Source organism: Zoogloea sp. LCSB751, from assembly GCF_002028455.1.
Classification (GTDB): Bacteria; Pseudomonadota; Gammaproteobacteria; order Burkholderiales; family Rhodocyclaceae; genus Zoogloea.
Map to the genome: position 1 here is coordinate 1 of NZ_MWUM01000012.1, position 55,980 is coordinate 55,980.

57 protein-coding genes and 2 tRNA genes are annotated in these 55,980 nt (G+C 66.2%); 34 read left to right on the forward strand and 25 right to left on the reverse strand.

The features are described from left to right. A partial coding sequence (locus tag B4920_RS14330) for an IS3 family transposase (protein WP_079435516.1) occupies positions 1-1,132 on the forward strand: 1,132 nt, incomplete at its 5' end. Positions 1,133-1,831: 699 nt separating this feature from the next. On the opposite strand, the gene B4920_RS14335 is transcribed toward B4920_RS14330, so the two are convergent. The 3 genes from B4920_RS14335 to B4920_RS14345 all read right to left on the reverse strand — a co-directional run bounded on the left by B4920_RS14335 (position 1,832) and on the right by B4920_RS14345 (position 4,330). Beyond that, the gene (locus B4920_RS14335; protein WP_079435386.1) at positions 1,832-2,245 is read right to left on the reverse strand and encodes a VOC family protein; all 414 of its coding nucleotides are present in this window, start codon (positions 2,243-2,245) and stop codon (positions 1,832-1,834) included. A gap of 243 nt (positions 2,246-2,488) precedes the next feature. Continuing rightward, on the reverse strand, positions 2,489-3,124 hold the full coding sequence (gene ssb, locus B4920_RS14340) for a single-stranded DNA-binding protein (RefSeq protein WP_079435387.1): 636 nt from the start codon (positions 3,122-3,124) through the stop codon (positions 2,489-2,491). 33 nt (positions 3,125-3,157) lie between these two features. Further along, positions 3,158-4,330: an MFS transporter gene (locus B4920_RS14345; protein WP_079435517.1), complete on the reverse strand. Its 1,173-nt coding sequence runs from the start codon at positions 4,328-4,330 to the stop codon at positions 3,158-3,160. 90 nt (positions 4,331-4,420) lie between these two features. Here B4920_RS14345 and uvrA point away from each other — a divergent pair, with 90 nt between their 5' ends. From uvrA to lgt, 4 genes are all read left to right on the forward strand, one after another. Further along, positions 4,421-7,246: an excinuclease ABC subunit UvrA gene (gene uvrA / locus B4920_RS14350; RefSeq protein ID WP_079435388.1), complete on the forward strand. Its 2,826-nt coding sequence runs from the start codon at positions 4,421-4,423 to the stop codon at positions 7,244-7,246. Between the two features lie 84 nt (positions 7,247-7,330). Next, the gene (locus tag B4920_RS30465) at positions 7,331-8,239 is read left to right on the forward strand and encodes a DUF1186 domain-containing protein (RefSeq protein ID WP_088179471.1); all 909 of its coding nucleotides are present in this window, start codon (positions 7,331-7,333) and stop codon (positions 8,237-8,239) included. 90 nt (positions 8,240-8,329) lie between these two features. After that, complete coding sequence (locus B4920_RS14360; protein ID WP_079435389.1) at positions 8,330-9,028, forward strand: YceH family protein; 699 nt, start codon at positions 8,330-8,332, stop codon at positions 9,026-9,028. A gap of 91 nt (positions 9,029-9,119) precedes the next feature. Beyond that, entirely contained in the window at positions 9,120-9,905 is a 786-nt protein-coding gene (lgt, locus tag B4920_RS14365; protein WP_079435390.1) for a prolipoprotein diacylglyceryl transferase, read from the forward strand. Positions 9,906-9,918: 13 nt separating this feature from the next. On the opposite strand, the gene B4920_RS14370 is transcribed toward lgt, so the two are convergent. Next, the gene (locus B4920_RS14370) at positions 9,919-10,338 is read right to left on the reverse strand and encodes an MAPEG family protein (protein WP_079435391.1); all 420 of its coding nucleotides are present in this window, start codon (positions 10,336-10,338) and stop codon (positions 9,919-9,921) included. Positions 10,339-10,436: 98 nt separating this feature from the next. Here B4920_RS14370 and B4920_RS14375 point away from each other — a divergent pair, with 98 nt between their 5' ends. Then, positions 10,437-10,652 (forward strand): VF530 family DNA-binding protein, encoded by a 216-nt coding sequence (locus B4920_RS14375; RefSeq protein ID WP_079435392.1) that lies wholly within the window; start codon positions 10,437-10,439, stop codon positions 10,650-10,652. A 102-nt stretch (positions 10,653-10,754) separates the two neighbouring features. After that, positions 10,755-12,254, forward strand: a complete 1,500-nt coding sequence (locus B4920_RS14380; protein WP_079435393.1) for a diguanylate cyclase — start codon at positions 10,755-10,757, stop codon at positions 12,252-12,254. Positions 12,255-12,263: 9 nt separating this feature from the next. Here B4920_RS14380 and cowN read toward each other — a convergent pair whose 3' ends face one another. Together cowN and B4920_RS14390 are read right to left on the reverse strand one after the other, a co-directional pair. Continuing rightward, positions 12,264-12,572 (reverse strand): N(2)-fixation sustaining protein CowN, encoded by a 309-nt coding sequence (cowN, locus tag B4920_RS14385; RefSeq protein WP_079435394.1) that lies wholly within the window; start codon positions 12,570-12,572, stop codon positions 12,264-12,266. Positions 12,573-12,657: 85 nt separating this feature from the next. Continuing rightward, positions 12,658-13,302 (reverse strand): Crp/Fnr family transcriptional regulator, encoded by a 645-nt coding sequence (locus tag B4920_RS14390; protein ID WP_254050945.1) that lies wholly within the window; start codon positions 13,300-13,302, stop codon positions 12,658-12,660. Positions 13,303-13,598: 296 nt separating this feature from the next. Between B4920_RS14390 and ppnN the strand changes: the two genes are divergently transcribed. Further along, positions 13,599-14,981 (forward strand): nucleotide 5'-monophosphate nucleosidase PpnN, encoded by a 1,383-nt coding sequence (gene ppnN / locus B4920_RS14395; protein ID WP_079435396.1) that lies wholly within the window; start codon positions 13,599-13,601, stop codon positions 14,979-14,981. 39 nt (positions 14,982-15,020) lie between these two features. On the opposite strand, the gene B4920_RS14400 is transcribed toward ppnN, so the two are convergent. Continuing rightward, the gene (locus tag B4920_RS14400) at positions 15,021-15,914 is read right to left on the reverse strand and encodes a DMT family transporter (protein ID WP_088179472.1); all 894 of its coding nucleotides are present in this window, start codon (positions 15,912-15,914) and stop codon (positions 15,021-15,023) included. Between the two features lie 97 nt (positions 15,915-16,011). Here B4920_RS14400 and B4920_RS14405 point away from each other — a divergent pair, with 97 nt between their 5' ends. The 4 genes from B4920_RS14405 to B4920_RS14420 all read left to right on the forward strand — a co-directional run bounded on the left by B4920_RS14405 (position 16,012) and on the right by B4920_RS14420 (position 19,674). Continuing rightward, positions 16,012-16,908 (forward strand): LysR family transcriptional regulator, encoded by an 897-nt coding sequence (locus tag B4920_RS14405; protein WP_079435398.1) that lies wholly within the window; start codon positions 16,012-16,014, stop codon positions 16,906-16,908. A 139-nt stretch (positions 16,909-17,047) separates the two neighbouring features. Further along, positions 17,048-18,742 carry an ATP-binding protein gene (locus tag B4920_RS14410; protein WP_079435399.1) on the forward strand — a complete coding sequence of 565 codons (1,695 nt, stop codon included), beginning with the start codon at positions 17,048-17,050 and terminating at the stop codon, positions 18,740-18,742. After that, a complete protein-coding gene (locus B4920_RS14415) occupies positions 18,735-19,109 on the forward strand; it encodes a hypothetical protein (protein ID WP_079435400.1) in 375 nt (124 codons plus the stop codon). The genes B4920_RS14410 and B4920_RS14415 overlap by 8 nt, the downstream gene beginning before the upstream one ends. A gap of 82 nt (positions 19,110-19,191) precedes the next feature. After that, positions 19,192-19,674, forward strand: a complete 483-nt coding sequence (locus B4920_RS14420) for a CZB domain-containing protein (protein ID WP_079435401.1) — start codon at positions 19,192-19,194, stop codon at positions 19,672-19,674. Between the two features lie 24 nt (positions 19,675-19,698). On the opposite strand, the gene B4920_RS14425 is transcribed toward B4920_RS14420, so the two are convergent. The 5 genes from B4920_RS14425 to B4920_RS14445 form a co-directional block, all read right to left on the reverse strand. Beyond that, entirely contained in the window at positions 19,699-19,941 is a 243-nt protein-coding gene (locus tag B4920_RS14425) for a thioredoxin family protein (RefSeq protein ID WP_079435402.1), read from the reverse strand. A 2-nt stretch (positions 19,942-19,943) separates the two neighbouring features. After that, on the reverse strand, positions 19,944-21,407 hold the full coding sequence (locus B4920_RS14430) for a permease (RefSeq protein WP_079435403.1): 1,464 nt from the start codon (positions 21,405-21,407) through the stop codon (positions 19,944-19,946). Between the two features lie 101 nt (positions 21,408-21,508). Next, positions 21,509-21,979 (reverse strand): copper chaperone PCu(A)C, encoded by a 471-nt coding sequence (locus B4920_RS14435; protein ID WP_254050950.1) that lies wholly within the window; start codon positions 21,977-21,979, stop codon positions 21,509-21,511. 113 nt (positions 21,980-22,092) lie between these two features. Next, entirely contained in the window at positions 22,093-22,812 is a 720-nt protein-coding gene (locus tag B4920_RS14440) for a response regulator transcription factor (RefSeq protein WP_173862669.1), read from the reverse strand. 16 nt (positions 22,813-22,828) lie between these two features. After that, entirely contained in the window at positions 22,829-24,919 is a 2,091-nt protein-coding gene (locus B4920_RS14445) for a PAS-domain containing protein (protein ID WP_079435405.1), read from the reverse strand. Positions 24,920-25,143: 224 nt separating this feature from the next. Between B4920_RS14445 and B4920_RS14450 the strand changes: the two genes are divergently transcribed. The 7 genes from B4920_RS14450 to B4920_RS14480 all read left to right on the forward strand — a co-directional run bounded on the left by B4920_RS14450 (position 25,144) and on the right by B4920_RS14480 (position 34,322). Then, on the forward strand, positions 25,144-26,784 hold the full coding sequence (locus B4920_RS14450; RefSeq protein WP_079435406.1) for an acyl-CoA synthetase: 1,641 nt from the start codon (positions 25,144-25,146) through the stop codon (positions 26,782-26,784). 22 nt (positions 26,785-26,806) lie between these two features. Continuing rightward, complete coding sequence (locus tag B4920_RS14455) at positions 26,807-27,556, forward strand: electron transfer flavoprotein subunit beta/FixA family protein (protein WP_079435407.1); 750 nt, start codon at positions 26,807-26,809, stop codon at positions 27,554-27,556. Between the two features lie 103 nt (positions 27,557-27,659). Beyond that, positions 27,660-28,595 (forward strand): electron transfer flavoprotein subunit alpha/FixB family protein, encoded by a 936-nt coding sequence (locus B4920_RS14460; RefSeq protein ID WP_079435408.1) that lies wholly within the window; start codon positions 27,660-27,662, stop codon positions 28,593-28,595. Between the two features lie 79 nt (positions 28,596-28,674). Further along, the gene (locus B4920_RS14465) at positions 28,675-30,465 is read left to right on the forward strand and encodes an acyl-CoA dehydrogenase C-terminal domain-containing protein (RefSeq protein ID WP_079435409.1); all 1,791 of its coding nucleotides are present in this window, start codon (positions 28,675-28,677) and stop codon (positions 30,463-30,465) included. Between the two features lie 141 nt (positions 30,466-30,606). Next, complete coding sequence (locus B4920_RS14470) at positions 30,607-32,238, forward strand: electron transfer flavoprotein-ubiquinone oxidoreductase (RefSeq protein ID WP_079435410.1); 1,632 nt, start codon at positions 30,607-30,609, stop codon at positions 32,236-32,238. Positions 32,239-32,343: 105 nt separating this feature from the next. After that, the gene (locus B4920_RS14475) at positions 32,344-32,655 is read left to right on the forward strand and encodes a DUF485 domain-containing protein (protein ID WP_079435411.1); all 312 of its coding nucleotides are present in this window, start codon (positions 32,344-32,346) and stop codon (positions 32,653-32,655) included. A 29-nt stretch (positions 32,656-32,684) separates the two neighbouring features. Further along, positions 32,685-34,322, forward strand: coding sequence for a cation acetate symporter (locus B4920_RS14480; RefSeq protein WP_256376091.1), 1,638 nt, complete (start codon positions 32,685-32,687; stop codon positions 34,320-34,322). A gap of 201 nt (positions 34,323-34,523) precedes the next feature. Here B4920_RS14480 and B4920_RS14485 read toward each other — a convergent pair whose 3' ends face one another. Together B4920_RS14485 and B4920_RS14490 are read right to left on the reverse strand one after the other, a co-directional pair. Beyond that, positions 34,524-34,730, reverse strand: coding sequence for a cold-shock protein (locus tag B4920_RS14485; protein ID WP_079435412.1), 207 nt, complete (start codon positions 34,728-34,730; stop codon positions 34,524-34,526). A gap of 258 nt (positions 34,731-34,988) precedes the next feature. Beyond that, positions 34,989-35,207, reverse strand: a complete 219-nt coding sequence (locus B4920_RS14490) for a Nif11-like leader peptide family natural product precursor (RefSeq protein ID WP_079435413.1) — start codon at positions 35,205-35,207, stop codon at positions 34,989-34,991. 290 nt (positions 35,208-35,497) lie between these two features. Here B4920_RS14490 and B4920_RS14495 point away from each other — a divergent pair, with 290 nt between their 5' ends. From B4920_RS14495 to B4920_RS14505, 3 genes are read left to right on the forward strand one after another with little or no spacing between them, the layout of a single operon-like run. Continuing rightward, complete coding sequence (locus tag B4920_RS14495) at positions 35,498-36,763, forward strand: ATP-binding protein (protein WP_079435414.1); 1,266 nt, start codon at positions 35,498-35,500, stop codon at positions 36,761-36,763. Beyond that, positions 36,760-37,302 (forward strand): response regulator transcription factor, encoded by a 543-nt coding sequence (locus tag B4920_RS14500; RefSeq protein WP_079435415.1) that lies wholly within the window; start codon positions 36,760-36,762, stop codon positions 37,300-37,302. Before B4920_RS14495 ends, B4920_RS14500 begins: the two co-directional genes overlap by 4 nt. Next, the gene (locus tag B4920_RS14505) at positions 37,299-37,700 is read left to right on the forward strand and encodes an RNA-binding S4 domain-containing protein (RefSeq protein WP_079435416.1); all 402 of its coding nucleotides are present in this window, start codon (positions 37,299-37,301) and stop codon (positions 37,698-37,700) included. Before B4920_RS14500 ends, B4920_RS14505 begins: the two co-directional genes overlap by 4 nt. A gap of 16 nt (positions 37,701-37,716) precedes the next feature. Here B4920_RS14505 and B4920_RS14510 read toward each other — a convergent pair whose 3' ends face one another. From B4920_RS14510 to dksA, 11 genes are all read right to left on the reverse strand, one after another. Further along, on the reverse strand, positions 37,717-38,589 hold the full coding sequence (locus B4920_RS14510) for an AEC family transporter (protein ID WP_079435417.1): 873 nt from the start codon (positions 38,587-38,589) through the stop codon (positions 37,717-37,719). 149 nt (positions 38,590-38,738) lie between these two features. Beyond that, positions 38,739-40,076: an ATP-dependent protease ATPase subunit HslU gene (gene hslU, locus B4920_RS14515; protein ID WP_079435418.1), complete on the reverse strand. Its 1,338-nt coding sequence runs from the start codon at positions 40,074-40,076 to the stop codon at positions 38,739-38,741. Next, entirely contained in the window at positions 40,073-40,612 is a 540-nt protein-coding gene (gene hslV / locus B4920_RS14520) for an ATP-dependent protease subunit HslV (protein WP_079435419.1), read from the reverse strand. Before hslV ends, hslU begins: the two co-directional genes overlap by 4 nt. 76 nt (positions 40,613-40,688) lie before the next feature. Then, positions 40,689-41,915, reverse strand: coding sequence for an STAS domain-containing protein (locus B4920_RS14525; protein ID WP_139379515.1), 1,227 nt, complete (start codon positions 41,913-41,915; stop codon positions 40,689-40,691). 73 nt (positions 41,916-41,988) lie between these two features. Beyond that, on the reverse strand, positions 41,989-42,780 hold the full coding sequence (locus B4920_RS14530; protein ID WP_079435421.1) for a metal ABC transporter permease: 792 nt from the start codon (positions 42,778-42,780) through the stop codon (positions 41,989-41,991). Further along, positions 42,777-43,346 (reverse strand): ATP-binding cassette domain-containing protein, encoded by a 570-nt coding sequence (locus tag B4920_RS14535; RefSeq protein WP_079435422.1) that lies wholly within the window; start codon positions 43,344-43,346, stop codon positions 42,777-42,779. The genes B4920_RS14530 and B4920_RS14535 overlap by 4 nt, the downstream gene beginning before the upstream one ends. A gap of 10 nt (positions 43,347-43,356) precedes the next feature. After that, on the reverse strand, positions 43,357-44,265 hold the full coding sequence (locus tag B4920_RS14540; RefSeq protein WP_079435423.1) for a metal ABC transporter solute-binding protein, Zn/Mn family: 909 nt from the start codon (positions 44,263-44,265) through the stop codon (positions 43,357-43,359). Positions 44,266-44,276: 11 nt separating this feature from the next. Continuing rightward, positions 44,277-45,713, reverse strand: a complete 1,437-nt coding sequence (locus B4920_RS14545; protein ID WP_079435424.1) for a hypothetical protein — start codon at positions 45,711-45,713, stop codon at positions 44,277-44,279. A gap of 84 nt (positions 45,714-45,797) precedes the next feature. After that, complete coding sequence (locus B4920_RS14550; protein WP_079435425.1) at positions 45,798-46,160, reverse strand: hypothetical protein; 363 nt, start codon at positions 46,158-46,160, stop codon at positions 45,798-45,800. After that, positions 46,160-47,206 (reverse strand): GTP-binding protein, encoded by a 1,047-nt coding sequence (locus B4920_RS14555; protein ID WP_079435426.1) that lies wholly within the window; start codon positions 47,204-47,206, stop codon positions 46,160-46,162. The genes B4920_RS14550 and B4920_RS14555 overlap by 1 nt, the downstream gene beginning before the upstream one ends. A gap of 45 nt (positions 47,207-47,251) precedes the next feature. Further along, positions 47,252-47,686, reverse strand: coding sequence for an RNA polymerase-binding protein DksA (gene dksA, locus B4920_RS14560; RefSeq protein WP_079435427.1), 435 nt, complete (start codon positions 47,684-47,686; stop codon positions 47,252-47,254). Positions 47,687-47,995: 309 nt separating this feature from the next. On the opposite strand from dksA, the gene ybgC reads away from it, so the two are divergent. The 12 genes from ybgC (at position 47,996) to B4920_RS14620 (ending at position 55,187) form a co-directional block, all read left to right on the forward strand. Further along, a complete protein-coding gene (gene ybgC, locus B4920_RS14565) occupies positions 47,996-48,454 on the forward strand; it encodes a tol-pal system-associated acyl-CoA thioesterase (protein WP_079435428.1) in 459 nt (152 codons plus the stop codon). Beyond that, positions 48,441-49,115 carry a protein TolQ gene (gene tolQ, locus B4920_RS14570; RefSeq protein WP_079435429.1) on the forward strand — a complete coding sequence of 225 codons (675 nt, stop codon included), beginning with the start codon at positions 48,441-48,443 and terminating at the stop codon, positions 49,113-49,115. The genes ybgC and tolQ overlap by 14 nt, the downstream gene beginning before the upstream one ends. Positions 49,116-49,131: 16 nt before the next feature. After that, positions 49,132-49,545, forward strand: a complete 414-nt coding sequence (gene tolR / locus B4920_RS14575; protein ID WP_079435430.1) for a protein TolR — start codon at positions 49,132-49,134, stop codon at positions 49,543-49,545. After that, the gene (gene tolA, locus B4920_RS14580; RefSeq protein WP_079435431.1) at positions 49,542-50,576 is read left to right on the forward strand and encodes a cell envelope integrity protein TolA; all 1,035 of its coding nucleotides are present in this window, start codon (positions 49,542-49,544) and stop codon (positions 50,574-50,576) included. The genes tolR and tolA overlap by 4 nt, the downstream gene beginning before the upstream one ends. A gap of 85 nt (positions 50,577-50,661) precedes the next feature. After that, on the forward strand, positions 50,662-51,879 hold the full coding sequence (gene tolB, locus B4920_RS14585) for a Tol-Pal system beta propeller repeat protein TolB (RefSeq protein WP_254050951.1): 1,218 nt from the start codon (positions 50,662-50,664) through the stop codon (positions 51,877-51,879). 50 nt (positions 51,880-51,929) lie between these two features. After that, the gene (gene pal, locus B4920_RS14590) at positions 51,930-52,487 is read left to right on the forward strand and encodes a peptidoglycan-associated lipoprotein Pal (protein ID WP_079435433.1); all 558 of its coding nucleotides are present in this window, start codon (positions 51,930-51,932) and stop codon (positions 52,485-52,487) included. Next, positions 52,487-53,236 (forward strand): tol-pal system protein YbgF, encoded by a 750-nt coding sequence (gene ybgF / locus B4920_RS14595; RefSeq protein WP_079435434.1) that lies wholly within the window; start codon positions 52,487-52,489, stop codon positions 53,234-53,236. The genes pal and ybgF overlap by 1 nt, the downstream gene beginning before the upstream one ends. Before the next feature lie 47 nt (positions 53,237-53,283). Continuing rightward, positions 53,284-53,943 (forward strand): 7-carboxy-7-deazaguanine synthase QueE, encoded by a 660-nt coding sequence (gene queE, locus B4920_RS14600; RefSeq protein WP_079435435.1) that lies wholly within the window; start codon positions 53,284-53,286, stop codon positions 53,941-53,943. 72 nt (positions 53,944-54,015) lie between these two features. After that, complete coding sequence (gene queC / locus B4920_RS14605) at positions 54,016-54,699, forward strand: 7-cyano-7-deazaguanine synthase QueC (RefSeq protein ID WP_079435436.1); 684 nt, start codon at positions 54,016-54,018, stop codon at positions 54,697-54,699. A gap of 30 nt (positions 54,700-54,729) precedes the next feature. Further along, positions 54,730-54,951 carry a hypothetical protein gene (locus B4920_RS14610; protein ID WP_079435437.1) on the forward strand — a complete coding sequence of 74 codons (222 nt, stop codon included), beginning with the start codon at positions 54,730-54,732 and terminating at the stop codon, positions 54,949-54,951. 48 nt (positions 54,952-54,999) lie between these two features. After that, positions 55,000-55,075 (forward strand) — tRNA-Lys (locus B4920_RS14615). Positions 55,076-55,111: 36 nt separating this feature from the next. Next, a tRNA-Lys gene (locus tag B4920_RS14620) sits at positions 55,112-55,187 on the forward strand. Positions 55,188-55,980: the final 793 nt, after the last annotated feature.

A 55,980-nucleotide genomic window follows, 5' to 3' on the forward strand; every position in this document is an offset into this window, starting at 1 on the left:
AGCTCGAGGCGATCTTTCCGAAGGACAGGGACGAGGACGCATGATCGGCCTGGAAGATCGCCGGATGAAGGTCCGGAACATCGAGGCGGCGCAGCGTGCCGGGGCGCGTCTTGACGCAGCCTGCACGGTGGCGGGCATCACGCTGCGTACGCTGCAGCGCTGGAAACGGGAGGCGGGCCTCGTGCGCGGCGACCTCAGACCGGCAACCCTGCGCCCGCGTCCTGCCCATGCTCTCACCGAGGTGGAGCGTCGTGCGGTGCTGCAGGTGGCCAACGAGGCGCGCTTTGCCGATCTGCCGCCGGCGCGCATCGTCCCGATGCTGGCCGATGAAGGCGTCTATCTGGCCAGCGAATCGACCTTCCACCGCGTCCTGCGCGAGGCGGGCCAGACGACTCACCGGGGCCGCGCCAAAGCGCCGACGGCTTCCCGCCCGCCGAGCACCCACATCGCCACGGCACCACGCCAGGTGTGGTGCTGGGACATGACCTATCTGCCGGCTACGGTGGCCGGGCGCTGGTTCCATCTGTATCTGATTCTGGATCTCTACAGCCGCAAGATCGTTGGCTGGGAGGTGCATGAAACCGATGCCGCGGAGCACGCCGCCCATCTGGTACGTCGAACGGCGCTGGCGGAAGGGATTGCCGCTTTGGCCGACAAGCCTGTCCTGCACGGCGACAACGGCGCGACGCTCAAGGCCACCACGGTGCTGGCGATGCTCCACTGGCTGGGCATCAAGCCCTCCTACTCGCGGCCCCGGGTCAGCGACGACAACGCCTACGCCGAAGCGCTGTTCCGCACGGCCAAGTACCGACCGGAGTTTCCGGTGCGGGGCTTCGCGGATCTGGAGGCCGCCCGATCCTGGGCCAGCGGTTTCGTGCACTGGTACAACGTCGAGCATCGCCACAGCGGCATCCGCTACGTGAGCCCAGCACAGCGCCATGATGGAGAAGATCACGCGATCCTCGCTGCCCGCGACGCGGTGTATGCCGCAGCTCGAGAGCGCCATCCGGCCCGGTGGTCCGGCCCGATACGCGACTGGTCGCCCATCGGCGCCGTGACCCTCAATCCGGAACGGGATGCGGTCATTGCGACAGCAACAGGTGAAGCGAATAGACAGCCATTGGCTGCATGAATCAGGCGACAACTATCTTGACGCGCGCCGGGTATTTCCAGGTATTCGTCGGGCAGCTCCACTTCATGCACCGGGTGCCCTGGTAGCTGGCCGAGAGGTCGCATAAACGGATTGCTTGTCCGCGCCCCGAGAACGCGTTCTCTTCTTCTTCCAAGCATCAAGAATTACGCAACGTTCCAGCGGCATAAGCCAAGACCAACCGCTCGCTGCGGCACTGAAGCACAATGGAGGCTGTTCCGCCCCTATGAAATGTGGGCATACTGGCCTCATATTGGTTAGGTATAGCACAGGCCGATTGAGGCGCAAGGCACCTGCAACGGCGATGGTTCGGCGTGACCGACATTCAGGCCGGAGATGGAAGAACGGGCCCCACGCTGCATTGGTGAAGACTGACGCCAGGCAGGCCTCGGGTCGCTCGCACCGCGAGTTCCACCTCATCCGAGGATGTTTCCACCAGCGTGCATGCGCCATGCTGGGCGAAATGCAATTGCCATGATCGCCGACTGGCGGCAGAAGGCTTCGGACTTGTCGCCCATCTTGATGGCCTTGCGGCGCTCGTCGGCGGAAAGAAAGTAAAACCGGCCTGACGGCCGGTCATTGGCTAATGATGCTTGACGGGGAAACCGTCAGGCGGAGCACGAAGGCTCGATATTGCGTACTGGAGAGCCCCAACTCCGGGTGGTAGGCCATATTGGCGAATTATTCTGGCAAATGGCAAACCGCTTCGATGTTGTTGCCTTCCGGGTCAATTACAAACGCGCCGTAGTAGTTTGCGTGATAGTCCGGTCGAAGCCCTGGTTCACCATTGCATTTCCCGCCAGCGGCGATGGCTGCCTTGTAAAAAGCATCGACTTGCGCACGATTTTCTGCTCGCCAGGCGAGGTGGCAACCGGACGTAGCTGCCGGGCCGCCGTAGGGTGAAGGCCCGTCGATGAACCATACATCGGCTTTTTTGCCATCAGGCTCGGATACGTCTGGATAGGCAAATCCCAGGATGTTCGAGCCGTATTGGCCTTCGAAACATACGCTGTAACCCAGCGGCTCCAGGGCAGCGCTATAAAACGCCTTGGCGCGGGCGATATCGATAACGCGGAATGTCATGTGGTCAAGCATGCAGGATCTCCTGAAATTGAATCGACGTGCCATAGCGTACCATTAAACTGTATTTATATACAGTTTAATACCAGAGACTTAAATCATTTCAGGGCGACTACACCGCAGCGGGATAACTACCGGAGCCTGCAGCACCTTGAACCCGGAATTTCTGGCCTTCCCTCACGACAGACAGGCGATAAAAAACCCGGGCGGCGCACTGGCCAACCCGGGTTTCTGCAATCCCTTGGAGGGAGGGGCTTGCTAAAACGGGATGTCGTCGTCGAAGCCGCCGAAATCGTTGCCGCCGGCCGGACGCTGGGGCGCCGACGGGGCGCTGGGGGCCGGGGCGGAACCACCACCGCCGAAGCCGCCACCGCTGTTGCTGCCGCCGCCGTAGGAGCCGCCGCCACCGCCGTAGTTGCCGCCGCTGTCACGGCCACCACCGTAATTGCCACCACCGCCGCCACCGCTGTCACGGTTACCGCCACCGTAGTTGCCAGCCGGGCGGCCGCCACCGAAGCCACCTTCGTTGCGGGCCGACTCGTCGCCGCCGCCCATGCCCTGACGGCTGCCGAGCATCTTCATCTCGTCGGCGCGGATTTCGGTGGTGTAGCGGTCCTGACCATCCTTGTCCTGCCACTTGCGGGTGCGCAGGGAGCCCTCCACATACACCTGGCTGCCCTTGCGCAGGTATTGCCCGGCGATCTCGGCAAGCTTGCCGAAGAACACCACGCGGTGCCATTCGGTGGCCTCGCGCTTCTCACCGCTGGCCTTGTCGCGCCAGGTGTCGGTGGTGGCGAGGGTGATGTTGCAGATCGCGTCGCCGCTCGGGGCGTAACGGGTTTCCGGGTCTTTGCCGAGGTTTCCGACAAGAATCACTTTGTTGACCGAAGCCATATGTCTCTCCTGAAAATTCTGTAGGGCTGCCGCTTAGGCCGTTGCCACCTGGCGGCGAGCTGGCGCCGGCATGCTGGAGGCGAGGATCAGCCAGGCCACCGCGAGGCCGCCGCCAAGCAGCGACACCGCACCGGGGCCGACGTGCTGGGCCAGCCAGCCACCCAGCGCACCGCCGAGGAACAGGCCGATGGACTGCAGCGTGTTGTAGATGCCCAGCGCCGTGCCCTTGGCATGCGGCGGGGCGATCTTGGAAATCCACGAGGGTTGGGTCGCCTCCAGCACATTGAAGGCGACGAAGAACAAGGTCAGCAGGATGGCCAGCGGCCACATGCCGGCGTTGCCCTCGAAATACAGGCCGACCTGCACCGCCAGCAGCAGCGCGATGGCGGAGTTGAAGACGGTCTTCATGGCGCCCTTCTTCTCGGCGACAATCACCGCCGGCACCATCACCGTGAAGGACACCAGCACCGCCGGCAGATAGACCTTCCAGTGCTCGGCTACCGGCAGGCCGGCGTGCACGAGGCCGGCCGGTACCAGCACCCACATGGCGGTCTGCATCAGGTGCAGCGCGAAGACGCCGAAGTTGAGGCGCATCAGCTGGCCGTTGCCGAGCACTTCGGAGAAGCGCGCGGTGGCCCGCGGCACCGGCGGTGCGGCAGGCACCACGAAGATCACGGCCAGGATGGCCAGCGCGGCCAGCCCGGCGGTGAGCCAGAACAGCCCGCTCATGCCGATCACCGAGTACAGCAGCGGCGCGGCGACCATCGAAATCGCGAAGACCAGGCCGATCGACGAACCGATCATCGCCATCACCTTGGTGCGGTGCTGGTCGCGGGTCAAGTCAGCGGCCAGCGCGGTAACCGCGGCAGAGATGGCGCCGGCGCCCTGCAGCACGCGGCCGACGACCACCGATTGCACATCCTGGGCCAGCGCCGCGACGATGCTGCCGATCACAAACAGCACCAGGCCGAAAACGATCACCGGCTTGCGCCCGAAGCGGTCGGAGGCGGCGCCGAAGGGAATCTGCAGGAAGGCCTGGGTCAGGCCGTAGGCGCCAATGGCCATGCCGACCAAGGCCACGTTGTCGCCGCCGGGCATGCCGTGGGCGTGCACCGCGAAGACCGGCAGAATCAGGAACAGGCCCAGCATGCGCAGCGCAAAGATCGCGGCCAGCGAAACGCCGGCGCGGCGCTCGGCCGGGCTCATCTTGTCGTCAGTGGAGGAAGCCATGAAACGTGCTGCGTGGGGAGGGTCAAGAGGCGTATATTAACAGGTTGCCCCTGCCCACAATGCCCCATGGACGCCATCCGAATCCGCGGTGCCCGCACCCACAATCTAAAGAACATCGCGCTCGACATTCCGCGCAACAAGCTCACCGTGATCACCGGCCTGTCCGGCTCGGGCAAGAGCTCGCTGGCCTTCGACACGCTGTACGCGGAAGGCCAGCGCCGCTACGTGGAATCCCTGTCGGCCTACGCCCGCCAGTTCCTGCAACTGATGGAGAAGCCCGACGTGGACCTCATCGAGGGCCTGTCGCCGGCGATTTCCATCGAGCAGAAGGCCACCAGCCACAACCCGCGCTCGACGGTGGGTACGGTCACCGAGATCCACGATTACCTGCGCCTGCTCTACGCCCGCGCCGGCACGCCGCACTGCCCGGACCACCCGGAGCACGCGCTGGAAGCACAGAGCGTGTCGCAGATGGTGGACGCGGTGCTGGCGCTGCCGGAAGAAACCAAGCTGATGATCGTCGCCCCGGTGATCAGCGGCCGAAAGGGCGAGCAGGCCGACCTGTTCGTCGAGCTGCGCGCCCAGGGCTTCGTGCGGGTGCGCGTGGATGGCATCGTGCATGAACTCGACAACCTGCCGCCGCTGGACAAGAACCGCCGGCATAACGTCGAGGTGGTGGTCGACCGCCTGAAGGTGCGCCAGGACCTGCGCGGGCGCATCGCCGAATCCTTCGAGACGGCACTGACCCACGCCGAGGGCCGCGCCATCGCGGTGGAGATGGACTCCGGCAAGGAGCACCTGTTCTCGGCCAAGTTCGCCTGCCCGGTGTGCAGCTTCGCCCTGGCCGAGCTGGAGCCACGGCTGTTCTCCTTCAACAATCCGATGGGCGCCTGCCCCAAGTGCGACGGCCTCGGCAACGTGGATTTCTTCGATCCGCAGCGGGTCGTCGCCCACCCCGAGCTGTCGCTGGCCTCCGGCGCCATCCGCGGCTGGGACCGGCGCAACCAGTTCTACTTCCAGCTGCTGGCGAGCCTGGCCGACCACTACGGCTTCAGCATCGACACGCCCTTCGAGGAACTACCGGCGGACACCCGCGAGGTGGTGCTGAACGGCTCCGGCAAGGAGAAGATCGCCTTCCGCTACCTGTCCGACGGCGGCAAGCCGGTGCTCAAGGAACACGCCTTCGAGGGGATCATTCCCAACCTGGAACGGCGCTTCAAGGAGACCGACTCCATCGCGGTCCGCGAGGAGCTGTCCAAATACCGCGCCAACTGCCCCTGTCCGGCCTGCGGCGGCAGCCGCCTGCGCACCGAGGCGCGCTACGTGCTGATCGGCGAACGCAACCTGTCCGAGGTCAGTCGCCTGCCGCTGGCCCAGTGCAAGCGCTTCTTCGACGGCCTGCGCCTCGCCGGCCAGCGTGCACAGGTGGCCGAGAAGATCGTCTCCGAGATCTCGTCTCGCCTGCAGTTCCTGATCAATGTCGGCCTCGATTACCTGTCCCTCGACCGCTCCGCCGACACGCTGTCCGGCGGCGAAGCGCAGCGCATCCGCCTGGCCAGCCAGATCGGCTCCGGCCTCACCGGCGTGATGTACGTGCTCGACGAACCCTCCATCGGCCTGCACCAGCGCGACAACGACCGCCTGCTGGAAACCCTGCGCCGCCTGCGCGACATGGGCAACACGGTGATCGTCGTCGAGCATGACGAGGACGCCATCCGCATGGCCGACTACGTGGTGGACATGGGCCCCGGCGCCGGCGAACACGGTGGACAGGTCATCGCCGAGGGCACGCCGGCCGCCATCGCCGCCCACCCGGACTCGCTGACCGGCGCCTATCTGTCGGGCACCCGCTCCATTGCCGTGCCGCCGAAGCGCACGCCGGCCGATCCAGACAAGTTCCTGCGCATCGAGGGCGCCAGCGGCAACAACCTGAAGGACGTCACCATCGACATCCCGGTCGGGCTGTTCACCTGCGTCACCGGCGTGTCCGGCTCGGGCAAGAGCACGCTGATCAACGACACCCTCTACGCCCACGTGGCCCGCCACGTGAACGGCAGCAGCATCGAGGCGGCGCCGTGCGTCGACATCCACGGCCTGGACCACTTCGACAAGGTCATCAACGTCGATCAAAGCCCGATCGGCCGCACGCCGCGCTCCAACCCGGCCACCTACACCGGCCTGCTGACGCCGATCCGCGACCTGTTTTCCGGGGTGCCGGAAGCCAAGGCCCGCGGCTACGGCCCCGGCCGCTTCAGCTTCAACGTCAAGGGCGGCCGCTGCGAGGCCTGCCAGGGCGACGGCCTGATCAAGGTGGAGATGCACTTCCTGCCCGACATGTACGTGCCCTGCGACATCTGCCATGGCAAGCGCTACAACCGGGAAACCCTGGAGATCCGCTACAAGGGCAAGACCATCTACGAAGTGCTGGAGATGACCGTCGAGCAGGCGCTGGAATTCTTCAACGCCGTCCCCATCGTCGCCCGCAAACTGGACACCCTGATGCAGGTCGGCCTCGGCTACATCCGCCTCGGCCAGAGCGCCACCACGCTGTCCGGCGGCGAAGCCCAGCGGGTCAAGCTGGCGCTGGAACTGTCCAAGCGCGACACCGGCCGCACCTTGTACATCCTCGACGAGCCGACCACCGGCCTGCACTTCGCCGACATCGAGCTGCTGCTGTCGGTGCTGCACCGCCTGCGCGACCACGGCAACACCATCGTCGTCATCGAGCACAACCTGGACGTCATCAAGACCGCCGACTGGCTGCTCGACATGGGCCCGGAAGGCGGCAACGGCGGCGGCACCCTGGTCGGCAGCGGCACGCCGGAAACCCTGGCCGCCAATCCCGCCAGCCACACCGGCCGCTACCTGGCCAAGCTGCTGCCGGGCGCCTGAAAGCCCCTCCTGCAGCCGCCCCCGTGCCACCGCCGGGGGCGGCATCCAGTACACTGATCACCCGTCGTAGCTTCCCATCGCGCCATGTCCGAACTCTGGTCCTCCCTCCGCCCGCAACTCGAATACCTGGCCACGCCGCTGCCGCTGGCCGCCCTCGGGCTCGCCGACGCCCACCGGGACGAGATCGCCCCGCTGCTGGTGGCCGAGCTGGAGGCGCTGGCCGCCGACCCGAGCCCGGCCCAAGCCGACGGCTACGTACTGCATCTGTACGCGATGCTGCTCCTCGCCCGCTGGCGCGACAGCCGCGCCTACCGGCCGCTGGCCGAGCTGGGCCATCTGGACGAGAGCCAGGTGGACACCCTGTTCGGCCAACTCGTCCATGACAGCTACGGCCGCGCGCTGGCCTCCACCTGCGACGGCGACCTGGCCCCGCTCACCGCGCTGGCCGACGACGACGGCGCCAGCCGCTGGGCCCGCGCCGCCGCGCTGGAAGCGATGAGCCTCGCCGCCCTGGAAGGCCTCACCCCCCGCGCGCCGGTGGTGGACTTCCTCGCCGACTTCGGTGCCCGCGAAGCCCAAGCCCTGCAGGACACGCCGGAACGCGGCGAGGACTTCCCGCTACTCGACGCGCTGGTCACTCACCTGGCCGACCTGGGCGCCGTCGAGCAGCTGCCGACGATCCACGAATGGTTCGCCGCCGGCCTCATCGACGACAGCTACGTGGACGCCGAACAGCTGGAGGATGACATCCGCCGCAAGCCGGCCGACGCGCTGGCCGCGTTGCGTGCCGCCGGCCACGGCCTGATCGACGACCTGCGCCCGGAGATCGCCGCCTGGCCGGACATCCACCACATGCCGCCGGTGGCGCTGGCCCCGATTCCCCTCGGCGCGATCCGCGAGCCCATCGTCCGCGACGGCGCCAAGGTCGGCCGCAACGATCCGTGCCCGTGCGGCAGCGGCCGCAAGTACAAGAAGTGCCATGGTGCCAACTGAGCGCCCGCTGAGCGCCGACATCCCGCTGCCATCGGGCCGACACCCGCGCTCGGCTATCATGGCAGCCTCGCGACGAACAGGAAGCCCATCATGACCGACACCACGCCCGACCTCTCCGCCGATGCCCCCGAAACCCGCGCCGGCTTCGATCTGGACGATTTCGAGGTCCGCGTGCTGGCCGTACTGATCGAGAAGTCCTTCGTCACGCCCGACACCTACCCGCTGTCGGTCAATGCGCTGGTCACCGGCTGCAACCAGCTCACCGGCCGCGAGCCGGTGATGAGCCTGTCGGAAGCCAGCGTGCTGGCCACCCTCGACCGTCTGGCCGAGCGGGGCCTGGTCAGCCAGCGTCACCAGGCCGGCGCCCGCGTCGCCAAGTGGGAGCACCAGATCCGCCTGCGCCATTCCCTGACGCCGCCGATGCAGGCGGTGCTGGCCATCCTGATGCTGCGCGGCGCCCAGACCGTTGGCGAAATCCGCGCCCGTTGCGAACGCATGCACGCCTTCGGCAGCCCTGCAGAAGTCGAAGAAGTGCTGGAAAAACTCGGTGACAAGTACCCGCCGATGGTCATCCAGCTACCGAAGGCGCCCGGTACCAAGGAAGCCCGCTACACCCACCTGATGAGCGGCGAAGCCGCCGCCCAGCAGGGCCACAGCTTCGAGGCCGCCGAGCAGGCTGCCCCCCGCGGCAGCCGCGTCGGGGAACTCGAAGAGGAGGTTCGCCGTCTGCGTCAGCAGCTGGAATGGCTGACCAACGAGTTCGAGGAATTCCGCAAGCAGTTCCAGTGAGGGGTCCGGGTGAGGCGCGTCGGAGCCGGCTCCCGCCGCAGGCCCCGACCGCGCAGCCTTCCCCTAACATTCATCGCCACCCGTAGAACCCATGCTCGTCCATCCCCAGTTCGATCCCGTCGCCATCGCCATCGGCCCCCTCGCGGTGCGCTGGTACGGCCTGATGTACCTCGTCGCCTTCATCCTCTTCGTGGCCCTCGGCCGGGTTCATGCCCGGCGGCGGCCAGAGCTGGGCTGGGACGCGCAGCAGATCGACGACCTGCTGTTCTACGGCGTGCTCGGGGTCATCCTCGGCGGCCGGCTCGGTTACGTGCTGTTCTACAAACCGGCCTACTACCTGAGCCATCCGGCCGAGATCCTCGCCGTCTGGCAGGGCGGCATGGCCTTCCACGGCGGCTTCCTCGGCGTGCTGGTGGCCATGTGGCTGTTCGGTCGCAAGACCCACCGGCCGTGGCTGGCCGTCACCGACTTCATCGCTCCGCTGGTGCCACTCGGACTGGCCGCCGGGCGACTCGGCAACTTCATCAACGGCGAACTGGTCGGACGCGTCACCGATGTGCCGTGGGCAATGATCTTCCCGCAGGTGGACGCGCTGCCGCGCCATCCGTCCCAGCTCTACCAGTTTGCGCTGGAAGGCGTCAGCCTGTTCCTGATCCTGTGGTGGTTCTCGGCCAGGCCGCGCCCCCGCGGCCTGATCTCGGCGGCGTTCCTGATCGGCTACGGCATCTTCCGCTCCATCGCCGAGTTCGGCCGCGAACCGGACGATTTCCTCGGCCTGCTGACCTTCGGCATGTCGATGGGCCAGTGGCTGTCCCTGCCGATGATCCTGGCCGGCATCGGCATGGCCACGTGGGCGGTCAGGCGCGACAAGGCCTGAAGCCCGCCGCCCTTCAATCCATCGGCAAGCCGGCGGCCGCCAGTCCCCAGGCGGCCAGCAACACCCCGTTGCTGAGAGCGAAGGCCGCCAGGCGGTGATAGACGTTGTTGTAGCTCAGGTGGATCAGGCTATGCACCACCCGCAGCCCCACGTAAGCCCAGGCGAGGCCCAGCTGCAGCAGTGAATGCTGGCTGGTTGCATAGCACAGCAGCCCGAGCACATAGAACAGCACCGGCAGCTCCAGCAGGTTCATGTAATTCCGGTTGGGCAGGCACACATCGGGCGGCACCCGCGTCGATTCTCCGAACCGGAAATCCGCTGCCCGGACCCGCCCGGCGAAACCGGCCCCAAGGCGCCTGACGGCGATGAGCACCAGTATCACGAAGGTCCAGGCCGCCAGGGCAAACAGGGGATAGAGTATGACAACGCGCATGGGCCGGGCGGAGCAGCACGGCCAGGCGCCGTACAAATCATCCACAATGCATTAAACATGCAGCCAGCTTAAGGAACGGCAAGCGGAATGTCCAAGACATGAACACTCAGCCCAACAACCCCCTGCATGGGATCACCCTCGAACGCATGCTGACCGAACTGGTCGACCGCTACGGCTGGGAAAGCCTCGGCGCGGCCATCCCGATCCGCTGCTTCAATGTCGCCCCCAGCATCTCGTCCAGCCTGAAATTCCTGCGTCGCACGCCCTGGGCGCGAGCCGAAGTGGAGGCGCTCTACCTACGCGGACAAGTTTGAATTTTTGCAAAGAGTGCCAAAGTTGATGGCGAGGTATGCAGAAACCACAAATACTGCAAATCCATCACCTCGCCCGCCCTTCTCGCCGGGGATGCACCAATCTTGAAAATTCCCCTCCGCCACCTTGAGCGCCTGCTGCCCGTTTCGGTGGGGCTGGTCTCCCTGTGCCTGACCAGCTGGCTATGGCTGCACGAGCGGCAGGGCCTCGATGCCAGACTGCAGACCCAGTTCGATTTCAGCGTACGTCAGACCACCACCCGCATCGAACAGCGCCTGGCCGCCTGCAAACAGATGCTGCGCGGCGTCCGCGGCCTGTTCGAGGCATCGAGCCATGTCAACGACGACGACTTTCGGCGCTATGTGAACGTGCTGACCGAGGGTGCCGACTTTGCCGGCCTGCAGATCATGGCCTACACCCCTCTCCCGGCGGGAGGTGTCAACGACAACGGCCCGCTGCCGATCGCCTATGTCGCCCCCGACACACCGGCCAACCGGTCGGCCATCGGGCGCGACATGTATGCCGACCCCCTGCGCCGCGAAGCGATGCAGCAGACGCGGGATGCCGGCATCGCCGCGATGACCCGCAAGATCGTCCTGCTGGTCAACAACGTCCCCCACCAGGCCGGCTTCGCGATGTACCAGGCCCTCTATGCTAAGGATCAGCCCATCGACAGCCCGACGGCCCGCCGCCAGGCCCTGCGCGGCTGGGTTCATGTGGCCTTCCGGCTCGAGGCGCTGATGGCCAGCCTGTACGGGGAAGGCATCCCCGGCCTCGCGCTGCGCATCTACGACGGCGATACCGCCGCGCCGGATGCCCTGATCTTCGACTCCCATCCCCAGTCGGAAGAGCAGACCGCGCCGCGCTTCACCACACTTCAGTACATCAGCTTTCCTCAGCACAACTGGACGCTGGCCATCCGCAGCACGCCGGAGTTCGAACAGCAACGCGGCTTCGGCTCGACGCGGATCATCGCCGTGGCCGGCACCAGCCTGAGCCTGCTCCTCGCCCTCCTGACCTGGCAGCTGGTCACCGGCCGCAGCCGGGCCTTCGCCCACGCCCAGGCGATGACCAGCGAGCTGCGGGAAAGCGAGGAGCGCATGCGCCACATGGCCCAGCACGACCCGCTGACCCATCTGCCCAACCGGGCCCTGTTCGCCGACCGCCTGCAGTCGGCGCTGGCCCGGGCGCGCCGCGAACGCACGCAGGCCGGCCTGATGTTCGTGGACCTGGACCGCTTCAAGCCGGTCAATGACGCCTACGGCCACGCCATCGGCGACAAGCTGCTGATCGCCGCCACCGCGCGCATGCGCGAGTGCCTGCGCGAAGCGGACACCCTGGCGCGCATGGGCGGCGACGAGTTCGTGGTGCTGCTGCCCCATATCGACGTGCCGCTCGACGCCCGACGCGTCGCCGAACGCATCCTCAGCGCCCTGTCCCACCCCTTCGAGGTGGACGGACTGCAGCTGCAGATCTCGGCCTCCATCGGCATCGGCCTGTTCCCCGATCACGGCGACGACGACGTCAGCCTGATGAAGAGCGCCGACAACGCCATGTACCGGGCCAAGGACGAGGGACGCGCGTGCCTGGTCTTCGCCGACTGATCGCAGCGTTCAGCAGCACTCCACCTCGATCTGCTCGAGCAGCGCCAGCCCGGCCTCGTCATCGCACGTTTCCAGGAACTCGCGGATCTGGTTGATGTTGCTGTGGATCAGGAACAGGTCGTCGGCCTGCGGCCCGCCCTCGCTGCGGCGCTTCTTCTGGAAATAGTCCCAGAAGACATTGCTGCGCCCCGGCTCCTGCAGGCGGGCATCGAGGATTTCCATCAGGCGCCGGGCATTCAGATCGCAGTCGATCCCGCAAAAGCTGATGTAACGATCCGGCTGGCCGGACGACTGGAGGTGTTCGCTTTCCCGCTTCATCGCAGTTCTCCTGAAAATGGACGAAGCGGACTGTACGGAAAGAACACCGACGCTTCCGTCGGCCAGCCGACACTCCTGCCGGCCGCTAGCCCGGTGCCAGGCTGCGGGCGGCCAGCGCCGGCAGATCGTGGATCAACAGCGCACGGCGGCCGCGGCGGCTCAGCAGGTCTTCGCGCTGCCACTGGTTGATCAGCGACGACACCGACTGGCGCGTGGTGCCGAGCAGGCAGGCGATGTCCTCGGTGCCCAGGTCGAGGGGCAGCAGGCAGCCCTCCGGGCCCTGTTCGCCACGGCGCGCAGCCTGGCGCACCAGGAAACGCGCGAGGCGGGCCGGCACGTCGCGGAAGGCGAGGTCCTCGACCAGTGACACCGCATTGTCGAGAATACGCCCCAGCACCTTCATCATCAGCGGCGCCACCCCGGGCGCCCCGGCCAGCTTGGCGGCGAACTCGCGGATGCCGATCACCCACAGGCTCGCCGGCTCCAGGCCGCGCACGAAGGTCGGCGTGTGGGTGGTAAAGATATCGCCCGGCTCCAGGATGGCCAGGCTGAGCTCCCGCGCATCGCTGGCCAGATAGACCCGCAAGCGGCCGCTGCGCACGATGAAGACCTGGTTCAAGGCCTGGCCGGGGGTGGCCAGCAACTGCCCCTTGGCCACCTCGCGGGAGGTGAAGCCATCGAGAAAACCGGCCGGAAAGCCGGCCAGCGGATCGGGATGCGACGCAACCATGGCCATGACCATAGCACAGGGCGGCGCTCCAGCCGGTCGCGCCGCCCCGGCCTGAAGCGAGGCCCGGCGCCTCTTCCGTGAGATCCGTCGCTTTCCCGGACGAATATCCCTACGTTAAGATGCCCCGCAGAGCGTCGCCTTGTTCTGGATTCGGACGGGTGTCGCATTACCCCCGTACCGGCCAGCGCGGCCGGTCGTCCGACCTCTCCCGAGCGGCGCCGCACCGGCAGCCAGGGGGAAGGCTCACGTCCCGCAGGCTGCCGTTCCGGTCCCCCAACGACAATGAGAGCGCAGCCATGGAATACGAAACCGTAGACACGCAAGTCTCCCCCACCGGGCGCCTGGAAGTGCTGTCCAGCTCGGAAGCCGCCAAATTGTCGACCCAGGGCGACAGCGCCCTGAACACCCTGTACCGCAACTGTTCGCTGGCGGTGCTCAACTGCGGCAACGAGATGGACGACGGCAAGGAGCTGCTGGAGCGTTACCGCAATTTCGACATCCGCGTGCAGCAGCGGGCCCGCGGCATCAAGCTGGACATCCACGGCGCGCCGGCCAGCGCCTTCGTGGACGGGCGCATGATCCGCGGCATCCAGGAGCACCTCATCGCCGTGCTGCGCGACGTGGTGTATGTGGGCAACGAGATCAACGGCAACCCGAAGTTCGACCTCAGCACCTCGGCTGGCGTCACCGACGCGGTGTTCCACATCCTGCGCAACGCCAACGTGCTGCAGCCGATCACCCAGCCCAACGTGGTGGTGTGCTGGGGCGGCCACTCGATCAACCGCGAGGAATACGACTACACCAAGCTGGTCGGCTACCAGCTCGGCCTGCGCGGCATGGACATCTGCACCGGCTGCGGCCCCGGCGCCATGAAGGGGCCGATGAAGGGCGCCGCCATCGCCCACGCCACGCAGCGCCTCAAGGGCGGCCGCTACCTGGGCTTCACCGAGCCGGGCATCATCGCCGCCGAGGCGCCCAACCCGGTGGTGAACGAGCTGGTCATCCTGCCCGACGTGGAAAAGCGCCTGGAAGCCTTCGTGCGCACCAGCCACGGCATCGTGGTCTTCCCCGGCGGCGTCGGTACCTGCGAGGAAATCCTCTACATCCTCGGCATCCTGCTCCACCCGGACAACGCGGCGATCCCCTTCCCGCTGGTGTTCACCGGCCCCAAAAGCGCCGAGGAATACTTCGTGCGCATCGACCGCTTCATCGCCGAAACCCTCGGCGACGCGGCGCGCCAGCGCTACAAGATCATCATCGACGACCCAGCACGGGTGGCACGGGAGATCAAGGCCGGCGTCGAGCAGGTACGCAGCTTCCGCAAGGAAAAGCGCGACGCCTACTACTTCAACTGGCTGCTGCGCATCGAGCACGAGTTCCAGCAACCCTTCCGCCCGACCCATGAGCGCATGCGCGGCCTCAAGCTGCACAAGGCGCAGCCGGCCCACCTGTTGGCCGCCAACCTGCGGCGTGCGTTCTCGGGCGTAGTGGCCGGCAACGTGAAGGACGAAGGCATCCGCGAGATCGAGAAGCACGGCAGCTTCGAGATCCACGGCGACCCGGCCATCATGGAGCCGATGGACGCGCTGATGGCCTCCTTCGTGGCCCAGGGCCGCATGAAGCTGCCGGGCAAGAAGTACAACCCCTGCTACCGCATCGTCGCCGAAAAGCACGACTGAGCAGCCTGCCGGCGGGTCCGCCCCGCCGGCCCGGCGCACTCAGGCTTTCTTCCCCACCAGTACCACCCCCGCCACCACCAGCGAACCGCCGAGCAGCTGGAACAGCCCGATCGGCTCGGTGAGGATCAGCCAGCCGAGGAACAGGGTGATCACCGGCCCAAGCGTGCCGATCAGCGACACCGGGCCGGCCCCCAGGCGGCGCATCGCCTCCGACACCATCCACACCGGCAGCACCGTCGAGAACAGCGCCATCGCTGCCGCCAGCAGCAGCACCGGCGCCGGCTGCACCAACAGGCCGAGGGGCCGGGTCAGCGCGAAATGGGCCAGGCACAGCACACAGGCGGCGGTGCTCGCCCACGCCGTGGTGCGTGCCGCGCCGAGGCGCACGACCGCCTGCCCATTGCCCATCAGGTACAGCGCGTAGGACACCGCGCTGGCGAACACCAGGCTGCCGCCGATCCACACGTCGCGGGCGGTGCCGGTGATCGTCAGATCGTGGGCCAGCGCCAGCGCAATGCCCGCGTAGCACAGCGCGATGCAAGCCAGCGCCCGGCGGGTGATCGGCTTGCCGAGGAAGAGCGCCGACAGCACCACCACCAGGGTCGGGTAGGCGAACAGGATCAGCCGCTCGAGGGCCGCCGAGATGTAGTGCAGGCCGAGGAAATCCAGGTAGCTCGCCAGGTAGTAGCCCGAGGTGCCGAGGCCCAGCAGCAACAGGACATCCCGCCCGGTCAGCGGCGCCGGCTGGCGGCGGCGCTGGTCCTGCCAGCCGAGGGCGATGAAGAAGGGCAACGACATGCCCATGCGTAGGGCCAGCAGGGTGATCGCATCGACACCATAGGGATAGGCCAGCTTGATCAGGATGGCCTTGAAGGAAAAGCCCACCGCGCCGAGAACGGCGAAGATGAGCCCGACACGGTGACCGGGATTCATGAGCATTCGACAAATTGGAACGGCCCCCATTAGGCCACCGGATCGCTACGGGGGGAATTGGTAAGATCCGGGGGCTGTGTTCGCCGGAGACGAAAGCTTGCACTACGACCTCACCGACCTGCGCCTCTTCGCGGCAATTGCCGAAGAGGCCAGCCTGACCCGTGGCGCGGCCCGCGCCCACCTGGCCCCGTCGTCGGCCAGCCATCGCCTGGCCCGTCTGGAAGAGAGCCTCGGCGTGGCCCTCTTCGAACGCCACGCCCGTGGCCTGCGCCCGACCCGCGCCGGCGAAGCCCTGCTCGGCCACGCCCGCCAGGTGTTCGCCCAGCTCGAACAGATGCACGCCGACCTGTCGCCCTTCGCCCGTGGCGTGCGCGCCCAGGTCAGCCTGTACGCCAACACCAACGCCATCAACTGCTTCCTGCCCGACGACCTGGGCGACTTCCTGCGCGCCGAGCCGCACATCCGGGTGACGCTCAAGGAAATGACCAGCCCGGAGATCCTGCGCTGCGTGGCCGGCGGCGAGACGGAGATCGGCGTGGTGGCCGGCGAAGTGCCGCCCGACGTGCTGCTCGCCCGCCCCTACCGGCAGGACCGCATCGTGCTGGTCACCCCGCCCGGCCATCCGGTGTCGGCGCGGGCCCGGGTGCGCATTGCCGAAGTCCTCGACCAGCCCTTCGTGATGCTGCACACCGGCAGTGCCTTCCATACGGGGCTGATGAACTACGTGGCGGAAACCGGCGGCCGGCTGGACGTGCGCATCGAGGTGCGCAGCTTCGAAGCCGTGCTGCGCATGGCCGGTGCCGGCGTCGGCCTGGGCCTGGTGCCGCGCTCGGCGGCGGAGCGCGCCGGCCGCCAGCGCCCCTTCGCGGTGGTGGACCTGGACGAACCCTGGGCCAGCCGCGACCTGTCCATCGTCGTACGCCGCGACCTCGCCCTGTCGCCCCACGCCCAGGCCCTGGTGGACGCCCTGGCCGGCGGACGGAACGCACATTGACGCACGCCCTTGTCGGCTTCCCCACACGCCTGACATCGCCCGCCGCCCCTGGCAGCCTAAAATAGCAGGGCCGGCCGGGCGCTGGCGCGGCGGCGCGAAACTTGCGTGAGTGCCTCCGACCCATGCGGAGGAATCAGCGATGAAGTTGCAGCTCGAACGCCCGTTCGTCGAAGCCCTGGTGCAGGCCCACCCACGCCTGTCCTGGCTGCTGGAGCAGATGCGCTTCGGCAACCGCGCCGAAGTGAGCTTTCTGCAGATGGAACACAACGAACTGCATTTCCTCGAAGTGCTGTTCGAAGGCGCCGGCCCCGAGATGCGCGCCCGCGCCGCGCAGATCTCCACGCTGCGCAAGGCACTGGCCGGTGACGGCATGCGCTTCGAATCGGAAGACCTGGAACTGCTGGTGCCGGCCATCGCCCGCTACCTGGCCGACGACGCCATCCGCGGCTGGCTGTTCAGCGCCGCCAGCGCCGGCAAGCCGACCGCCTGGGTGGTCACCCGCCTCGACTACACGCCGGCCTCCAACGAGGAAACCGGCAAGGTACTGATCGAACTGAAGGCCAACACCCGCGGCAAGATCGTCACCAGCAGCATCCGCATCGTCGCCAGCGACATCGCCAACCGCACGGTCGGCGGCATCTTCGCCGCCAAGGGTTACCTGAAGGAAACGCCGGAGCTGATCGCCGCCTACGACGACATGGCCGAGCGCTACTTCGACTGGCGCGCCCGCTACGGCGAGCAGTTCTCCGGCCGCGGCACCGCCCTCTACGCCGAGAACCCAACCGCCAGCCACCGGGACACCGACTGGTCGCGCAAGGACGTGGTGATCCTGTCCTCCAGCGGCGGCGAAGCGCGCCTGGTGAACGACGAAGGCATCCTGTCCGACCGCGTGCTGACCCTCGACGCCCCGGGCGACATCCTCGGCCCCTACCTGCGCCGCGCCGCCAAGAGCCTGCGCTACAAGGCCGACGACGCGGTCGAGGCGTCCCGCGACGCAATGCCCAAGGGCTTGTTCACCAGCCTGCCGGTGCACTTCTTCATCCTGATGTTCCACCTCGACCTGCACCACTACCTGTGGGTGCACGTCGGCGACATCCACCCCTACGAGTACAAGCCGGCCCTCAAGCAGAAGCTGATCCTGCCCGCCGAGCAGACCGACCTGATCGACATCCTCACCGCCGAGATGGACCTGCTGATGGACGACATCGTGGCCGGCAAGTCCGGCGGCACCACGGTGCTGTGCGCCGGCCCACCGGGGGTCGGCAAGACCCTCACTGCCGAGGTGTATTCCGAGATCATCCGGCGGCCGCTGTACCGGGTGCACTCCGGCCAGCTCGGCCTCAACGTGGCGGCGATGGAAACCACGCTGAAGGAAGTGCTCACCCGCGCCCAGCGCTGGGGCGCGGTGATGCTCATCGACGAGGCCGACGTGTACATCAAGCGGCGCGACGACAACATCACGATGAACGCGGTGGTCGGCGTGTTCCTGCGCGTGCTCGAATACTTCAACGGCCTGCTGTTCCTCACCACCAACCGCATCGACGACATCGACGAAGCCATCGTGTCGCGCTGCATCGCCCTCATCAAGTACGCCTCGCCCGACGCCGCGGCGCGCCAGCGCATCTGGCAGGTGATGGCCGAGCAGTTCGGGCTGGTCCTCGACGCGGCGCTGATCGAGCGTCTGGCGGCGCTGTTCCCCGATGCCAGCGGGCGCGACATCAAGGGCCTCGCCAAGCTGACCGCCAAGTATTGCAAGCAGAAAGCCTGTCCGCCGGACCTGGCCGCCTTCACCCGCTGCGCCACCTTCCGCGGCCTGGAGGTGGCCCATGCCTGAGCATCCCGCGGCGGCCTGGGCGCGGCAGGCGGCGCTGACGCCCACCGACATCGACTGCACGACGACGGTGATGCTCAAGATCCTCGACGGCAAGTGCAAGATGAACCCGCAGGAGAAGGAGATCATCGCCGTCATCTACGACGTGGTGAAGGACCGCCCCGGCCACATCCTCGACGACACCGACCACCGCCTCATCGCCCTTGCCCGCCAGGGCATGGACGACGCGCTGGTGGAGCGCATCTACGAACAGCGCCTGCTCGCCGAGACGATGATCTCCCGCCCGGTCATGAAGGCCTACAAGGCCATGCTGCGGACCAGCGGCGTGCTCGCCACCGCCCAATCGGAGCAATCTGCCGAAGATATCTGAATCGAATATCGACTAAGCTCTCGGCGACCCGGCACGTCCCTTCCGGACGGCCCGCGGTACGAGACACAGGCGAGGTCGATGGATGGATTGGAAGAAATGGTTCCGCCGCGAGCGCACCGATACCGCGGCCGACGACAATGAACGGGAAGAAGAGCCGCTGACGGTCCTGCCCGGAGCGACCAGCCGCCCCATCGACCTGGACGCCATCGATGCCATCGAGGCCCATATGCGCTGGAAGGCTCGCCTCGAAGCCCGTCTGTTCGGCGCCAAGAAGGACCTCATCGCCGCCGACCAGGTCTTTCTCGACAAGCGCAGCACCCTCGGCCGCTGGCTCTACGGCCGCGGCCAGGAACGTTTCGGCACCCTCGACACCTTCAGCGAACTGCGCCGCCACCACGCCGAATTCCACCGTTACGCCGGCCAGGCCGTGCTGGCCTTCAACGCCGGCCAACGCGACGAGGCGATCCGCATGGTCACCGGCGGCGACTACGCGCGCGCGTCCCAGCGCCTGCGCCAGACCATCACACGCCTGTTCGAAGAGGCGGAAGGCCCGCGCAAGGCGTGACCTCGAAACCTCCGCACGTCGGCGTCAAAGGGCCTCACGGATCCACTCCACCACGCTTCCCGGCACCGGGATGCGCCCCGAGCTGACCAACTTGCCATTGATCACCAGGCCCGGCGTCTTCAGCACGTCGAAGGCCAGGATCGCCGCCATGTCGGTGACCTTCTCGATGTCCGCCTCCACCCCGGCCTCGGCCACCGCGGCACGGGCAACCTCTTCCAGCTTGCGGCAATTGGCACAGCCTGGACCGAGCACCTTGATGTTCAACATGATCAGACTCCTTTCAGGGATGCCGGACGACGGCTCGCCCGGGCGATCAGCGCGGCCAACGCAAGGATGAAGAGCGCCAGCCACAGGGCGATTTCCAGCATGGGCATGCCATCCACCCAGGCCCCGTAGGTCAGGCCGGCGACCGCGCTGAACAGGGCTACCAACCCCACGTAGGCCGCCGTCTTGACCCGCCCGATGATGGCGGAAATGATCAGGATGCTCTGCAGGGACAATTCCGGGTCGGACATCAGATAGGCCAGCAGCGGCCCCCGGTGCATGCCAAGGTCGAGAAACATGCGGGCAATCGGCACCTCGACGAGCGTCGGAAAATACATCACCACCCCAAAAGCCACCCCGGCCACATTGCCGGTCACCGAATTGGTACCGGCCAGCGCCTCGATCCATTCCGGACGGATCACCACGCGCATCATTCCGACGATGAAGACACCGAGCACCAGCAGGGGAAAGATCTGCTTCACGAAACGCCAGGATTCCCACAGCCAGTCCTGCAGGGCTTCGCGCTGCAGGCGCCGCCAGGCGATCAGGTGGATCACCGCCAGGCTTGCCGCAACACCCAGGAATTTGCCGGTCAGCCCGATACGCAGCCCATCACCGACCGGCTGGATCGACACGGCGGCGAACAGCAACGTCGCCCAGGTCAGCCCGAGCGTCAGCCGCGTCCAGCGGCTCACCCCATCCTGGATGTTCTCCAGCCCACGCCACGCACACACTCCGATGGCGACGAGGAGCACGATCAACGCCACGCCCTGCAAGGAGATGCCTTCCTCGCCCCGCGCCGCGTCGTAGGGCACCAGGGCATCGAGACGGGCCTGCCAGTCGCGGGCCGCCGCCAGCGGCAGGTCGAGGTGCCAATGGGCGCCGGTCAGCAGGCCCAGCTTGAGCGTCCCGGCCAGCAGCAGGATCACCCACACGCCGAGGAACAACAGCGGCATGCGCCCCATCGCCTGGCCGGACGCACCGAACAGCGTATCCGTCGCCCGGTCATGGGCCTCGTCGTCGGCATGGAACACCAGGGCCATGATCAGCCCGATGCCGATCCCGAAAACCAGCGACAAAATGAAGCGCGCGGCAGCCAGATCGACGCCGATCACGCCCCCGGTGTACACCAGGGCCAGAATGTTGGCCGCCGGCGCAAAGAACAGGAAGGTGATCGCCGGCCCCAGCCCGGCCCCCTTTTTATGGATGCCGGCAAACAGCGGCACGATGGTGCACGAACACACCGCCAGCAGCGAGCCCGCAGCGGCGGCGGCCGGATAGGACACCCGCTTGCTGGAACTGCGCCCGAGAAAGCGGGTGATGGTTTCCTTTGGAATCAGGGCCGACATGGCCCCGGCAATGAAGAAGGCCGGCAACAGGCACAACAGCACGTGTGCAGCCAGATAGGCCACCAGATTCCTTACCCCGCCGAAGACCACCGGCAACAGCCACTCCAGGAAGACATCCACATCGCACCGCCCTTCGCACGGACAGGAGATGCCTTCAGTCTAGGCCGGTGACGGAAAATGACCTTGATGCGGCTCAGTGTCCACGCGGATGGCCGTCCGTCTCAGTGGGCGTGCATGTGCTCGTGGTTCATCGCCGGCGTCGCCGTCAGCGCACGGACCTCCGCCTTCACCTCGACCGATTCGACCTTCTTGTCCTTGCTCTCGACCTTCAACATCAGCGGCACCACGTCGCCCTTGGCCAAGGGCTTCTTCAGGTCGATCAGCATCACGTGGTAGCTCCCCGGCTTCAGCTCCACCGGTTTGCCGGGCTTTACGTCGAGGCGCGGCACGGCACGCATCTTCATCACACCGCCGTCCATCGCCATCTCGTGGATCTCGACGACGCCGGCCGCCGGGCTGGCCGCGCCGACGATGGTGACACCGCCCTGGCTGCTGAGCTGCATGAAGGCCCCGGTGACCTTCTGGGCCGGCACCGTGCCGCGCACCCAGGGATCCTTGACTTCGAGATCCGCGGCCGCCGCGTTGCCGATGAACAGGCCGGCCAGCGCCAGCCCTGCGATCTTGTGGATGATGTGCACGGAAAGCACTCCTTCGTTGGAATCGGGCCGGAGCTTAACGCGCCCGGAGGCTGCGCGGGATTCGGCGGAGGCGGGCGCGACCATTTGTCGCAGCCGCAACGGCGGGTTCAGGACCAGGTCACCGTCGCCGCCAGCAGGTAGCCGGCGCCGTAGACGGTCTTGATCAGCTTGGCGTGCTGCGGGTTTTCCTCGAAACGACGGCGCAGGCGGGAAACGCGCAGGTCGATGCTGCGGTCCAGCGCCGACACGTCGCGCCCGCCAAGCAGCTGTTCGCGGGTCAGGATATGGTTGGGATGGGCCAGCAGCACCGACAGCAACTGGGCCTCGGCGGTGCTGAGGGTGTCCTGCTGGCCGCCGGGGCTGGTGAGGGTATTGCTGCCCGTCTCGAAGCGCCACCCGGCGAACTCGGCAACCCGCTGGCTGGGGTCGGCCGGCAGCACCACCTGGCCGGGATAACGGCGCAGGATGCTGCGCACCCGGGCGATCAGCTCGCGCGGCTCGAAGGGCTTGACCACGTAGTCGTCGGCGCCCAGTTCCAGGCCCATCACCCGGTCGTAGGTATCGCTGCGTCCGGTCACCACCAGCAGGCCGCAGGCGTGTTTGCCGCGCAGCTGCTGCAGCACCGCCATGCCGTCCATATCGGGCAGACCCAGGTCGAGGATCACCAGCTCGGGCACCCTGTGGCGCAGGCCATGGAAGAAGGCCTCGGCGGTGCGGAACAACTCGGCCCGGTAGCCGAATTTTTCCAGCGTGTCGGCAATGAGGCGGGCAATCGCCGCCTCGTCCTCGACCACGTAGATCAGTTCTGGGGGACGGGTATGAGCCATAGCCCGAAAGCTTGGCTCATGCGGCGAGCGGACGCAAGGCCGCCAGCAGCTTGTCGCGGGAGAAGGGCTTGGCCAGCAGCGGCAGATCCGGGTCGGCCTCGGCGCTGGCCTGGGCCTCGGCGAAGCCGCTCATCAGCACGATCGGCAGCTCCGGACGGAAGCGCCGCACGAAGCGCGCCAGAGCCCGGCCGTCCATCGTGCCGGGCATCACCACGTCGGAGATCACCAGCGCGATGGCCGGAATGTTCTCCACCATGTCGGCCGCCTCGGCGCCGTTCTCGGCCTCGACCACCGCGCAGCCCAGTTCGGCGAGCTGCATGCGCACCACGGTACGCACGTCCGCATCGTCCTCGGCCAGCAGCACCAGCTTGCCGGCCAGGTCGGCGGCATTCACGTCGGAGCCGGCCGGCAACACATCCGGCTGGTCGGCTTCGGCGATGCTGGGCAGCAGCAGGGCCACCGTGGTGCCGCGGGCCTGGCGGCTGCGGATGCGCACGCCGCCGCCCGACTGCTTGACGAAGCCATACACCATCGACATGCCGAGGCCACTGCCCATGCCGAACTGCTTGGTCGTGAAAAAGGGCTCGAAGACCCGCGCCAGGGTGCTGCCGTCCATGCCCATGCCGTTGTCGCTGACGGCGATCTGCACGTAGTCGCCGGGCGGCACTTCCAGGTCGGCGGCGGCATGCACGCTGAGCGACTCCAGCGAGGACTCGATGCGCAGCTCGCCGCCGTTGGGCATCGCGTCGCGGGCATTGAGGGCCAGGTTGAGCAGCGCGTTCTCGAGCTGGTGGGCATCCACCAGCGCCACCAGGCAGGGCTCGCGGCTGGCCGTGCTGACGCCGATGGTGGACGGCAGGCTGCGGCGGATCAGCTTGGACATGCCGAGGATCAGCTCGTTGACTTCCACCGGCCGCGGCTCCAGCGGCTGGCGGCGGGCGAAACCGAGCAGCCGGCGGATCAGCTCGGCGCCGCGGTTGGCGGCCTGCATGGCCGGCTCGACGAAGTTCTCGGTGAGCGGGTCGTTGGGGTGGTTTTCCTTCAGCGCCACCAGGTTGCCGATGACCACCGTCAGCATGTTGTTGAAGTCGTGGGCGAGGCCGCCGGTGAGCTGGCCGATGGCTTCCATCTTCTGGGCCTGGCCCAGCGCCGCCTCGGTGCGGCGCTGCTCGGTGACATCCACCGAGTGCACGTAACAGCCCTGCACCTCGCCGTCCGGCCCGATGTCCGGCACCAGCGTGCTGCTGGCGCGGGCCGGCATGCCGTCGCGGCCAGTGAGGGTGTATTCGTAGGAAACCTGCTCGCCGGCCAGCGCGCGGGCCAGGTAGCCGGCGACGAGCGCGTACACCTCCTGCCCGGTGACCTCGCGGATCTGCTTGCCCTCCACCTCCCGCGCCGACCAGCCGAACCACTCCGCGTAGCCCTTGTTGGCGTAGCGGTAGGTGCCGCTGCGGTCGAAATAGGCGATCGCGGCCGGGATTGCGTCGGTGATCTCGCGCAGGCGCTGCTCGCTGCGCTGCAGGGCCTGGGTGATCGCCTTGTTGGACTGGATCGCGTTGGTCAGCTCGGCGTTGGCGCGGGTCAGCTCCTCGGTGCGGGCGCGGATATGCGCCTCCAGCTCGGCCTGCTGGTGGGCGCTCTGCTGCTGCGCGTGGCGCTGCTCGGTGACGTCGGTATACACCGTGATGAAGCCCTGGTGCGGCAGCGGAAAACCACGGATCGACAGGACCTGGCCGTTGGGCCGCACCCGCTCGGTGACATGGGGCAGGAAGCTGCGCGCCCGCGCCACCCGCTCGGCGACCTGCAGATCCGGATCGCCGGGGCCATAGTCGCCGCGCTCGGCGTTGTAGCGGATGAAGACCTCGAAAGACACGCCGGGGCTGGCCAGCTCCGGCGGAAAGTCGAGCAGGCGCAGGAAGGCGCCGTTCCACGCCACCATGCGCAGCTCCGCATCGAAGACGGTGACGCCCTGATCGAGCAGGTCGAGCCCGGCGCCGAGCATCTCCCGGTAGCGCCGGTCGAAGGACGGATGCGCGCCGTCCGCGGGGTCTTCACCGCTGGGCTGGCGTTCCTCGACGGGGTCTTCGGGCCGGTCCTGCTCGTTCATCGCTGTCCTGTTTGCGTACTGCCTGATCCGATTTTAGCCAGCGTCCCGAGCGACGGAGACAGCCGACAACATTGAGTACATTTTCACGAAACTTCCGACAACTTTGTTTGCGACTCTCCTGTTCGATCCCCGGTAGTCCGTCACGGTCGCCGGCCAGGGACAGGCCCCAGAGCCACCGCCTCATCACAAGTCGTGGCGCCAAGAATCAAGAGGAGAAAAAACAGGTGTCGAACAATCCATACGAACAAGGGCTGGACAAATGCGCCGCCAACTATGTGCCGCTGTCGCCCTTGTCCTATCTCGAGCGTAGTGCCCAGGTCTATCCCAACCGCCTGTCGGTGATCCACGGCGCCCGCCGCTTCACCTGGAGCGAGACCTACTCGCGCTGCCGCCGCTTGGCCAGTGCCCTGGCCAAGCGCGGCATCGGCCGCGGCGACACGGTGGCGGTGATGCTGCCCAACATCCCGGCGATGGTCGAGGCCCATTTCGGCGTACCGATGATCGGCGCCGTGCTGAACACCCTCAACACCCGCCTCGACCCGGAAGCCATCGCCTTCATGCTGGCCCATGGCGAAGCCAAGGTGCTGATCACCGACCCCGAGTTCGCCGCCATCATCGCTCCCGCCCTCGAGCTGCTGGAAGGCCCCAAGCCGCTGATCATCGACGCCCTCGACCCGGAATACCCGGGCGACACCCGCCTCGGCGAGATCGAGTACGAGGACTTCCTCGCCGATGCCGACCCGGAGTTCAAGTGGTCCCTGCCGCCGGACGAATGGGACGCCATCGCCCTCAACTACACCTCCGGCACCACCGGCAACCCGAAGGGCGTGGTCTTCCACCACCGCGGCGCCTACCTCAACTCCGCCTCCAACATCATCAGCTGGGGCATGCCGCAGCACGCCGTCTATCTGTGGACGCTGCCGCTGTTCCACTGCAACGGCTGGTGCTTCGCCTGGACCCTGGCCGCCAACGCCGGCGTCAACGTGTGCCTGCGCAAGGTGGACGTGGCGCTGATCTATGAGCTGATCCGCAGCCACAAGGTGACCCACTTCTGCGGCGCCCCGATCGTGCACGGCATGCTGATCAACGCACCGGAAGGCCTGCGCGCCGGCATCGAGCACAAGGTGTCGGCGCTGATCGCCGGCGCCGCGCCCCCGGCCGCGATCATCGAGGGTATGGAGCGCATCGGCTTCGACATCACCCACGTGTATGGCCTGACCGAGACCTACGGCCCGGCCGCTGTATGCGCCAAGCACCCGGAATGGGACGCGCTGCCGATCGCCCAGCGCGCCGAGCGCAACGGCCGCCAGGGCGTGCGCTACCACATGCAGGAAGGCATCACCGTCCTCGACCCGCAGACCATGGAGCCGGTCCCGGCCGATGGCGAGACCATGGGCGAGATCATGTTCCGCGGCAACCTGGTCATGAAGGGTTACCTGAAGAACGAGAAGGCGACCGCGGAGGCCTTCTCCGGCGGCTGGTTCCACACCGGCGACCTGGCCGTGCTGCACCCGGACGGCTACGTAAAGATCAAGGATCGCTCCAAGGACGTGATCATCTCCGGCGGCGAGAACATCTCCTCGCTGGAAGTGGAAGAAGTGCTGTACCGCCACCCGGCGGTGCTGACCGCCGCGGTGGTCGCCAAGCCCGACGAGAAGTGGGGCGAAGTACCGGCCGCCTACATCGAGGTGAAGGAAGACGCCAAGGTCACGGTGGAAGACATCGTCGCCCACTGCCGCGAGCACCTGGCCCGCTACAAGGTGCCCAAGTACGTGGAGTTCTGCGTACTGCCCAAGACATCCACCGGCAAGATCCAGAAGTTCGTACTGCGCCAGCAGGCCAAGTCGGCCTCGGCGATCGAATAAACACAATCGGAGACAAGAACCCATGAAGATCCTCGTGCCCGTCAAGCGCGTCGTCGATTACAACGTCAAGATCCGCGTCAAGGCCGACCAGTCCGGCGTCGAACTGGCCAACGTCAAGATGGCCATGAACCCCTTCGATGAAATCGCCATCGAGGAAGCCGTGCGCCTGAAGGAAGCCGGCAAGGCCACCGAAGTGGTCGCCGTGTCCGCCGGCGTCGCCCAGAGCCAGGAAACCCTGCGCACCGCGATGGCCATCGGCGCCGACCGCGGCATCCTGGTCGAATCCGACGTCGACCTGCAGCCGCTGGCCGTCGCCAAGCTGCTCAAGGCCCTGGTGGACAAGGAGCAGCCGCGCCTGGTGATCCTCGGCAAGCAGGCCATCGACGACGACTCCAACCAGACCGGCCAGATGCTCGCCGCGCTGCTCGGCTGGCCCCAGGCCACCTTCGCCTCCAAGGTCGAGGTCGGCCCGGAGCGCGTCAGCGTCACCCGCGAGATCGACGGCGGCCTGGAGACCCTGTCCCTGCCGCTGCCGGCGGTGATCACCACCGACCTGCGCCTCAACGAGCCGCGCTACGCGACGCTGCCGAACATCATGAAGGCCAAGAAGAAGCCGCTCGACACCGTCAAGCCGGCCGACCTCGGCGTCGACGTGACGCCGCGCCTGAGCACGCTGAAGGTCGTCGAGCCCGCGGCCCGCAGCGCCGGCGTCAAGGTGGCCGACGTGGCCCAGCTGGTCGAGAAGCTCAAGAACGAAGCGAAGGTGATCTGAGCCACTGTGGGGGCGAATCCATTCGCCCTCCGCGGCTGACCCACGCACAACGGGCGAATGAATTCGCCCCCACAGGAACAGAGAAAACGAGTCAGGAGACAAAATGCCCATTCTCGTCATTGCCGAACACGACAACGCCGGCCTGAAGGCCGCCACCCTCAACACCGTCAGCGCCGCCGCCAAGCTCGGTGCCGACGTCGAAGTACTGGTTGCCGGTACCGCCTGCGGCGCCGCCGCCGAAGCCGCCGCCAAGCTGGCCGGCGTCGCCAAGGTCAAGGTTGCCGACGGCGCCGCCTACGCCGAACAGAGCGCCGAGAACCTCGCCGCGCTGCTGGTTGATGTGGTCAAGAGCGGCGGCTACAGCCACGTGCTGGCCCCCGCCACCACCTTCGGCAAGAACGTGCTGCCGCGCGTCGCCGCGCTGCTCGACGTGGCACAGATTTCCGACATCATCGCCATCGAGTCCGCCGACACCTTCGTGCGCCCGATCTACGCCGGCAATGCACTGGCTACCGTCAAGTCCGCCGACCCGATCAAGGTCATCACCGTGCGTACCACCGCCTTCGACGCCGCCGCCGAAGGCGGCTCCGCCGCGGTGGAAGCCATCGCTGCCGGCGCCGACCTGGGCCTGTCCAAGCTGGTCGGCCGCGAGCTGACCGTGTCCGCCCGCCCGGAACTCGGTGCCGCCAAGATCATCGTGTCCGGCGGCCGCGGCCTCGGCAACGGCGACAACTACCGCGCCGTGCTGGAGCCCCTGGCTGACAAGCTCGGTGCCGCCCTCGGCGCGTCCCGCGCGGCTGTCGATGCCGGCTTCGTGCCCAACGACTACCAGGTCGGCCAGACCGGCAAGATCGTCGCCCCGCAGCTCTACCTGGCCGTCGGCATCTCCGGCGCCATCCAGCACCTGGCCGGCATGAAGGACTCCAAGGTGATCGTGGCGATCAACAAGGATCCGGAAGCGCCGATCTTCCAGGTGGCCGACTACGGCCTCGTCGCCGACCTCTTCGAAGCCGTGCCGCAACTGGCGTCCGCCCTCTGAGCACGCTCTCCCCGTGGGCCGCGCGTGAAGCCGCCGCCCACGGCAGAACACCCATTTACCGAATTCGCAAGGAAACACCATGAGCAATTACGTCGCCCCCGTGAAGGACATGCTGTTCGCCATGAACGAGCTGGCCGGCCTGCAGGAAATCGTCGGCCTGCCCGGCAATGAGGACGTGTCCACCGACCTGGTCGAGGCCATCCTCGAAGAAGCCGGCAAATTCGCCACCGAAGTCGTCGACCCGCTCAACCGCGTGGGCGACAAGCAGGGCAACAAGTGGAACAACGGCGTGGTAACCACCGCCGACGGCTTCAAGGAGGCCTATGCGTCCTTCTGTGAAACCGGCTGGAACGGCATGCCCGCCTCCACCGAGTTCGGCGGCCAGGGCCTGCCGGTGACCGTATCCACCGCCGTGCTGGAAATGTGGAAGTCCGCCAGCATCTCCTTCTCCCTGTGCCAGATGCTCACGCTGGGCGCGGTGGAAGCCATCGCCCACCACGGCTCCGAAGAGCTGAAGGCGACCTACCTGCCCAACATGGTGTCCGGCAAGTGGACCGGCACGATGAACCTCACCGAGCCGCAAGCCGGCTCCGACCTCGCCGCCATCCGCACCAAGGCCGAACCCCGCGCCGACGGCAGCTACGCCATCACCGGCACCAAGATCTTCATCACCTGGGGTGAGCACGACATGGCCGAGAACATCGTCCACCTCGTGCTGGCCCGCCTGCCGGACGCCCCTCCGGGCGTGAAGGGCATCTCCCTGTTCATCGCGCCGAAGTTTCTCGTCAATGCGGACGGCAGCCTCGGCGAGCGCAACGACCTGATCTGCGCCTCCATCGAGCACAAGATGGGCATCCACGGCAGCGCCACGGCCGTCATGTCCTTCGGTGACAAGGGCGGCGCCATCGGCTACCTGGTCGGCGAGCCGAACCGCGGCCTCGAGTACATGTTCACGATGATGAACCACGCCCGCCTGAACGTCGGCCTCGAAGGCGTCGGCGTCTCCGAGCGCAGCTACCAGCACGCGCTGGCCTACGCCCGCGAGCGTATCCAGGGCAAGATCATCGGCGACAAGTCCGGCGAGAAGAAGCCGATCCTGCACCACCCGGACGTGCGCCGCATGCTGATGGACATGAAGTCCCGCACCGAAGCGGGCCGCGCCCTCGCCTACTACGTGGCCGGCAGCATGGACCGCGCCAAGAGCCACCCGGACGCCGACGTGCGCGCCGCCAACCAGCGCCGCCTGGAACTGCTGACCCCGGTGGTGAAGGGCTGGTGCACCGAGAACGCCCAGGGCATCACCTGGAACGGCGTGCAGGTACACGGCGGCATGGGCTTCATCGAGGAAACCGGCGCCGCCCAGTACATGCGCGACGCCCGCATCATCACCATCTACGAAGGCACCACCGCGATCCAGGCCAACGACCTGATCGGCCGCAAGACCGCCAAGGAAGGCGGCAAGAGCATGCAGCAACTGCTCGCCGAAATCGCCGAGACCGCTTCCGCGCTGCGCGGCTCCGACAACGCCACGCTGAAGGGCCTGGCCGATGCGCTGGGCACCGGCATCGCCGCACTGGACGAAGCCACCCACTGGCTGCTCGCCAACTACGACGCCAATCCGCAGGCCGCCGCGGCCGGCTCGGTGCCCTTCCTCAAGCTGGCCGGCATCGTCGTCGGCGGCTGGCTGATGGCCCGTTCCGCGCAGATCGCCGCCACCCGTCTGGATGCAGCCGATGGCGACTTCTACAAGGCCAAGCTGGCCACCGCCGCCTACTTCGCCCAGCACGTGATCCCCGAAGCCAACAGCTACCGGGATGCCATCGTGAATGGCGCCGAGTCGGTGCTGGCCCTGGAAGAAGCTCTCTTCTAAGCACCCCGGGGAGGCTGGTCCTCCCCCTCTCTCCCCTGTGGGGGCGAATTCATTCGCCCTCGGACCGAGAACCATGCCGTGAGGGCGAGTGAATTCGCCCCCACAGGGCACGTGCAACCTGAATTTCTGGAGAACGCAGCAATGACCCGTGACGCGATGGAATACGACGTGGTGATCGTCGGCGCAGGCCCTTCCGGCCTGACGACCGCGATCCGCCTGAAGCAACTGGCCGCGAAGGCCGGCAGCGAGCTTTCGGTGTGCGTCGTCGAGAAAGGCTCCGAAGTCGGTGCCCACATCCTGTCCGGCGCGGTCATCGAAACCCGCTCCCTGGAAGAACTCTTCCCCGACTGGAAGGAGCGCGGCGCGCCCCTCAACACGCCGGTGAAGGAAGACCGTTTCCTGTTCCTGACCACCGACAAGGCCTACAAGCTGCCCACCCCGCCGCAGATGCACAACGACGGCAACTACATCGTCAGCCTCGGCAACGTGGTGCGCTGGCTCGGCCAGCAGGCCGAAGAACTGGGCGTCGAGATCTACCCGGGCTTCGCCGCTGCCGAGGTGCTCTACCACGAGGACGGCTCGGTGAAGGGCATCGCCACCGGCGACATGGGCCTCGAGAAGAATGGCGAACCCGGCCCCAACCACCAGCCGGGTATCGAGCTGCACGCCCGTCAGACGGTGTTCTCCGAAGGCTGCCGCGGCTCCCTGACCAAGGGCTTGTTTACCAAGTTCAACCTGCGCGACGGCGCCGATCCGCAGACCTACGGCATCGGCATCAAGGAGCTGTGGGAAGTCCGCCCCGAAGTCCATCAGCCGGGCCTCACCATACATACCGTCGGCTGGCCGGTGTCGTCCGACGTGTATGGCGGTTCCTTCCTGTATCACCTGGAAAACAACCAGGTCGCCGTCGGCTTCGTGGTCGGCCTCGACTACAGCAACCCGCACCTGTCGCCCTACGAGGAATTCCAGCGCTTCAAGACCCATCCGGAGATCCGCAAGTTCTTCGAGGGTGGCCGGCGCATCGCCTACGGTGCGCGGGCCCTCAACGAAGGCGGCTTCCAGTCGGTGCCCAAGCTCACCTTCCCCGGCGGCGTGCTGGTTGGCGACACCGCCGGCTTCCTCAACGTGCCGAAGGTCAAGGGTACCCACATGGCCATGAAGTCGGGCATCGAGGCCGCCGAGGCGATCTTCGCCCACCTCGGTGCCGAAGGACAGACCGGCCATGAAGTGCTCGGCTACCCGGAACGCCTGAAGAAGAGCTGGCTGTGGGACGAGCTGTACACCGTGCGCAACATCCGCCCGAGCTTCCGCTGGGGCCTGTGGGGCGGCATCGCCTACAGCGCCATCGACACCTTCCTGCTGAAGGGCCGGGCGCCGTGGACGCTGCATCACCACGCCGACCACACCCAGCTGAAGAAGGCCTCCGAGTGCGCGCCGATCGTCTATCCGAAGCCCGACGGCAAGATCAGCTTCGACCGCCTGTCGTCGGTGTTCATCTCGGCCACCAACCACAGCGAGGAGCAGCCCTGCCACCTGCGTCTGAAGGACGCCTCGGTGCCGATCGCCACCAACCTGGCCCTCTACAACGCACCGGAAACCCGCTACTGCCCGGCCGGCGTGTACGAAATCGTCGAGGACCCAAGCGGCCCGCGCATGCAGATCAACGCGCAGAACTGCCTGCACTGCAAGACCTGCGACATCAAGGACCCGACACAGAACATCGACTGGGCGGTGCCCGAAGGAGGCGGCGGCCCGAACTACCCGAACATGTAAGACACCGTAGTACCCATAAAAAAAGCAAGACCGGGGGGAGAACAGCACTCACCCCCACACAACTAGAAAAACCAGAGACCTTCAACACCTTCCAAAGGAGGAACCATGTCAGCGGAGATCTACAGAAAAGTCCGGGCCAACCCGCGCTTCTCGGAACTTGAGGGCAAGCGCAGCCGCTTTGCCTACATGCTCAGCGCCGTCGTGCTGATCACCTACTACGCGATGATGATGCTCGTCGCCTTCGCCCCCGAGGTGATGCGCACGCCGATTTCGGCGGGCTCGACCCTCACCATCGGAGTCCCCATCGGGGCCGCCATCATCATCGGCTCCTGGCTGCTCACCGGCTGGTTCGTCAGCCGCTCCAACGGTGAGTTCGACCGTCTCAACAACGAGATCATCCAGGAGGCCACCAAGTGAGCGCACGCAAACAACTCCTCGGCGCGACGCTGCTGACCCTGATGGGCGCCGCCGCTTATGCTGCCGACGCCATCGGCGCCGTGCAGAAGCAGCCTCTCAACATGACCGCCATCGGCATGTTCTTCGTGTTCGTGGTGGCCACCATGGGCATCACGTACTGGGCGGCCAGCCGCACCAAGTCCACCGCCGATTTCTACACCGCCGGCGGGGGCATCACCGGCTTCCAGAACGGCCTGGCGATCGCCGGTGACTACATGTCCGCAGCGACCCTGCTGGGCCTGTCGGCGATGACCTTCTCGAAGGGCCTGGACGGCTTCATCTACGCCATCGGCTTCTTCGTCGGCTGGCCGGTGATCCTGTTCCTGATGGCCGAGCGCCTGCGCAACCTGGGCAAGTTCACCTTTGCCGACATCGCCTCCTACCGACTCGACCAGGGCACCATCCGCAGCTTCGCCGCCTTCGGCTCGCTGACCGTGGTGTGCTTCTACCTGATCGTGCAGATGGTCGGCGCCGGCCAGCTCATCAAGCTGCTGTTCGGCCTCGACTACACCACCGCGGTGATCGTCGTCGGCGTACTGATGGTGATCTACGTGACCTTCGGCGGCATGATCGCCACCACCTGGGTGCAGATCATCAAGGCCTGCCTGATGCTGTTCGGCGGCACCGTGCTGCTGTTCCTGGCCCTCAGCCAGTTCGGCTTCAGCCTGGAAACCGCCGCGCAGAAGGCCGTGGAAGCGCACAAGGACGGCATCAAGATCATGGGCCCCGGCTCCCTGCTGGCCGATCCGGTCAACGCGGTGTCCCTGTCCCTCGGCCTGGTTTTCGGCACCGCCGGCCTGCCCCACATCATGATGCGCTTCTTCACCGTGCCCAACGCCAAGGAAGCCCGCAAGAGCGTCTTCGTGGCGAGCGGCTGCATTGGCTACTTCTTCATGGTGGTGTGCGCGCTGGGCCTGATGGCGATCGTCATCGTCGGCACCAACCCCGAGTTCTTCGAGGGTGGCGACACTGCCGGCAAGCTGATCGGCGGCGGCAACATGCCGGTGATGCACCTGGCCAAAGCCGTGGGCGGCAACCTGTTCCTCGGCTTCATGTCGGCGGTTGCCTTCGCCACCATCCTGGCGGTCGTCTCCGGCCTCGCCCTGGCCGGCGCCTCGGCCATCGCCCACGACATCTACGCCCGGGTGATCTGCAAGGGCAGCGCCACCGAAACCCAGGAGATGCGCATCTCCAAGCTCGCCACGGTGGCCCTCGGCGTGGTCGCGGTGCTGCTCGGCATCCTCTTCGAGAAGCAGAACATCGCCTTCCTGGTCGGCCTGACCTTCGGCATCGCCGCCTCCACCAACTTCCCGATCCTGATCCTGTCCATGTACTGGAAGGGCCTGACGACCCGTGGCGCGCTGCTCGGCGGCCTGGTCGGACTGGTGTCCGCAGTGACCCTGGTGGTGCTGTCCAAGGCCGTGTGGGTAGTGGTGCTCGGCAATGCCGCACCGATCTTCCCGTACGAGCAACCGGCTCTGTTCTCGATGCCGCTGGCCTTCTTCTTCACCTGGCTGTTCTCGGTGACCGACAGCAGCGCCCGCTCGCAGACCGACAAGGCCGGCTTCGAGGATCAGTACGTGCGCTCCCAGACCGGCATCGGCGCCGCGACGGCCAGCACCCACTGAGAAGCCAGGAAACCAATCCCTTATCTTTCCTCACTCCCCCTCGAGGAATGTTTCGGGCGCCCCAGGGCGCCCGCTTTTTTTCCAACCCGCCTTGCGCTGATGGAGAAGTCACACCGCCCGCAAACGCAAAAAGCCCGGCAAATGCCGGGCTTTTTTGTGCCGCGCTCCTGCGCCTGGCAGGATCGCTCCGCAGGACCGAAATTACTCGGCGGCGCGGATGTTGGCGGCTTGCTGACCCTTCGGGCCGCTGACGATGTCGAACGTCACGCGCTGGCCTTCAGCCAGGGTCTTGAAACCCTTGGACTGGATGGCGGAGAAATGAGCGAACAGATCGTCGCCGCCGCCTTCCGGGGTGATAAAGCCGAAGCCCTTGGAGTCATTGAACCACTTCACGGTACCAGTTGCCATTTTGATAATTCCTAAAATAAAAAAATACGGAGTTGCCCCCAGGGCAGGGCGAAGCTCAAGACGGCGGGGTGATGAAGGGAAGACAACCGCAGGACTGCGGATACTGAACCAGACAACAACAACACTACTTCTTGAAGATCGCAAGGCCGCACTGTGCACTGAAAACAACGCCAACGCAAACACTATTTGCATCACGACACAAAAATAGTTCTGGCCATCCTGCCGCGCCATCAGCCACGCCACGATGGCCTTCGCGGATCAGGCGCGCAGCAGGGCCTTCACCATCCGTTCGGACAGCTGCTCCGCCGTGAACTGGGGCTCATTGGGCGGGTAGAGCTCCTGCTCGTCGAGGGTGAAGTCGTACTCCTTCGCCAGAGTCAGCATCTCGCGGATTTTCTGACAAGCGGCGAGTTTGTCCTTCAGTTCGGGGTTGGTACGGGCCAGATCGGAAAAGGCCTTGATGTCCTTGATAGCCATACGGTTCTTCCTGTGCAATTGCTGATCGAACGGTCGGACTGCGAGGTTTCCGACAAAACACTCCGGCAGGAATGGATTTTGTCGTCGCAAGCCCTCCAAAAACGCCTGTGAAACCGGGCGTCATCAGGCAGACAGCAAGGAATGCGCCACCTGCGACAATCGACCGCATTCCCGCCGTCCATCAGGCCCGCTACAGTGCATTCCACCGGCAGGCACGCCGCTCCCCCCGGCGCCCTGTCACCCACTGCCTGCCGGCGCTTACCCTCCTCCGCTTCGGGGATAATGGCCCGATGCCGCTACCGATACCCACCGACCGTCCGCCCCGCCCCGCCGAAGCGCTACGCCGCCTGATCAGCCTGCGCTGGCTGTCCCTGGGCGGCATGCTGATAACCATTGTCGCGGTGCCGTGGCTGCTCGACATTCCACTGCCGGGGCGCCCCCTTCTCGACATCTGGGTAGCGCTGGCACTGTTCAACGGCGCCAGCGTACTGCGCGCACGTCGTCTCAACGAGGTGCGCGGCGTCGAACTGTTCCTGCAGCTGGTGGTTGACCTCCTCGGCTGGAGCGCCTTCCTGTACTTCACCGGCGGTGCAACCAATCCGCTGATCTCCCTGCTGCTGCCGCTGGTGGCTATCGGCGCGGCCAGCCTTGCCGCCCACTGGGCCTGGCTGCTGGCACTGCTGGCGGTAGCGGCCTACTCGATCCTGTGGGAATTCAACGAACAGCTCGATATCTACGATTCGGGGCTGGCCGTGCATTGGCACCTGGCCGGCATGTGGCTGACCTTTTCCCTGTCGGCCGGGGTCATCGTGTGGTACGTGGTGCGCATGACTGCCGCGATCCGTAGCCGCGACCAGGCCCTCGCCGAGGCCCGGGAGTCCCGCCTGCGCAACGAACGCATCGTCGCCCTCGGCAACCTGGCGGCCGGCGCGGCCCACGAACTGGGTACACCGCTGGGCACGATGGCGATCCTCGCCGGCGAACTGGCCCGCAATCCCCAGCTCGACGACGACACCCGCGCCGACGCCGAACTGCTGCGCGAGCAGATCGCCCACTGCAAGACGATCCTCGGCGGCCTGACGCTGCGGGCCGGCAGCCTGCGCGCCGAAGGCGGCGAAACCATGCCCGCCGATGCCTGGCTGCGGGGCATCGCCGAGCGCTGGCGGCGCCTGCGCCCCCACGTTCCGCTGGCGGTGCGCTGCGACTGCGGCCAGCCGGCACCGGCCCTGATCGCCGACGCGACGCTGGAGCAGGCCATCCACAACCTCATCAACAATGCAGCCGACGCCTGCCCGGCCGGCGTCGAGTGCGAAGCCGCAGTCGCGGACGAGGCCTTGATCGTCCGCGTGCTCGACCGCGGCCCCGGCATGCCCGCCGAACGACAGCCCCAGGCCGGACGCCAGGCCCTGGACAGCCGCAGCGAAGGCCTCGGCATCGGCCTGCTGCTCGCCTTCGGCGCGGTCGAACGCTGTGGCGGCCACATCGTCTTCACACCCCGCGATGGCGGCGGCACTGTCGCCACCCTCACCCTTCCCCTGCCCGCCCTTCGCCCATGACCCAGCCGGACGCTCCACACATCCTCGTCATCGACGACGACCCCGCTTTCAACCGCGTACTGACCCGTGCCCTCGGCCAGCGCGGCTTCGCCGTCTTCGGCGCCCACGAGCCCGAGACGGCGCTGACCCTGGCCCGCCAGCACGAGCCGGAATACGTGGTGCTGGATCTCAACATCGGCGGCAGCTCCGGCCTGCGCCTCATCGAGCCGCTGCTGGCCGTCAACCCGGACTGCCGCATCCTGGTCCTCACCGGCTACGCCAGCATCACCACCACGGTGGATGCGATCAAGCTCGGTGCCACCCAGTACCTGGCCAAGCCGGTCGACGTAGACGCCATCCTGAAGGCGCTCAACGCCACCGAAGTCGTCATCGACGACGAGGTGGCCGCCAGTCCGATGTCGGTGGACCGGCTGGAGTGGGAGCACATCCAGCGGGTGCTCGCCGAGCACGACGGCAATGTGTCGGCCACGGCGCGTGCGCTTAAAATGCACCGACGTACCCTGCAACGGAAACTGGCCAAGCGGCCGGTCAAGGAATGAAACCTTCAGACAACCCCGACGATCGCGTCCGCCTCGACAAATGGCTGTGGGCGGCGCGCTTTTTCAAGCACCGCACGCTGGCCACCGAAGCCGTGGATGGCGGCAAGATCCAGCTCAACGGCATCCGCGTGAAGCCAGCCAAGGAAGTGAAGATCGGTGACACCGTCGACATCCAGCTCGCCGAAACACACTTCAAGGTGATCGTGAAGGGCATCGCCGACAAGCGCGGCAGTGCCCCGGTCGCCCAGAGCCTCTATGAGGAAACCGCCGACAGCACCGCCGCGCGGGAAAACCAGAAGGAGCAGGGCAAACTCGCCGCCACGCCGGGCGCCGACCTGCACGGCCGCCCGACCAAACGCGACCGCCGCCAGATGGGCCGCTTCACCGGCGAGTTCTGAGCTTAAGAACCGGAGCTTACAGGCCGAGGGCCAGCGCCAGCGGCAGGAAACCCAGCGCAGCCAGGTTGCCGATCAGCACGATGGAGGCGACCTTCTCCGGCTCCTGGTGATAACGCTCGGCAAACATGTAGTTGAGCACCGCCGGCGGCAGCGCGCCGAACACCATCAACAAGGCCCGCTCCTGGGGCGCCAGCGGCACCAGCAGCATCAGCCCGGCGGCCAGCGCCATGCCGATCACCGGGCGCGCCACTGCGCCGAGCAGGCCGAGACGAATCTCGGCGATGCGCGACTCGGTGAGGCGCACGCCCAACGCAAACAGCATCAGCGGAATCGAGATGTCGCCGAGCATCTTGATCGCCAGCATCGCCGGCTGCCACACCTCGATGCCGGCGATGCCGACCGCCAGGCCGGCCACGGTGGCCAGCACCGACGGCACCTTCCAGACATTGATCAGCCGGGTGTGGTGATCCAGCAACCAGGCACCGAAGGAAAAGTGCAGCAGGTTGGAAACCATGAACATCACCACCGCCGGCGCCAGCGCCTGCTCCCCGAAGGCCAGCACGGCCAGCGGCAGCCCCAGGTTGCCGCAGTTGTTGAACATGATCGGCGGCATGAAGGTCTTCGGCGCATAACCGAACAGCTTGGCCGCCGCCCAGCCGAGCAGGCCCGAACCGATCACCAGGGCCAGCGTCACCCACAGCAGCGGCAGGTATTCGACGATGTGGAAGGACTTGTTGGCGAGCGCCGCGAACACCAGCGCCGGCACGAAGACGTCCAGGTTCAGCTTGTTGGCGTGGGACAGGTCGGGGCGGGAGCGCTTGCCGACCAGATAGCCGACGGCGGTGATGGCAAACAGCGGGAACAGGATGGAAACGATGCGGAGGAGCATGGGGACGCAAGCAAGTAGTTGAGGGAAGCGACACGCCGCCCCCTCCCAGTGGCTGCGTGCCTCGACACATATACGCGATTCATCCTGCAAATGAAATGAGGGGCTGCCCAGGCCGCCCCTCATTTCATGTCATGCGGTAGCGCGGCGTATTACAGCACGTAGCGGGCGAGATCTTCGCGCTGGGCCAGGACCTCCAGGCGGGCATCCACGTAGGCCGCATCGACCAGCACCTGCTGCGCGCCAGCCTTGCCGGCTTCGAAGGCGAGCTCCTCGAGCAGCTTTTCCATCACGGTATACAGGCGACGGGCACCGATGTTCTCGGTCTTCTCGTTCACCTGGAAGGCGATCTCCGCCAGGCGGCGGATGCCTTCCGGCGCGAACTCGAGGCTCACGTCGTCGGTGGCCAGCAGGGCCTGGTACTGGCGGGTCAGGCAGGCGTCGGTCTGGGTCAGGATGCGCTCGAAATCCTCGACGGACAGGGACTCCAGCTCGACGCGGATCGGGAAGCGGCCCTGCAGTTCGGGGATCAGGTCGCTCGGGCGGGACAGGTGGAAGGCCCCGCTGGCGATGAACAGGATGTGGTCGGTCTTGACCATCCCGTACTTGGTGCTGATCGTCGTGCCCTCCACCAGCGGCAGCAGGTCGCGCTGCACACCCTGGCGGGAAACGTCGGCACCGTGGCTGTCGGAGCGCGTGGCGATCTTGTCGATCTCGTCGAGGAAGACGATGCCGTTCTGCTCGACCATGCGCAGCGCCTCGGTCTTGAGGTCTTCCTCATTGACCAGCTTGGCGGCCTCTTCGTCGGCGAGCAGCTTGATGGCCTCGCTGATCTTCAGCTTGCGCGACTTCTTCTTTCCGCCGCCGATGTTCTGGAACATGCTCTGGAGCTGACCGGTGAGCTCTTCCATGCCCGGGGGTGCGAGGATCTCGGCGGTCATGCCGGGCACCGACACTTCGAGTTCGATCTCCTTGTCGTCGAGCTCGCCCTCGCGCAGCTTCTTGCGGAATTTCTGGCGGGTGGCGTTATCTTCGGCAGCCGGGGCGTCCTCGCCGAAACCGACGGTCGGCCGCGCCGGCGGCAGCAGGATGTCGAGCACGCGATCTTCGGCGGCGTCCAGCGCGCGGTCGCGGACCTTCTTCATGGCCTGCTCGCGATGGCCCTTGATGGCGATCTCCACCAGGTCGCGGATGATGGTGTCCACGTCGCGGCCGACATAGCCGACCTCGGTGAACTTGGTCGCCTCGATCTTGATGAAGGGCGCATTGGCCAGGCGAGCCAGGCGACGGGCGATCTCGGTCTTGCCGACACCGGTCGGGCCGATCATCAGGATGTTCTTGGGGGTGATCTCGCTCTTCAGCGGCTCGGCTACCTGGGCACGCCGCCAGCGGTTGCGCAGGGCCACGGCGACGGCCTTCTTGGCCTTGCCCTGGCCGACGATGTGCTTGTCGAGTTCGGAGACGATCTCCGGAGGCGTCATCTGGGTCATGGGGTCAGCACCTCGATGGTGTGGCACTGGTTGGTATAGATGCACAGGTCGCCGGCGATGGTCAGTGACTTCTTGATGACCTCCTCGGGCGCCAGCTCGGTGTTCTCGATGAGGGCCCGGGCCGCCGCCTGGGCGTAGGCGCCGCCGCTGCCGATGGCGACGATGCCCTGCTCCGGCTCCAGAACATCGCCGTTGCCGGTGATGATCAGGGAGTTGTCCAGGTCGGCCACCGCCAGCATGGCTTCCAGACGACGCAACGCGCGGTCGGTACGCCAGTCCTTGGCGAGTTCGACAGCGCTGCGCACCAGGTTGCCCTGATGCTTCTCGAGCTTGGCCTCGAAGCGCTCAAACAGCGTGAAGGCGTCCGCGGTACCACCGGCGAAGCCGGCCAGGATGCGATCCTGGTAGAGCTTGCGGACCTTGCGGGCGCTGGCCTTGATGACGATGTTGCCGAGCGTGACCTGGCCGTCGCCGCCGAGGGCCACGTGCCGGCCACGCCGGACCGAGAGAATGGTTGTGCCGTGATATTGTTCCATCGGACCGATCTGGGGGCGAAAAAAACGATTGCAAGCCCCGCGGGCCCGCAAATTATCTGGCTTGACCGATCGCGGCTCAGCCGCGTAGTTCGATGCGCGCCACCTGGTCGACGCCCATCACCTGCATAAGGGCCGCCACCATCGAGTTGACGCCCCTCAGGACCACCAGACGCCCCTGGGCGTGCAATTGGGACAGCACATTGAACAACGTGCCGGCGGACACGAAGTCCATGCGGCGCAAGCGGCTACAGTCCACTTCCACCTTGGTACGGTTGTGGGCAAAGCTGGCAATCTTGCGCAGCATGTCGGCGTTGGGGCCGGTCACCTCACCTTCCAGCACATAGGTGTCGCTCATCTCGACGTCGAGAGACTCGACCCCGATCTGGCTGTCGGTCACGACCGGCGGCGGCTCCCAGGACGGCGGCGACTCCTCGAAGGTCATCGCATATTCAAGAGCCTGTTCCTCGAAGCGCTCCTGCTGATCGGTGTATTGCAGGATCTCGAGGAACAGCAGCCAGATGGTCTGGTTCTCACGCTTGCCGCTCTTCACCATGCCCCCCAGCACGGCGGCCAGATTCGGGGCACCAACCAGAGACAGCTTGATCTTAGCCCGACGCAGGCCCCGCACGGCACGCAGCAGCAACTCCGCCCCCGCGCTGTCGGTACCGCGCAAACGGGTCAGGTCGATACGCAGTGCCCCGGTGCGCATGCCGATCTGGATCAGCTGGGCAAACTGGGCGGCCGCCTGGGCCCCCAGCACGCCGGACAGATTGACGGTCTGGACCTTGGCTTCGCTGCCGCGCGACACCTGCAGGGAAAGATCCTGCCAGGCGGGCGGTGAGCGCTCGAATTCCGTCGCGTACGTCAGGCTCAGGGTTTCGAAGCGCTCCTTCTGACCGGTCAGCCGGAACAGGTCGAGCAGCATGCCCCACAGCGCGAAGCGCGCGTCGCTGAGTGTCGTCGTGTCGAGCGCATGCTCCAGCACGGAGCGTGCATCGTCGTAGCCGCCGTTGGCGTAGAGAATGGCCGCCTCTTCCGCGGAAGGGGACATTTCCTCGACTCCCTCCTCGATATGCACCTTGTCGGCACACTGGGCCAGGACCCGGCTCAGGTCGCCACCGGCGACGGTGAACTCGAGGGACGAAGCCTCGGTACGGGGCCCCGGCGAGCGGGACGAGGAGCTGCGCGGGGCCGAAGCCGGAGACGGGGCGGCAGGTGACGAAGCGGGTCCCGTCGAAGCCCGGGAACGGGGTGCAGGACTTCCGGCAGGTACAGGCTTCTTGCCGAAAAACGGTAGCACCACTCCACTATCCTCCGCGGTAATTGCTTTTGACAATTAAAAAGGATACCACTCAACAAGGCACCCAATCGCTGTTTTACATCCGGTCGTATTTCACGGAAGACACGACAAAGAGCATAACCATCAGCAATACACATACCGGACCGAAGGGCTGATCGAAGCCCAGCGAAGCCGCAAAGGCGCAGCTGTAACCCACCATCCCGATCGCCGCAGACCAGGCCAGGCCGGTGCGCCAACTGTTGCCGAAACGGTAAGCGATCAGCGGGGGGACGAACACCAGCGCAAAGGCCGCCATCACACCGAGACTCACCGTCGCCAGGGCCACCGCCAGCCCGGCGAGCAGGTCGAACAACATCAGCCGCGGCCGTTCACTACGCCCCCGCGCCCGGTAAAAGGCCGGAAAGAAACGTCCGAGCAGCAAGGGCCGGGACAGCCACGCCAGCAGGGGCAGGACGACGACGCAGACAAGTGCCGCCGCCGCCAGATGACCTTCGCCGGTGAAGTACAACTGGCCGTCGAACAAGGCATGCCCGGCCTGTTCGGCCAGCGGATGGTTGGCCACCAGCAGCACGCCGCCGGCCCAGGCCAGCAACATCATCAGCGCGTAAGCGTTGGCGCCGGCCCGGGCCGCCAACCCTTTCAACAAGGCCGCCAGCAGGGCCGCCAGCACACCGCCGATCACCATCGGCCAGTCCAGGACCATGGCCAGCAAGGCACCGGCCGAGGCCATCTGCGCAAAGGCCAGCGCAGCCAGCCACTCGTTGCGCAGGCGCAGGTACATGCCGATCAGCGGCAATAGCCCGGCCAGCAGCAGGCCGGTGAAGAAGGGTACCCGGAACAGGGGGTCGAACAGCAGATCGAAACTCATGCGCCAATCTCCACCACGCGCGTACACACCTCGTCGATCAACCCGTGGTCGTGGGACACGATGACGATTCCCTGCCCTGCATGGGCGTGGCCCAGCCAGTCGACCAGGTAGGCCACGCCGGCACGGTCGAGGTTGTTGGTCGGCTCGTCGAGCAGGATCAGATCGGCCGGTGCCGTCAGGCAGGCCCACAGACGCAGAAACTGCAGCTGGCCGCCGGACAGGCGATCGAGGCGCCGGTCCAGCCTCTCGGCCAGCCAGGATGGCAGGCCATCCGGCTTCGCGCCGGTCAGCGCCAGCAGTTCGCGCCCGGTCAGCGGCACCCCACGCAGATCGTCGAAGCCCTGCGCCTGGTGGGATATCTGCAGGTCAGGCGCTTTTTCGAGCCGGCCGTCGAACACCTTCACGCCACCCCACAAGGCCTTCAGCAACGTGGATTTGCCAGCCCCGTTGGGGCCGGCCAGGCCGAGGATCTCGCCCCGGTGCAATGCGAAACTCAGTGGGCCGGCCACCGGTGCGGCATAGCCTGCCACCAGTCCGCTCGCCCGCAGCAGTAAATCCTCGGCCATCCGGCACTCCTTACTTCAGCGCGGCCAGCAGGCGCCGGAGGGTATCGTCGAAGAGGCCGAACAGGTCTCCCGCTTCGGCGTCTCCGCCGACGGTGAACGGCAACACGACGACCGGCACATGCGCCCGCTCACCCAGCCATTCCGACGCGGTGGGCCGGGCGTAGGCGGCCCGCAGGATCAGGCGTGCCGGCGTTGCCTTCTGACGCTCGAGGATACCCGCCAGATGGGCGCTGGATGGCTCCACACCCGGTTTCGGCTCGAGCGCACCGAGCTCCTTCAGACCGAGCCAGTCGGCCAGGTAAGGAAAGGAACGATGCTGAACCCACACGGGCACGCCCCGCAAAGGCACGGCAGCCTGCTCCCAACGGACCAGGGCAGCCTTCCAGCGCTCGCTGAAGCGGGCCAGGCCGGCCTTGTAGGCGGCGGCGTTGGCGGGATCCAGCTGAGTCAGCCGGACAGTCAGCGCATCGGCCACCTTCAGAAGGTTGCGCGGATCGGTCTGGATGTGGGGATTGCCGCCCGGATGGACGTCACCGTCAGCCCGGTCGAGACGCGCCGGCACCTCCAGCAGGCGGACCGCCGAAGCAGCCTCGAAATAGCCCGCTTGCCCCGGCTGGATCGACGCATTGCCGGCTTCCCGCAAGACCACCGGCAACCAGCCGACCTCCAGCTCGGCACCGGTGGCGATCACCAGCTGGGTGCTGCGGGCACGAGCGATCAACGAAGGCTTGGCCTCGATGCGGTGCGGATCCTGCAGCGCATTGGTGGCGGCAAACACATTCACCTTGTCGCCACCGATCTCCCGGGCCAGCGCAGCCCATTCGGGCACCGTGGCGAAGACGTTGAGGGCGGCCGAAGCCGGCATCGCGGCGATGACCATCAGGACGACGGCCAGACGCAGAATTGCTTTCGAAAACATCCTTGTGCTCCTCAGAACTTGTGGGCGCCGTGGGCGCCGAGGCTCATGATGTACTGCAGCCAGACTTGGTTGTCGGCTTCCCCGTTGCGCGACTGATCGCGGGCCACCTGCAGGCGCAGGCGCGAGAACTCCGACGGCGACCAATCCACCATCGCAGACTGACGGCGTGGATCGTAGCCGGCCAGGATCGGCAGATCCCCCGCGTTGAGCGTGCCCAGGTCCGTCGTCCCGCTGCGCAGCCAGTCACCGCGCACGCCAACCCGCCACTGCGGCATGAACTGGTAGATCGCCTGCAGATAGCCGCCGGACGGACGGAAACGAACCGCCGACAGGGCAGCGGCACCGTCCGTGTCGTAGGTCAGCTCACCCGTCTCGCGGCGCTGGAAATACTCGCCCTGCAGTTTGAAATTGGTGACACTGCTGTTGCCGTTCGGTGCCCACTTGTAGACGAAATCGGCAATCCACGTCTGGCTGCGTCCCGAGAAGGCGTTGGTCACGCCGTTGTCTTCGAAGCTGCGCTCGCGCGGATTGCTGTGCACGTGGGACAGGCCTACCCGCCACGCCGACGAATCGCCGATATCGCCGCCGGCATGGGCGAAGGCCGTCCACAGGCCGGCGCCGTTGGCCTTGCGCTCGGCCCCCGGGAAACGTTCGCCGCTTGCCACTTCGGCGCCGAACTCCATGAACAGCTCCGTCGGCGCCACCCAACGCAGTTGCAGGCCATCGTTCTGCAGGCGCGGCCCGAAGAAGGCCTTGTAGGCCAGCGGCGCGTCAGTGAAGTCCCATTCGTGGGGATGCTGCTGGTTGAGGTAGCCGACGCCGGACAGGAAGCGCCCCGCCTTCAGCTTGAGGCCGGCCGGCATGGCCAGGGTCTCCACATTGACCTCCTCCACCTCGACCGTGCCCTGGCCATCGTCCTCCGCCAGCGAGAAGCGGGCATTGCCGCGGAACAGGTGGTCCACGTTGGCCGAGAAGGCCAACTCCGACTCGCCGAGGGAGAAGCCCTTGCGGGGGGGGCCGACCTCGCCGCCGGACGGCATGAAGCCATCGATGCGATAAGACGAAGGATCGCGCTGCAGGCGCGTGAACTTGCTGTCGAGGATCAGCGACACCGCCGGATTGAAGGCGCTTTCGCCGGTGGGACGGCGGGCTACGCTGTCGGCAGCGGCCTGGGCCTCGGCGGCCCGGCTCTCCACCTGCACGACGGATCGGGCCACCGCGCTGGCAGTCGTACCAGCCTCCGCGGCGGTCGCCGCCGCCCGGCTTGCCTGCTGCTCGGTTTCGGCCAGGCGCTGCTCGAGGGCCTGGATGCGTTGTTCATAGGATTGGCGCAGCTCGCGCAACTGTTCGCGGAGCTGCTTCAGGTCGGCGTCGGTCGCCGCGGAAGCCGCGGCAGGAAAGGCCGCGGCCAGGGCGGCACACAGCACACCCGGTCGTACGAAAGTCATGGTCGGATCTCCTGGGATCGGTCCGGATAGGAATTGGCCGGCGCAACCACGTCAGGCGCACCGGTCCAGATGTCGGAAAACGGATCAGGCAGGAGAGAGGGGAGGACCGCGACTGTGGGGGCGCGGCAGACGCGCCACCCGGCCGGCAACCGGGCTGTCCGCCAGCGGGGCCGGCGGCAGTGCCAAAGGCAACGGGGATGGCGGTACGGACGGCAAGGCCGACGCGAGGTCGGCGGCCGCAAGGCATAACAGGCAGCGTTCGTGGCGCTCGGCGGCGGGGACGCCACCTTCGAAAGGCGCCGACGCTGAGCTGGATTCGTCACGGGCGAGACCAGCCAGTTCGCCGACGTGACTGAGGGCGTGGGCCGCCGCAAAAACCTGGGCGCAGACCAGCAACAGCGCCAGCACGCTGCGGAACAGGGTGGAGGGACGACCGCCGAAGCGCATCAGGCGGCCGCCTTTCCAGGCTGTCGAAGCGCTGCGAAAGCCGCTTCCACGACGGTCTGGTCGAGGTCGCGCACGATGAAGACCAGCCGCGTGCGGCGGTCGCCGTCAGGCCAGGCCGGCAAATCGGTTTCGGGATAGCGCAGATGGTGCACGCACTGCACGACCCGCGGCGCACGCTCGTCCCGCACATTGACGACGCCCTTGATGCGCAGCAGTTGCGGTCCGTGGTCGGTCTGCAGGAGATCGAGGGCCGCCGAGAAATCCCCCCATGCCACCGGCGTGTCGAGACTCACGACGAAGGTCCGAACAGCCTCGTCATGGCGTACCGCGGCCCTGGCACGGGCATAGGGACTCGTGCGGCAGGAGGCACGCACGGCCTCCTCGGCCAGCCAGCGGGTCACCGCGGCGGGGGTGGCCTCGTTGCGTAGGCCGCAATCGACGACTGACGCCGGCTCGACACGGCCCGCCACGGCACGGATCTGCCCGGCCCCCGGATTGAGCACCGACAGACGCACCGCCAGCGCATCGACCGCCGACGCCTCGGCGAGATCGCACTTGGCGATCACCAGGCGATCCGCGAGGGCCACCTGCTTGGCAGCTTCTGGACGACGAGCCAGCTGATCGAGCCCGAACTGGGCATCCACCACCGTAACCACGCCATCCAGGCGATAGCGCTCGGCGATGAAGAAATCCCACATCAGAGTGAATATCACCGGCGCCGGATCCGCCAGGCCGGTCGTTTCGATGATGACGCGCGCCAGGGCCGGCAACTGACGGCGCAGGCGGCGCATGAAGAGGTCGCGCAGTGCGCGGGCCAGATCGCCACGCACCGCACAGCAGATGCAGCCCGATTCGAGCAGGACGAGATTTTCGTCGAGACGCTCGACGAGCAGATGATCGATCGGCTCCGCACCAAACTCGTTCATCAGCACCACGCTGCCGGCCATTTCGGGGCAGCGCAGCAACTGATTGAGGAGCGTGGTCTTGCCTGCTCCCAGGAAACCGGTAAGCAGGGTGACAGAGATGCGGTTTGCCGAAACGCTCATGAAATCAGGAACAGCCCCACCTTGCAGCAGGGCCTCCGGAGCAGCTTATTCTCCGTACAGCTTCTGAGTCCGCTCGCGGCGCTCCTGCGCATCGATCGACAAGGTTGCCGTCGGACGGGCCAGCAGCCGGCCGATCCCGATCGGATCACCGGTCTCCTCGCACCAGCCGTACTCGCCTTCGGCGATACGGCCAAGGGCCTCGTCGATCTTCTTCAGAAGCTTGCGCTCACGATCGCGCACGCGCAGTTCGAGCGCATGTTCTTCCTCTACCGTGGCCCGATCGGCGGGGTCGGCCACCAGTTCGTTCTCACGCAGGTTGGCGCCCGTGCTGGCAGCGTTCTCGAGAAGCTCTTCACGCATCCTGGTGAGACGGTCCCGGAAGAACTCCAGCTGGGCCGGGTTCATGTAATCGTCTTCCGGCATGGCCAGAATTTCGGCCTCGGTAAGCAGCTTCTCATTGCTTGTCGTGGTTGCAACCATGTCTCATTCCTCCCATGAATCGACTGTCGGGCCCGGGTGCCGATGGCCATCCCGAATGTCAGCCCTTTTCGCGACTCTCGCAAGATACGTGGCCCATTGCCACGATCCGCCCATCACGCACAGACTTGCCTGCACATTAACCAATGCACGAAACGCACCAGTTTTCATCAAGGTCGCGATTCTATGCACAGGATCACTGCAATTACAACGGCACCTAGCCGGTCGCCGGTCACTCCACACCTACATTCTGAAACACTGATTCGCCACAGGCGCTATAGCCGTAGCCCTTCCCTGCGGTAAAATGCTGCGATGCACGCATCGACCCCCCCCGCTCCGGTTGAGGGCAAGAGGCTCTTTTCGCTGCCGGTCCGGGTGTACTACGAAGACACCGACGCTGGCGGCGTCGTCTATTACGCCAACTACCTCAAGTTCTGCGAGCGCGCCCGCACCGAGGTTTTGCGGGCTGCAGGTTTCGAGCAAAACCGCCTGCTTGCCGAGCAGGATATCTTATTTGTGGTGCGCGCCGTACAGGCAGACTACCTGCGTTCCGCAGCCCTCGACGACCTGCTCGAAGTCAGGACCACCATCGCCAGGCTCGGCCACGCCAGTTTGAACTTCGTCCAGCAGATTTGCTGCGGAGGCAAGACGATTTTCGCGGCACACATCACGATCGCCTGCATCCGCGCCAGCACCAAACGCCCCACCCCGATCCCCTCCGCCGTACGCGCCCTGTTCGCCACTTTGGTTGAAACCGATGAACGTCACTGAAGACCTTTCCATCCTGTCCCTGATCGCCAACGCCAGCCTGCTCGTCAAGCTCGTGATGGCCGTCCTAGGCACCGTTTCCTTCATGTCCTGGTACTGGATCTTCCGCAAGTGGTTCCAGATCCGCGACGCCAAGAAGAAGACCGACCTCTTCGAGCGCGATTTCTGGAGCGGCGGCGACCTCAACGCCCTGTACCAGAGCGCCGCCACCAGCCGTCACGAGGCGGCCGGCATGGAACGCATCTTCGAAGCCGGCTACCGGGAGTTCGCCAAGCTGCGCGGCAAGAACCTCGATCACGGCGCCATCATGGACGGTGCCCGCCGCGCCATGCGTGCCACCTACCAGCGTGAAGTCGACGACCTGGAAGCCCATCTGGCCTTTCTCGCCTCCGTGGGCTCCGTATCACCCTATGTCGGCCTGTTCGGCACCGTGTGGGGGATCATGAACGCTTTCCGCGGCCTATCCAACGTCGGTTCGGCCACCCTCGCCCACGTGGCACCGGGCATCGCCGAGGCCCTCGTCGCCACGGCCATCGGTCTTTTCGCGGCAATCCCGGCGGTGGTGGCCTACAACCGCTTCGCCCACGACATCGACCGCATCGCGATCCGCTTCGAGAGCTTCACCGAGGAATTCCTGAACATCCTCCAGCGCCAGCAGCGCTGACCGGAGCCCCGCCGCCATGCGTCAACGCCGCCTGATGAACCAGATCAACGTCGTGCCCTACATCGACGTGATGCTGGTGCTGCTCGTCATCTTCATGGTCACCGCACCGATGATCCAGTCCGGCTCGGTGAATCTTCCCAGCGTGGACAAGGTTCCCGCCCCGCCCGCCGACGCGATGATCGTCAAGGTCAAGCCGGATGGCGAGCTGAGCCTGCGCGCCTCCAGCAACGCCCCTGAAAAAAGCTTCAACCGCCAGGACTTGATCGCCGAAGTGCAATCCATCGTGTCAGCCAATCCCGGCCAACCGGTGGTCATCGCCGCGGACAAGAGCGTCAAGTACGAACAGGTGATGAATACCCTCAACGACCTGCGTAATGCAGGCGTCAACAAGGTCGGCCTGCAAACCCAGGTCGGCAAGTCCGCCCAATGAATCCTGCCCCACCCGCCAACGAACGGGGCAAATGGGCGTCCCTGCTGCTCGCGGCGGCGGTGCACATCGCCCTGGGCCTGTTCCTTTTCTACGGGGTCCGCTGGCAGAACCGCCTGCAGGAAACCGTGGAAGTGGATCTGGTCGGCGCCCCGCTCCCCGCTGCGGCACCGCCCGCCCCACCCCCGCCACCTCCCCCGCCCCCTGCGGAAGAGGAGGCGCCGGCCCGTCCGGTCCGCCCGACACCGCCTCGGCCACGGGAGTCCAGGTCTGCCCCGGAAGCGGAGCACCAGCCTCCCGCACGCAAGCAGCCGGACATCGCGATCAAGGCGCCCGAGCCCAAGAAGCAGCCGCCCAAACCCGAACCGAAGCCGGAGCCCAAACCGGACCCCAAACCCGAGCCCAAAAAGAAGCCCGAGCTGAAACCGGAACCCAAGCCCGAACCCAAACCGGAGCCAAAGAAAAAGTCCGAGCCCGAACCGAAAAAACCCGAGCCCAAGAAGCCCGAACCGGAACCCAAACCGAAGACCGAGGCCAAGCCTGAGCCGTCCAAGGCAGACAAACCCGCCAAGCCGGTGGATAAGAACGTCAAGACCGACAAGAACTCCAAGTCGGAGGCCGAGCACAGCCGTGAGCTGGAAGATCGCCGGATGCGTGAGCTGATGGCCCGCGACAGCGAGAACGCCAGCCAGAGCAAGCAGATCCAGGAGGAGCTTGCGCGGGTTGCCGGGGCCAAAGCCAGTGCGGCACGCAGCAAGGCCATCGAGGCCTACATCGAGAAGATCCGCGCAAAGGTGAAGGGCAACATCGTGCTGCCGCCCGGCGTCAGCGGCGATCCGTTCGCCCTGTTCTATGTGGACCAACTGCCCGACGGCTCGGTGATCGAGGTACGCCTGAAGCGCTCCACCGGCAACGCGCAGCTCGATGGGGCCATCGAGCGGGCGATCCAGAAATCCAGCCCGCTGCCCAAGCCGGACAAGCCTGAACTGTTCAACCGTACGCTTGAGCTGAAGTTCTATCCGCTCCGCGACTAACCCACGAGCCACGCCCATGAATCAACGCATCCTGACCGTCCTGCGCCGCGCCGTCCCGGGCTGCGCACTGGTCCTGGCATCCGCCATGGTCCACGCCCAGCTGGCCATCGAGATCACCGGTGCCGGCGCCAACCGCATGCCGGTGGCAATCGCCGCCTTCGAAGGCGAAAACACCCTGCCCCGCGCAGTCACCGACGTCGTCCGCGCCGACCTGGAACGCAGCGGCCTGTTCAAAATGATCGAACTCGGCCCCTCGCCGATGGGCGCCAACGCTCCGGTGGACTACGCCCGGGTCCGCTCCCGCGGCGCCGATGCAGTGGCCGTTGGGACCGTCAGCGCAAGCAGCGGCGGCCGTCACCAGGTCCAGGTGCAGCTGCACGACAGCCAGAAGCAGGTCAGCCTCGGCGGGCAGGCCATGATGATGGCTCCCAACCAGTACCGAGCCACCGGCCACCGCATCGCCGACTTTATCTACGAGAAGCTGACCGGCGAACCCGGCGTGTTCTCCACCCGCATCGCCTACGTGCTGAAGGTCGGCACGCGTTACGAGCTGCAGATCGCCGACGCCGACGGCAGCAACGCTCAGACCGCCCTCGCCTCGAAAGAGCCAATCATCTCTCCGGCCTGGTCACCGGATGGCACCCGCCTGGCCTACGTGTCCTTCGAATCCAAGAAACCGGTGGTCTACGTTCACTCCCTGGCTACCGGCCAGCGCAACGTGGCCGCCAACTTCAAGGGCTCCAACTCCGCCCCCGCCTGGGCGCCGGACGGCCGTCGCCTCGCCGTGGTCTTGACCAAGGACGGTCAGTCCCAACTCTACAGCGTGAATGCCGACGGTTCCGGCGTGCAGCGCCTCGCCTCGTCGGCCGGCATCGACACCGAACCGTCGTGGTCGATCGACGGCATGATCTACTTCACCTCCGACCGCGGTGGCAGCCCGCAGATCTACCGTGTATCGGCCGGCGGCGGCAATGCCGAGCGGGTCACCTTCGAGGGCAGCTACAACGTGAGCCCCCGCCCGTCGCCGGACGGCAAGAGCCTGGTCTACGTGTCCCGCAACGGCGGCCGCTTCCAGATCACCATGCTCGATCTGGCCTCCCGCCAGACCCAAATCCTCACCGACACGTCCAAGGACGAATCGCCCAGCTTCGCCCCCAACGGCCGCATGATCCTCTACGCCACCGAAACCGGCGGGCGCGGCGTGCTGGCCGCGGTGTCCGCAGACGGTCGTGTGAAACAACGACTGTCGGTACAATCCGGCGACGTGCGCGAACCCGCCTGGGGTCCGCAGCCGCGCAACTGATACCGCCAACGGACACTCCCCAACCCGCCCGACTGCCCACGGAGCCCACCATGAAGTTCGCCCGCCTCACGCTGTCCCTGATCGCCGCCGGCCTGCTGGCCGCCTGCTCGTCCGCCCCCAAGACCGACGCCGACCAGGGCGGAGCGGCAGTCGAGGAACGCTCCAGCGGCGCATCCAGCGCCGGCATCGACAACAGCCGCGTCGTGCCGGTCGATGCCGGCAGCGCCAGCGGTGCGGGCATTGCTGCGCTGAAGGATCCGAAGAGCATCCTGTCCAAGCGCAGCGTGCTGTTCGACTACGACAGCTACGTGATCAAGAGCGAGTATCAGGCGCTGATCGAGGCTCATGCCAAGTTCCTGCTCGCCAACCCGAAGATGAAGATGCTGATCCAGGGCAACACCGACGAACGGGGCAGCCGCGAATACAACCTCGCCCTCGGCCAGAAGCGCGCCGACGCGGTGAAGAAGGCCCTGACCCTGCTCGGAGTCTCCGATGCCCAGCTCGAATCCGTCAGCCTCGGCGAAGAAAAACCCAGCTGCAGCGATTCCTCCGAATCCTGCTGGGCTGCCAACCGCCGCGGCGACATGCTCTATTCGGGTGAATTCTGATGGTTCGCCGCCTCCTGCCGCTGCTGCTGGCCGGGCTGTTCAGCGCCCACGCCCATGCCGGCCTGTTCGACGACGAAGAGGCCCGGGCGCGCATCACCAAGATGCGCGACGAACTCACTGCCCGTATCAACAAGCTCGAAGATGCCAGCAACCGGGCCCAGCTCGACTTTGCCAACCAGATCGAGCAGTTGAAGGCAGAGATCGCCCGCCTGCGCGGCGAGAATGAGGTCCTGACCAACGACCTGGCCAATGCCAACAAGCGCCAGAAGGACTTCTACGTCGATCTCGACAACCGGTTGCGGAAACTCGAATCCACGCCTGCCGCCGGCGAAGCCCCCCAGCAGGCGCAGCCACAGCAACCCACAGCGGCCGTCGATCCCGCAGCCGAAACCCGCGACTACGAAGCGGCACTCAACCTGCTGCGCGGCGGAAAATACAAGGACGCCGCCGCGGGTTTCAACGCCTTCATCAAGAACTACCCAAACAGCGCTTTCCAGCCGAACGCCCATTTCTGGGCCGCCAGCGCGCAGTACCAGGCCAAGGACAATGCCGGCGCCGCCGAACATTACGCCAAGGTCGCCAACCAGTGGCCGGACGACACCCGCGCCCCCGACGCGCTGCTCGGTCTGGCCAACGCCCTGCAGGGGCTCAACGACGCGAAGGGCGCCACCAAGAGCCTTGAGCGGCTGATTGCCAAGTATCCCAACAGCTCGGCGGCGCAGATTGCGCGTCAGCGCCTCAAGAAGTAACCCCACCGCCCCGCCGTCACGCGGGGCGGCACTCTTTTCCCAGCACCATGTCCTCATCCGGCCGCCCCGTCACTCTACGCATCACCGAGATTTTCCATTCACTCCAGGGCGAAACTTCCCGGACCGGACTACCTACAGTCTTTGTCCGCCTCACCGGCTGTCCGCTACGCTGCAGCTGGTGTGACACCGAATACTCGTTCACCGGCGGCACCACGCGCACGCTGGACGATGTCCTCGCCGAGATCGCCAGCTACGGCTGCCAGACAGTGTGCGTGACCGGCGGCGAACCGCTTGCCCAGAAATCCTGCCTGGCCCTCCTCACCGCCCTCTGCAATGCCGGCTATTCGGTCTCCCTGGAGACCAGTGGTGCCCTTGACATCGGCGGCGTCGATCCGCGCGTGTCGCGCATTGTCGACCTCAAGGCACCTGGCTCAGGCGAATCGGAGCGTAATCTGCTCAGCAACATCCCGCTGCTGACCCTCCACGACGAACTCAAGCTGGTACTCGCCAGCGAAGCGGACTACGAGTGGGCCAAGGCCCAGATCGCCGCCTATGGCCTGACCGGGCGCTGTCCGGTCCTCCTCGCCCCGGTACAAAGCCAGCTGAAGCCGGCCGACCTGGCCGCCTGGATCCTGCGCGACCGCCTGCCCGTGCGCATGCAGGTACAACTGCACAAGATCATCTGGGGCAACGAACCCGGACGCTGACAGCTACCGTCACGGTTTTGCCCCGCCGACCGCCGGTCGGCGTTACCATTTTCCGACTTGCCCGGAGACTCCATGAACACCCCACGCCCACGCGCCGTCGTGCTGTTGTCCGGCGGCCTTGATTCCGCCACCTGTCTCGCCATCGCCAATGCGGAAAACTTCGATGCCTACGCCCTGTCCGTCGAATACGGCCAGCGCCACGCCGCTGAACTGGCAGCCGCCCAGCGCGTAGCCAAGGCACTGGGCGCCGTAGCACATCGTGTCGCCCACGTGGACCTCGGCCAGTTCGGCGGCTCCGCCCTCACCGACCCTGCTCTCGCCGTGCCGACCGACGGCGTCGATGGCGGCATTCCGATCACCTATGTGCCGGCCCGCAACACCATCATGCTGTCCATCGCGATGGCCTGGGCAGAAGTGCTCGGCGCGCGGGACATCTACGTGGGCGTGAACGCCGTCGATTACTCCGGCTATCCGGACTGCCGACCGGCCTTCATCGAGGCCTTCGAACGAATGGCCAACCTCGCCACCAAGGCGGGCGTCGAAGGCCAACAGCTGCACATCCACGCACCGCTGATCAATCTTTCCAAGGCTGACATCGTCCGGCGCGGAACTGCACTGGGCGTCGATTACGGCCTCACCGTGTCGTGCTATCAGGCCGACGACGACGGCCACGCCTGCGGATTATGCGATGCGTGCCGGCTCCGGCGGGCCGGCTTCGAAGCGGCGGGCCTTCCCGACCCGACCCCCTACCGCTGAACGGAAGGGCGGCCACACACCAGGCAAAACATGGACGTCTCCGCCCTTCTTCCGCTCGCCTCTGCCCCCCTCGTCCAACTGGCCTTCACTATCGGAATCCTGTTCGGCTTCGCCAGCGAGCGCAGCCGGTTCTGCACCATGGGCGCCATCTCCAACATCCTGCTGATGGGCTACTGGACCCGGCCGCACATTTGGGCCCTGGCAGCAGCGGTAGCCATCGGCGGCAGCACCTGGCCATCAAGATCCGGTTAAAACTGGTTGACAAGGCCGAGCTAGACGCTATAATGCGCATCTCTTCCGGGGTCGGTAGCTCAGTCGGTAGAGCAGCGGACTTTTAATCCGTTGGTCGCGAGTTCGAATCTCGCCCGACCCACCAAAAAGGTGGGGCTATATTACCGGCTCCCTGGAAAATGGGTTGTTAGCTCAGTTGGTAGAGCAGCGGACTCTTAATCCGTAGGTCGAGTGTTCGAGCCACTCACAACCCACCAGAATTCAAGCAGAAAGCCAATCCTACGGGGTTGGCTTTCTGCTTTTCCATCACAGGAATCAAATCCAGCGTCCGCACTGGCATCAGGGCCTAGCAATCGAAGGACACATCGGAAGTGCCAGGCATTCGATGGTGCCTCCCAGATCCATCCGGCCCACATTCCGCCGACAAGCTCCACCACCAAGCTGATGGAGCAGCATTCCCGCACACATCCAACACAAAAATGTTGCATTGCACAATATTGTTGGTCTATGCTGTGGATGTCTCCTCCACCCCTCTCCTCCATTGGTGTGGATTTCAACCCGAGTGGCCAGCGTCGCTCGGGTTTTCTTTTTGCATGCGCAGCCCGACAGCCAGCGCTGGGCACCACCAACAAGCCACGAAAACTCGTGACATAAAGACAGAAAAACAAAACATAACAATGACTTATTTTCTGTCCTAAATCCGCAGGAAGGACAAAGACCTTGCCATGCACCTTCCCTCAGGACTATCATGTCAAAAGGTTTAGAAGGTTTGGTGAGTTGCCTTTTCCGGTCATCACCTAAGTCGGCGGGCTCTTATTCCGTGGGTCGAGCGTCTTGGTCGCTCAGCGACCATCCAGAATTTCAAAGACTTGGGCCACCCTCGCGGTGGCCCAAGATTTTCAAGCTCTGCCAGTCCGTTGCCGATCCGGCTTGTTTGCCGGTTGAGCTGCCTGACTGCAACGCACTCTTCATCTTCACCTGCGACGCTACGCGCAGGCACCCTACCCGCCGGCCCGCCAGTATCCGCGCCGACATTTGATCGCCACAGCC

Coding starts and splice junctions, on each gene's coding strand:
- B4920_RS14335 (WP_079435386.1), bottom strand. CDS start 2,245: ATGCTTGACCACATGACATTCCGCGTTATCGATATCGCCCGCGCCAAG.
- ssb (WP_079435387.1), bottom strand. CDS start 3,124: ATGGCTTCGGTCAACAAAGTGATTCTTGTCGGAAACCTCGGCAAAGAC.
- B4920_RS14345 (WP_079435517.1), bottom strand. CDS start 4,330: ATGAGCCCGGCCGAGCGCCGCGCCGGCGTTTCGCTGGCCGCGATCTTT.
- uvrA (WP_079435388.1), top strand. CDS start 4,421: ATGGACGCCATCCGAATCCGCGGTGCCCGCACCCACAATCTAAAGAAC.
- B4920_RS30465 (WP_088179471.1), top strand. CDS start 7,331: ATGTCCGAACTCTGGTCCTCCCTCCGCCCGCAACTCGAATACCTGGCC.
- B4920_RS14360 (WP_079435389.1), top strand. CDS start 8,330: ATGACCGACACCACGCCCGACCTCTCCGCCGATGCCCCCGAAACCCGC.
- lgt (WP_079435390.1), top strand. CDS start 9,120: ATGCTCGTCCATCCCCAGTTCGATCCCGTCGCCATCGCCATCGGCCCC.
- B4920_RS14370 (WP_079435391.1), bottom strand. CDS start 10,338: ATGCGCGTTGTCATACTCTATCCCCTGTTTGCCCTGGCGGCCTGGACC.
- B4920_RS14375 (WP_079435392.1), top strand. CDS start 10,437: ATGAACACTCAGCCCAACAACCCCCTGCATGGGATCACCCTCGAACGC.
- cowN (WP_079435394.1), bottom strand. CDS start 12,572: ATGAAGCGGGAAAGCGAACACCTCCAGTCGTCCGGCCAGCCGGATCGT.
- B4920_RS14390 (WP_254050945.1), bottom strand. CDS start 13,302: ATGGTTGCGTCGCATCCCGATCCGCTGGCCGGCTTTCCGGCCGGTTTT.
- ppnN (WP_079435396.1), top strand. CDS start 13,599: ATGGAATACGAAACCGTAGACACGCAAGTCTCCCCCACCGGGCGCCTG.
- B4920_RS14400 (WP_088179472.1), bottom strand. CDS start 15,914: ATGAATCCCGGTCACCGTGTCGGGCTCATCTTCGCCGTTCTCGGCGCG.
- B4920_RS14410 (WP_079435399.1), top strand. CDS start 17,048: ATGAAGTTGCAGCTCGAACGCCCGTTCGTCGAAGCCCTGGTGCAGGCC.
- B4920_RS14415 (WP_079435400.1), top strand. CDS start 18,735: ATGCCTGAGCATCCCGCGGCGGCCTGGGCGCGGCAGGCGGCGCTGACG.
- B4920_RS14420 (WP_079435401.1), top strand. CDS start 19,192: ATGGATTGGAAGAAATGGTTCCGCCGCGAGCGCACCGATACCGCGGCC.
- B4920_RS14425 (WP_079435402.1), bottom strand. CDS start 19,941: ATGTTGAACATCAAGGTGCTCGGTCCAGGCTGTGCCAATTGCCGCAAG.
- B4920_RS14440 (WP_173862669.1), bottom strand. CDS start 22,812: ATGGCTCATACCCGTCCCCCAGAACTGATCTACGTGGTCGAGGACGAG.
- B4920_RS14445 (WP_079435405.1), bottom strand. CDS start 24,919: ATGAACGAGCAGGACCGGCCCGAAGACCCCGTCGAGGAACGCCAGCCC.
- B4920_RS14455 (WP_079435407.1), top strand. CDS start 26,807: ATGAAGATCCTCGTGCCCGTCAAGCGCGTCGTCGATTACAACGTCAAG.
- B4920_RS14460 (WP_079435408.1), top strand. CDS start 27,660: ATGCCCATTCTCGTCATTGCCGAACACGACAACGCCGGCCTGAAGGCC.
- B4920_RS14465 (WP_079435409.1), top strand. CDS start 28,675: ATGAGCAATTACGTCGCCCCCGTGAAGGACATGCTGTTCGCCATGAAC.
- B4920_RS14470 (WP_079435410.1), top strand. CDS start 30,607: ATGACCCGTGACGCGATGGAATACGACGTGGTGATCGTCGGCGCAGGC.
- B4920_RS14475 (WP_079435411.1), top strand. CDS start 32,344: ATGTCAGCGGAGATCTACAGAAAAGTCCGGGCCAACCCGCGCTTCTCG.
- B4920_RS14485 (WP_079435412.1), bottom strand. CDS start 34,730: ATGGCAACTGGTACCGTGAAGTGGTTCAATGACTCCAAGGGCTTCGGC.
- B4920_RS14490 (WP_079435413.1), bottom strand. CDS start 35,207: ATGGCTATCAAGGACATCAAGGCCTTTTCCGATCTGGCCCGTACCAAC.
- B4920_RS14495 (WP_079435414.1), top strand. CDS start 35,498: ATGCCGCTACCGATACCCACCGACCGTCCGCCCCGCCCCGCCGAAGCG.
- B4920_RS14500 (WP_079435415.1), top strand. CDS start 36,760: ATGACCCAGCCGGACGCTCCACACATCCTCGTCATCGACGACGACCCC.
- B4920_RS14505 (WP_079435416.1), top strand. CDS start 37,299: ATGAAACCTTCAGACAACCCCGACGATCGCGTCCGCCTCGACAAATGG.
- B4920_RS14510 (WP_079435417.1), bottom strand. CDS start 38,589: ATGCTCCTCCGCATCGTTTCCATCCTGTTCCCGCTGTTTGCCATCACC.
- hslU (WP_079435418.1), bottom strand. CDS start 40,076: ATGACCCAGATGACGCCTCCGGAGATCGTCTCCGAACTCGACAAGCAC.
- hslV (WP_079435419.1), bottom strand. CDS start 40,612: ATGGAACAATATCACGGCACAACCATTCTCTCGGTCCGGCGTGGCCGG.
- B4920_RS14530 (WP_079435421.1), bottom strand. CDS start 42,780: ATGAGTTTCGATCTGCTGTTCGACCCCCTGTTCCGGGTACCCTTCTTC.
- B4920_RS14535 (WP_079435422.1), bottom strand. CDS start 43,346: ATGGCCGAGGATTTACTGCTGCGGGCGAGCGGACTGGTGGCAGGCTAT.
- B4920_RS14540 (WP_079435423.1), bottom strand. CDS start 44,265: ATGTTTTCGAAAGCAATTCTGCGTCTGGCCGTCGTCCTGATGGTCATC.
- B4920_RS14545 (WP_079435424.1), bottom strand. CDS start 45,713: ATGACTTTCGTACGACCGGGTGTGCTGTGTGCCGCCCTGGCCGCGGCC.
- B4920_RS14550 (WP_079435425.1), bottom strand. CDS start 46,160: ATGCGCTTCGGCGGTCGTCCCTCCACCCTGTTCCGCAGCGTGCTGGCG.
- B4920_RS14555 (WP_079435426.1), bottom strand. CDS start 47,206: ATGAGCGTTTCGGCAAACCGCATCTCTGTCACCCTGCTTACCGGTTTC.
- dksA (WP_079435427.1), bottom strand. CDS start 47,686: ATGGTTGCAACCACGACAAGCAATGAGAAGCTGCTTACCGAGGCCGAA.
- ybgC (WP_079435428.1), top strand. CDS start 47,996: ATGCACGCATCGACCCCCCCCGCTCCGGTTGAGGGCAAGAGGCTCTTT.
- tolQ (WP_079435429.1), top strand. CDS start 48,441: ATGAACGTCACTGAAGACCTTTCCATCCTGTCCCTGATCGCCAACGCC.
- tolR (WP_079435430.1), top strand. CDS start 49,132: ATGCGTCAACGCCGCCTGATGAACCAGATCAACGTCGTGCCCTACATC.
- tolA (WP_079435431.1), top strand. CDS start 49,542: ATGAATCCTGCCCCACCCGCCAACGAACGGGGCAAATGGGCGTCCCTG.
- tolB (WP_254050951.1), top strand. CDS start 50,662: ATGGTCCACGCCCAGCTGGCCATCGAGATCACCGGTGCCGGCGCCAAC.
- pal (WP_079435433.1), top strand. CDS start 51,930: ATGAAGTTCGCCCGCCTCACGCTGTCCCTGATCGCCGCCGGCCTGCTG.
- ybgF (WP_079435434.1), top strand. CDS start 52,487: ATGGTTCGCCGCCTCCTGCCGCTGCTGCTGGCCGGGCTGTTCAGCGCC.
- queE (WP_079435435.1), top strand. CDS start 53,284: ATGTCCTCATCCGGCCGCCCCGTCACTCTACGCATCACCGAGATTTTC.
- queC (WP_079435436.1), top strand. CDS start 54,016: ATGAACACCCCACGCCCACGCGCCGTCGTGCTGTTGTCCGGCGGCCTT.
- B4920_RS14610 (WP_079435437.1), top strand. CDS start 54,730: ATGGACGTCTCCGCCCTTCTTCCGCTCGCCTCTGCCCCCCTCGTCCAA.